This is a genomic window from Bradyrhizobium sp. WSM2254 (genome assembly GCF_000472645.1).
Lineage (GTDB): Bacteria > Pseudomonadota > Alphaproteobacteria > Rhizobiales > Xanthobacteraceae > Bradyrhizobium > Bradyrhizobium niftali.
Genome location: NZ_AXAB01000041.1, coordinates 1 through 57,277 on the forward strand (window position 1 = coordinate 1; position 57,277 = coordinate 57,277).

Below are 57,277 nucleotides of genomic sequence, written 5' to 3' on the forward strand. Positions count from 1 at the left end.
CCACTTCCTCGCCACTCCGCAGATACCGATTGTAATACTTGCGGAACGTCTGCGAGCAGGTCCCGTGGTGCCGGTAGAAGTCGCCAACCCGCTTGAACAGCGGCGATCGCCCAGCCTTCACCGCCTCATACTCCGGAATCAGAAAACGCCACTTCTGCAGATAGTTGCGCTCAATCGTCCGGTCGTAGCTATTGTCGCGCATCGGATCCGTCCTCCAGCGGAGCGATCCAATCAGCGAATTAGTGAACATGCACAGCAATGACGGGGAGAGAGGCGAGCCTTAAACCGTCAGCCCGCGCTGCTGCGCCAGCTCCTTCAGCGACACCTGCGGCCGCGCGCCGATGTGCTGGATCACTTCGGCAGCCGCGAGCGCGCCGAGCTCGCCGCACTGCTTGTGCGCGAGGTTGCGCGAAAGACCGTACAGGAAGCCCGCCGCGAACAGATCGCCGGCGCCGGTGGTATCCACCAGCTTCGCGATCGGCGAGGCCGGAGCTGCAACGGCCTCGGTCGGTGTCACCACCATGCAGCCCTTCTCGCTGCGGGTGACCACGCCGAGATTGACGTCGTTGCGCAGCTGCTTCAGCGCCGCGTCGAAGTCCGAGGTCGTGTAGAGAGAATGCAGCTCGGATTCGTTGGCAAAGACGAGGTCGACGGTGCCGTTGCGCATCAAGGACAGGAACTCGTCGCGGTAGCGATCGACGCAGAAGGAATCCGACAGCGTCAGCGCCACCTTGCGCCTGGCGTCATGGGCGATCTTGGCTGCCTTGACGAAGGCCTCCTTGGCGTTCTTGGGGTCCCAGAGGTAGCCCTCGAGATAGACGATCCCGGCGCTCGCGATCTCGGCCGGATCGATGTCGGCCGGCGACAGATCCTGCGCCGCCCCGAGATAGGTGTTCATGGTGCGCTCGCCATCGCCCGTGACCAGGATGTAGGAGCAGCCGGTGGCGGGGCCGTCCTTCGCGGCGGGCGTGTTGAAGGCGACGCCGGCAGCGCGGATGTCGTGGACGTAGAGCTTGCCGATCTGGTCGTCCTTGACCTTGCCGACGTAAGCGGCACGCGCACCGAGGCTGCCGATGCCGACGATGGTGTTGGCGGCCGAGCCGCCCGAGACTTCCGTCGCCGGGCCCATGTCCTGGTAGATGGCGGCGGCCCGCGCCTCGTCGATCAGGGACATGCTGCCCTTGGTCATACCGTGCTTGGCGAGAAAAGCCTCGTCGGTCCTGACCAGCACGTCGAACAGCGCGTTGCCAATCCCGAGAACGTCATATTTCACGTCAGCCATTCACCTTGATCCTGTTGCCGGATTGCGATTGCCCGGAAAATCCGCTTCCTGTCGGCCTGAAATCTGCCTCGCGGCCTATCACGACCCGGCCTTTGCGGGCAAGCCACGGTATTATGCACACGCAATGATCCGCTCCTTCCTGACCGTATCGACGGGAACACTGGCCTCGCGGCTGCTCGGCTTTGCGCGCGATTCCATGATTGCCGCCCTGCTCGGCACCGGCGCGGTGGCGGATGCCTTTCTGGCGGCCTTCCAGCTCGTCAACGTGGTGCGGCGGCTGCTCAGCGAAGGGGCACTGAACGCGGCACTGGTCCCGGCCTGGCTGCGGGTCCGTGACCGCGATGGCGAGGCGGCTGCATCTGCCTTCGCCGGACGCGTGCTCGGCACGGTCAGCGCGGCCCTGATCGCGATCTCGGTCGTCATCGCGCTGTTGATGCCGCTGATCATCACGGTGATCGCGCCGGGATTCCTCGGTAGCAGCACCCTCGATCTCGCCGTCCAGAACGCGCGGCTGATGCTGCCCTATCTCGCCTTCGCCGGCCCCGTCACGGTGCTGATGGGGCTGCTCAACGCGCAAGGACGTTTTGCCCTCACGGCGTTCTCACCGCTGCTGTTCAACATCGCCCTGATCGCCGCGATTGCGGCGCTGCTCGTCTGGCATGCCGATGCCACCTCCGCCGCGTGGATGCTGGCGGCGACCGTCGGCATCGCTGGTCTTCTGCAACTCGCCATGCTGCTGTCGCAGCGAAGCGGCCGCCTCGCCACGCCGTTGCGCGTCAATTTCGACAAGGAGATGCGCGGCTTCTTCGCCAAGGCCATCCCCGGCATGATCGCAAGCTCGGGCCCGCAATGGCTGATGGTGGCCGGCGCGATCATCGCTTCGGCGACGCCCTCTGCCGTCTCCTGGCTCTATTTCGCCAACCGCCTGATCGAGCTGCCGCTCGGCATCGTCGGCGTCGCCATGGGCACGGTGCTGGTGCCGGAGCTCACACGCGCCGTCACCGGCGGCGACCGCGAGGCGGTGGCGCATGCGGAATCGCGCGCGCTGGAACTTGCGACCGGGCTCGCTTTGCCGGCAACCCTCGGCCTGATCGTGCTGGCCGAGCCGATCGTGCGGCTGCTGTTCGAGCATGGCGCTTTCGGCGCCGATGACAGCGCGGCCACCGCGCGCGCGCTGATGTGGCTGGCGCTAGGCCTGCCGGCTCATGTGCTGATCAAGGCGCTGTCGCCGGCCTTCTATGCCCGCAGCGACACGATGACGCCGCTGCTCGCAACGGCCAAGGGATTTGTGGTCGCGATCGCGCTTGCGGTTCTCCTCGGCCATTTCTTCGGTGCAAGCGGGATCGCCGCGAGCATCGCGGCCGGCGCCTGGAGCAGCGCGCTCTCGCTGCTGCGCAAGGGCACGGGCGAATTCGGCTTCTCGGTCGATGTCGCCGCCCGCAAGCGGCTGCCGCGGATCGTGCTCGCCGCTTCCGCCATGGGCGCCCTGCTCTGGCTGACCGCAAGCCTGGTGCCTGCCGAAGCGCATGGCCTCATCAGATTCATCGTGCTGGGCGTGCAGATCGCGGCCGGAATCGCCGTTTACGGCCTGCTCCTGCAAACCCTCGGCGCGGCCTCCTGGCGCGAGGCGGCTGCCGCCTTGAGGCGGCCCGCCTAGCCCGACCTCGGCGCGCAGGATTATCGAATTGCCCTTGACGGGGCAGCGCCGCTGTTGGAAACGACGGCCGGTACCTTCTAGGAAAAGCTTGCCATGCCATTCGTTGAACGGGTCTTTTCGGGCGTCCAGCCGACCGGCAATCTGCATCTCGGCAATTACCTCGGCGCGATCGTCAACTTCGTGAAAATGCAGGAAACCCACAACTGCATCTATTGCGTCGTCGACATGCACGCGATCACGCAAGGCGTGGACGTCTGGGGCGGCCCGGCCGAGCTCGCGCGCAACACCCGCGAAGTGACCGCAGCGTTCATCGCGAGCGGCATTGATCCGAACAAGCACATCGTGTTCAACCAGAGCCAGGTCTCCGGCCATGCCGAGCTCGCCTGGATCTTCAACTGCGTCGCGCGCATGGGCTGGCTCGGCCGCATGACCCAGTTCAAGGAGAAGGCCGGCAAGGATCGCGAGAACGCCTCCGTCGGGCTGTTCGACTATCCCGTGCTGATGGCGGCCGACATCCTGCTGTACCGCGCCACCCACGTGCCGGTCGGCGAGGACCAGAAGCAGCATCTCGAGCTCTCGCGCGACATCGCGCAGAAGTTCAACAACGACTTCGGTGACTCGATCCGCGCCCAAGGCGCCAATGACGGCCTGTTCTTCCCGCTGCCCGAACCCTTCATCACGGGCCCGGCGACGCGCGTGATGTCTTTGCGCGACGGCACCAAGAAGATGTCGAAGTCGGATGCCTCGGACAATTCGCGCATCAACCTCACCGACGACGCCGACACCATCGCGCAGAAGATCCGCAAGGCGAAGACCGATCCGGAGCCGCTGCCGACCGAGGAGAAGGGCCTGGAAGCCCGCCCCGAGGCCGACAATCTCGTCGGCATCTTCGCGGCGCTCTCCGACCGCTCCAAGGCCGACGTGCTCCGCGATTTCGGCGGCGGACAGTTCTCCAGCTTCAAGAACGCGCTGGCGGAGCTGTGCGTCACCAAGCTCGCGCCGATCGCCGGCGAGATGAAGCGCCTCGTCGCCGACCCCGGCCATATCGACGCGATCCTGAACCAGGGTTCCGACCGGGCTCGCGCCATCGCCGACGAGACCATGAAGCTCTCGAAGGACATCGTCGGCTTCATCCGCCGGCGCTGATCATCGTATCCGCAAAACGCGGCCGGCGCGCTGGCGTCGGCCGCTTCCCCTCTCCCAAACGTTGCGGGAGTGTGGCAGCATGCCGTCCGTGCACATTCCGGGACATGCATGACCAGCAAGCGACTTTGCTTCGAGCCGGGTCACAAGCCCAAATGCCTTGTTATCGTCGACGACACCGCCGAATGGGACCGCGCGGTCTACTACGCCAGCCGCTGGGCGATCCGCGCCGGCGGCGGCGTGGTGATGCTGCGCATCATCGAGCCCGAGCAGCAGAGCCAGGAATGGCTTGGTGTCGCCGACATCATGCGCGCCGAGGCGCATGAGGCGGCGGAAGCCGCGCTCGACCGCGCCGCCGGCCGCGCCAACGGCATTGCCGCGATCACGCCGGAACGGGTGATCCGCGAAGGTGCGCCGATGGAACAGCTGCTCGCGGTGATCGACGAGGACCCCGACATCGCCATGCTGGTGCTCGCTGCCAATCCCGGTGCGGAGGGCCCCGGGCCACTGGTCTCGCTGCTCACATATGAGCTGGGCACGTTCCCCGTTCCCGTCACGATCGTTTCCGGCGCGCTGAGCGACCAAAGCGTGGATTCGCTGTCATAGGCGTCCCTGTCTGGACACGGCCAACCAGATATCCGTCATGCCCGGGCTTGTCCCGGGCATCCACGTTCTTGGCGTCGCGAAGCAAGGCGTGGATGGCCGGGTCAAGCCCGGCCATGACGGCGTTGGACTATTAAAGTGTTCTAACCCGCTGATATCGCGACGAAACGTCCTCCCCGCCCCTTGATCGTGCGTTCGCCGTCGCCATCTGCTAGTGGATAGGCTACGCGCCGGCCTTGAACCGGCGACGTCTGGAGAAAACCATGTTCATTCAAACCGAAGCCACCCCCAATCCCGCCACGCTGAAGTTCATTCCCGGCCGCGTCGTGGTCGACGGCAGCCCGATGGAATTTGCCAGCCGCGAAGCCGCGGCGCGTTCGCCGCTCGCCGAAAAGCTGTTCGAGGTGCCCGGCGTCACCGGCGTGTTCTACGGATCGGACTTCATCACCGTGACCAAGGCGAACGGTGAATGGCAGCAGCTCAAGCCCGCGATCCTCGGTGCCATCATGGAGCACTACATGTCCGGCGCGCCGCTGCTCGCCGGCGGCGCCGCGCCAAGCGATGCCGATCTCGACGACGAGGACGAGTTCTTCGACGAGGCCGATGCCGAGACGGTCGACATGATCAAGGACCTGATCGAGACCCGGGTGCGTCCGGCGGTCGCCAATGACGGCGGCGACATCACCTTCCGCGGCTTCAAGGACGGTATCGTCTACCTCAACATGAAGGGTGCCTGCTCCGGCTGCCCGTCATCGACCGCGACGCTGCAGCACGGCATCCAGAACCTGCTCAAGCACTTCGTGCCCGACGTGGTCGAAGTCCGGCCGATGTGAGCGGTAGGTGAGTAGCGCCGTAGGGTGGGCAAAGGCGCACTTGCGCCGTGCCCACCAACCAAGGCGCAACAGCCATGGTGGGCACGCTTCGCTTTGCCCACCCTACGAAGTGCGACAATATCAGGGGGCTACGAATAGTGCGTGATGAATGGCGGATAGGCGCTTGGTTCGCTAGACTGCTCTCCATTCGCCACTCGCCATTCGCGTTCTCATGCTGATCCTTGCCATCGATACCGCGCTGGAAGCGTGCGCGGCCGCCGTGCTCGATACCGATGCCGGCGAGCTCCTTGCGCAGGAGCAGCTTCTCATGAAGCGCGGCCACGCCGAGGCGCTGATGCCGATGATCGCGCGCGTCATGCAATCGGCCAATCTCGCCTTCACTGCGCTCGACCGCATCGCCGTCACCGTCGGGCCGGGAAGTTTCACGGGCCTCCGCGTCGGCATTTCGGCGGCACGCGGCCTTGCACTCGCGGCCAAGCGGCCGGCCGTCGGGCTGACGACGTTATCGGCCTATGCCGCCACCGTCGTCGGCCAGAGCAAATCGGCGCCGGTGATCTCCGCGATCGATGCGCGGCACGATCACGTCTACTTCCAGATCGTCGCCGGCGACGGTAGCCAGTTGGTGCGGCCGGGCGTCGCTCCCATCGACGAGGCGATCGCGGCCTCGCAATTCGGTGCACCGCATCTGGTCGGCAATGCCGCAAGCATCCTCGCCGATCGCTGGCCGAAGGATGTACCGCAGCCGGTCGCGGTCGACGCGCAACCCGCGCCCGATATCGGCTGGGTCGCATGGCTTGGCGCTGCCGCCGATCCCGAGACAAATCCGGCGCGGCCATTCTATCTGCGCGCACCCGACGCGAAACCGGCAGCTCAGCCCCCGCTCGCAGCTCACGCCGCAACCTCATGATGAGCTGGCTGTCGGAATGGTGGCGCGGCGGCACGGCCGCCGTCGAGCCGGCTTCCGCGCGCGATGCCGCGCGGCTCGCGCAGCTTCATGGCGCCTCCTTCGCGCACGGCTGGGGCGAAGGCGAGTTCGAGAGCATGATGAGCGAGCGCAACACGCTGGTGCATCGGCTGCGCCTCGGTCGCAAGACCATCGGCTTTGCGGTGTCGCGGATCGGCGCGGACGAAGCGGAGATCCTCTCGATCGCGGTCGACCAGGCCCATCGCGGCCGCGGCCTCTCCCGCACGCTGCTGATGACCCATCTCGGCCACCTCGCCGGGCGCGGCGTGCGCACGATATTTCTCGAGGTCGAGGAAAACAACCAGCCGGCACGGCGGCTCTACGCGGGGTGCGGATTCATGGTGGTCGGGCGCCGCGAACGCTACTATAAGCAGCCGAACGGGGAACAATTGAACGCCCTTCTGATGCGGCGTGACTTGTCGTAACATTGATGGCAGAAAGCGCCCCGTCAGGCAGACAGATCATGACCGCACTGAAACCTTCTTCTGCATCCAAGTCGTCCGGCATCGAGGCGCGCTGTGCCGCCACCGGCATGCGCATGACCGAGCAGCGCCGCGTCATCGCCCGCGTTCTCGCGGAGGCGGTCGATCATCCCGATGTCGAGGAATTGTACCGGCGCTGTGTCGCCGTCGACGACAAGATCTCGATCTCGACCGTGTATCGCACCGTCAAGCTGTTCGAGGATGCCGGCATCATCGAACGCCATGACTTTCGCGAGGGACGCGCGCGCTACGAGACGATGCGCGACAGCCATCACGATCACCTCATCAATCTGCGCGACGGCAAGGTGATCGAGTTTACCTCCGAAGAGATCGAGAAGCTCCAGGCGGAAATCGCCCGCAAGCTCGGCTACAAGCTGGTCGATCACCGGCTCGAGCTCTATTGCGTTCCGCTCGACGACGACAAGCCGACGTCTTAAGTGGCATGATCTTGTCGGAAAACCGCTCCACACTTTTCCGGATCATGCCTTAGTGCCCGTCGACCTCATCATTTTCGATTGCGACGGCGTGCTCGTGGACAGCGAGGTGATCTCCTGTCGCGCGCATGCGGATGTGCTGACGCGCCACGGCTATCCGATCACTTCGGAGCAGGTGTCCGAGCGCTTCCTTGGTCGCTCGACAAAACAAGCCAACCTCGAGATCGAAACCGAACTCGGCCGCAAGCTGCCCGAGGCCTATCACGGCGATCTGCAGGACGAGCTGTTTCGCGCATTCGAAGCCGACCTCGATGCAATCCGCGGCATCCACGACGTGCTGGACGTCGTGACGCAACGTGTCTGCGTTGCCTCGAGCGGTTCGCATTCGCGCATGCGGGTGAGTCTCGGAAGCACGGGGCTCTATGAACGCCTCGCGCCGAACATCTTCTCGGCCTCGCAGGTGAAGAATGGCAAGCCGGCTCCGGACCTGTTCCTGTTCGCAGCGCACGAAATGGGTGTTCCACCCGAACGCTGTGTCGTGATCGAGGACAGCCTGGCCGGCATCACCGGCGCCCGGGCGGCCGGCATGACCGTGTTCGGCTTCTGCGGCGGAAGCCATTGCGGGGCCGGCCATGCCGAAACCCTGCGGCAGGCCGGTGCCAACCTGACCTTTGCCGACATGCATCAGCTACCGGAGCTGGTCCGGCGGGTCGAGGCGGACGCTTTGGCGGGCTGATTTCGTCCCCCTTGCCCGTCATTCCGGGGCACGCGCGGCGCGCGTGAACCCGGAATCCCGTGCTTTTGGAGCGAGATTCCGGGTTCGTCCGCCTTGCGGGCGCCCCGGAATGTCCGCCTCGGGCTCCATTCGCTGGATTTTCCCCCCTCCAGCCTATATCTGAAGGCCGTCCTCCACCTCCATTTCGGGTTCCATGACGCCGCCGCGCAAGCTGCACATCAAATCATATGGCTGCCAGATGAACGTCTACGATGCCCAGCGCATGGTGGACACGCTGGCTCCGGAAGGATTCGTGGAGACGGCCAGCGCAGAGGACGCCGACCTCGTCATCCTCAACACCTGCCATATCCGCGAGAAGGCCTCCGAGAAGGTCTATTCCGAGCTCGGCCGGCTGCGCGTCGCCAAGGACGAGGCCGCCCGCGGGGGCCGCGCGATGCAGATCGCGGTCGCAGGCTGCGTGGCGCAGGCCGAGGGTGAGGAGATCGTGCGCCGGGCGCCGGTGGTTGACGTCGTGGTCGGCCCGCAGAGCTACCATCATCTGCCGGAGCTCTTGAGGCGCGCCGGCAACGAAGGCCGCGCGATCGAGACCGAATTTCCCGCCGCCGACAAATTCGGCTTCCTCGCCCAGCCGAAGCCCGACGCGATCCGCGCGCGCGGCATTTCCGCCTTCGTCACGGTGCAGGAAGGCTGCGACAAGTTCTGCACCTTCTGCGTCGTGCCCTATACGCGAGGTTCGGAAGTCTCCCGCCCGGTCGCGAAGATCGTCGACGACGTGAAGCGGCTCACTGAGAACGGCGTGCGCGAGCTCACGCTGATCGGGCAGAACGTCAATGCCTATCACGGCGAGGGGCCGGACGGAAAAACCTGGCCCCTCGGCCGGCTGCTCGAACATCTGGCAGCGATTCCCGGCATCGCACGGCTGCGCTATTCGACCAGCCATCCCCGCGACGTCGATGACAGTCTGATTGCGGCCCATCGCGATCTCGGGGCCTTGATGCCGTTCGTGCACCTGCCGGTGCAGTCGGGCTCGGACCGGATTCTGGCGGCCATGAACCGCAAACATACCGCCGATGATTATCGGCGTGTCATCGACCGTTTCCGGGCCGCGCGCCAAGACATTGCTTTTTCATCAGATTTTATCGTGGGCTTCCCGGGGGAAAGCGAGCAAGATTTTCTCGCCACCCTCGCGCTTGTCACGCAAATCGGCTACGCTGCTGCTTATTCGTTCAAATACTCCGCCCGGCCGGGAACGCCGGCCGCGGACATGCAGGAGACGGTGTCCCCCGCCGAGATGGACCAGCGATTGGAGCGGCTCCAGGAACTGATCGACAGCCAGCAATCGGCCTTCAACAAGGCCGCGATTGGCTCAACGGTCGATGTGCTGTTCGAGCGTCCGGCGCGCAAGGAGGGCCAGATCGTCGGCCGCACCGCCTTCCTCCAGCCCGCGCATGTGATGGCCTCGCCCGACATCATCGGACAAATCCTGCCGGTGCGGATCGACAGCCTCGAGCGCTACAGCTTCCTCGGCGAGCTCGCCACACCGCGCGTTGCGCGCGAGCCCGCTTTATCATCCATCGCCACTGGAGCCTGAACCCTTGCCAAAAAGCGCATCGGATTCGTCTTCTATCGCTCCCAGCCGCAAATTTGACCGCGACATGCAAGTTCCGCCCGAGACCCAGGTCGTCATCGACTTCGACGACAACCGCGCCGCATCCGCACTGGTCGGCCCCTATGGCCAGAACCTGGCGCAGATCGAGCGTCGGCTTGGCGTCGTCGTGGATTCCAAAGGCAACCACATCACCATCGGTGGCACCCGCGACGGCTGCGATGCGGCGCGCCGCGTGCTGGAAACGCTCTACGCGCACGCCGTAAAGGGCCAGGATGTCGACCAGGGTGAGGTCGAAGGTGCGATCCGCGCAGTGATCGCGCAGGGCTCGCTGTTCGAGTTCGACGCCAAGTCGGCCAAGTCGACCTTCGACAGCATCAACTTGCGCAAACGCCCGGTGCGCGCGCGCACCGCCGCGCAGGACTCCTACATCCGCGCGCTGAAGCGCCACGAGCTGGTGTTCGGCATCGGCCCGGCCGGCACCGGCAAGACCTGGCTCGCGGTCGCGCATGCCGCGCAACTGTTCGAGCGCAAGGAGGTCGACAAGATCATCCTGTCGCGCCCGGCGGTGGAAGCCGGCGAGCGGCTCGGCTTCCTGCCCGGCGATCTCCGCGAGAAGGTCGATCCCTATCTGCGCCCGATCTACGACGCACTCTACGATCTCATGGACGCGCGCATCGTCGAGCGGGCGCTCCAGACCGGCGAGATCGAGATCGCGCCGCTCGCCTTCATGCGCGGCCGCACGCTCACCAACGCCGCCATCATCCTGGACGAGGCGCAGAACACCACGTCGATGCAGATGAAGATGTTCCTGACCCGTCTCGGCGAGAACAGCCGCATGATCGTGACCGGCGACCCCTCGCAGATCGACCTGCCGAACGGCCAGACCTCGGGCCTCGCCGAGGCAACCCGCCTGCTGGACGGTGTCGAAGGCATTGCACAAGTTCATTTCAAGGCCGAGGACGTGATCCGCCACGAGCTCGTGGCGCGGATCGTCGCCGCCTATGAAGGGTTGCCGCAGCGGCCGGCGACCGGCAAATCCTGACGGGACAACAACCGGACCATATGGGCGCGGACGCAAGCGCCTTTTCGTTCCGAACAAAGACAATGTCACACCCCAACCTTCCCATGACCGAGGTCCTCGTCGTCGCCGATTGCTGGCAGCGCGAACCCGATTCCGAAGCCGTGATCCAGCGCGCGGTCGCGGCCGCCGCCGAGAGTGTCGACGAAGACGTCGCGGAAGCGGAAGTGGCGGTGATGCTGACCGACGATGCCGGCATCCGCACGCTCAACAGCAACTGGCGCGGCATCGACAAGCCGACCAACGTGCTGTCGTTTCCCGCGCTCCAGCCCGAGGGCGAATGGAAGCCGGGCGATGCGCCGCGCATGCTCGGCGACATCGCGATCGCCTACGAGACCATGCGGCGCGAGGCGGACGAGGAAAAGAAGCCGTTCGACCACCATCTGAGCCATCTCGCCGTGCACGGTTTCCTGCACCTGATCGGCTACGATCACGAGAACGACGACGACGCGGAGGAGATGGAAGCGCTGGAGACGCAGATCCTCGCCCATCTCGGCATTCCCGATCCCTATGCCGACCGCCCGGGGACGCACTGAGATGCCGGATTCCGACCCGACCCACGACAATCCCCGCAACACGCCCAATTTGCCGGTCGTGGTGACATCGGGCGAGGTCCTGCGTCCGACCGCCGAGGGCTGGCTGCTGCGCGCGATCCGCACGCTGTTCGGCTGGAAGGCCGGATCGGTGCGCGACGATCTCCAGGTCGTGCTCGACGCCTCGACGCCCGACGACACCGGCTTCTCCGCCGTCGAGCGCACCATGCTGCGCAACATCCTCGGTCTGCACGAGCGCCGCATCGCCGACGTCATGGTGCATCGTGCCGACATCATCGCGGTGAAGCGCGACATCCCGCTTGGCGAGCTGATGGACCGCTTCGAAAGCGCCGGCCACTCGCGCCTCGTCGTCTACAACGAGACGCTCGACGATCCGGTCGGCATCGTCCACATCCGCGACCTGCTCGCGTTCATGACCGCGCGGGCGCGCGTGTCGGACGCCACCAAGACCAAGCGCAAGAAGCCGCTGCCGGCCGGCCTCGACCTTCGCACCGTCGATCTCGCGCTGCCGCTCGAGGATGCGCGCATCATCCGCAAGCTGCTCTACGTGCCGCCGTCGATGCGGGCGATCGACCTGCTCGCGCAGATGCAGGCCACGCGCATCCACCTGGCGCTGGTGGTCGACGAATATGGCGGCAGCGACGGGCTGGTCTCGCTCGAGGACATCGTCGAGCAGATCGTCGGCGAGATCGACGACGAGCACGACAGCGACGAGCCGCCCTCGATCGTGCGCCTGCCGGACAACGCCTTCATCGCCGACGCCCGTGCCAGCCTCGACGACGTCCGCACCGTGATCGGCGCGGACTTCGTCACCGGCGAGGCCGGCGAGGAAGTCGAGACGCTGGGCGGCTATCTCGTCAGCTTCGTCGGACGCCTGCCGGTGCGCGGCGAGGTGATCTCGGGCCCCGGCCATTACGAGGTCGAGGTGCTCGATGCCGATCCGCGCCGCGTCAAGCGGCTGCGCATCTCGACGCGGAAGGAACGCCCCGCGCCGCGCACCCAGCGAGAGAGCCGACGCCGCGAGGCCACACCGGAGAGCGGTCAACCGCCAGCCAGTGACACGCCGACCCCGCCGCCAAGCGACGGGACCGGCCCACAGTGAGCGCATTCCAGCGTCTCCGTCAGATTGCGCTAGCCATCATCCTCACCTGGGGATGGAAGCGCGCCGTCCTCGCCATGGCCGCCGGCGCGCTGTCGGTGCTGGCGCTGGCGCCGTTCAACGCCTTCCCGGTGCTGTTCATTACTTTCCCGGTGCTGGTCTGGCTGATCGACGGCGCCGGCGCTGGACGATACGGCGGCATCCCCGCCGCGGCGCTGACCGGCTACTGGTTCGGGCTCGGCTATTTCGTGCCCGGCCTGTACTGGATCGGCTACGCCTTCTTCGTCGACGCCGACGTGTTCGCCTGGCTGACGCCGTTCGCCGTGCTGGGCCTGCCGGCCTATCTGTCCATCTTCACGGCGATCGGTTTTGCGCTGGCACGCCTGCTCTGGACCAAGAACGCCACGCGCGTGCTTGCGCTCGCGGCAAGCCTCACCATCGCCGAATGGCTGCGCGGTCACGCGCTGACCGGCTTTCCCTGGAACGCGTTCGGCTATGCGCTGTCGGAGCCGTTGCCGCTGGCGCAGACGGCGTCGCTGATCGGCCTGTGGGGCATGACGTTCCTGGCGGTCGCGATCTTTGCAAGCCCCGCGACGCTGATCGACCGCACGCCCGATCGCCGCGTGGCCTGGCGCGCGCCGGCCGCGGCAGTCGCACTTCTGATTGTCATGAGCATCTTCGGCGCGATCCGCCTGTCGCTGCATCCGACCACGATGGTCGCGGGCGCCAAGCTGCGCCTGATGCAGCCGAACCTCCAGCAGGACGCGAAATTCAACTACGCCGCCAAGGCGGAGGTGATGAAGAAATACCTGGCGCTGTCGGACCGCGCCTCCGGGCCGCAATCGACTGGCGTGCGCGATGCCACCATCCTGATCTGGCCGGAATCCGCCTTTCCGTTCTTCCTGACCCGCGAAGCCGACGCGATGGCGGAGATCGCCGAGCTGCTGCCGAAGGGCACGGTGCTGATCACGGGTTCGGTCCGCGCGCCCGATCTGCCGCGGGGAACGCCGATCACGCGTGCCTATAATTCGATCTACGTGATCGATCACGACGGCAGCGTGCTCGCGGTCTACGACAAGCTGCATCTGGTGCCGTTCGGCGAGTTTCTTCCCTATCAGGGCCTGATGGAGAAGCTCGGCTTCGAGCAGCTCACGCGTGTGCGCGGCGGCTTCATCGCCGGCACCGTGCGGCATGCGCTGCCGGTCGCCGGCGCGCCGTCCGCGCTGCCGTTGATCTGCTACGAAGCAATTTTTCCCGGCGAGGTTGCCGGTCGCAACGAACGTCCGGGCTGGATCGTGAACCTCACCAATGACGGCTGGTTCGGCATCTCGACCGGCCCCTATCAGCATCTGGAGCAGGCGCGGATGCGCGCGATCGAACTCGGATTGCCGCTGGTCCGCTCCGCCAATACCGGCATCTCCGCGGTGATCGATCCGGCGGGACGAACCATCGCCAGCCTCGGCCTCGGCGTCGAAGGCATTTTGGACGCAAACCTGCCCGCAGCGATCCCGCCGACGATCTATGCGCGGGTCGGCGACGTGCCGGCGGGCGTGCTCGTCGCGGTGGCCGTGCTTCTCGCGGTCCGCCGACGCGTGACCAAACGGCACCCCTGATCCCGCCGTCAACGCCGAAGCGGCCGGAATCCTTTGACAACCGTGGTCTCACGGTTGACAGACTGCACGCGGGTTCCTCATTCTGCACCGGCTGCAAAAGACAGTGGGCATTGCTAAATTTCTCCGCAATGTTTCCCAATAACAGGGTTTGATTTTTATGATGCTGGCACCTGAGGCATTCAATCGATTGCGCTGAGGGTGGTGTTTGGAGGCTGAGGAAATGTCGAAAGCGCCCAACCCTGTTGACAAATATGTCGGCAGCCGCGTGCGTATGCGCCGCATCATGTTGGGCATGAGCCAGGAAAAGCTCGGTGAAGCTTTGGGCCTGACTTTCCAGCAGATCCAGAAGTACGAGAAGGGCACGAACCGGGTCGGCGCGAGCCGAATCCAGCAGATTGCCGAGATTCTCCAGGTGCCGGTGTCGTTCCTGTTCGAGGGCGGACCGAGCGGCGTGGCCGGGCCGAACGGCTTCGCAGAAGGCGCCTCGCCCTCCTACGTCTCGGACTTCCTTGCGACCTCCGAAGGACTCGCCTTGACCAAGGCGTTCACGCGAATCACTGATTCGAAGATGCGCCGCTCCATCGTCGATCTCGTCGAGCAGATTGCGGCACGCGAAGGCCCCGACAAGCGCTGAGGCGCCAGCTCAATCGATTTGAGGCTGCGCCAAATCTGGCCTATGTCGTCATTTGTGGCCGCGCTTTGATGTGCGTCCTCTCAAATGATTCGATTCAAAGGCATAGATGCGCCCATGGCGAGCTCCAATTGGTTCGATACCAAAACTATTCTCGACGGCATCCGACGCTGGGTGGAGATCGAGACGCCGACAGAGGCGCCTGATCAGGTCAACAGGCTGGTGTCGCTGGTCGCGGATCATTATCGCGATCTGCCCGTCACGCTCGAGCGCGTCGCCGGCGTCGACGGCTGCGGCGATCATCTGCTGGCACGCTCGGCCTGGGGCCAGGACCAGCCCGGCATCCTGGTGCTGAGCCACCTCGATACCGTTCACCCCCTCGGATTCATCGAGCGTCTGCCGTTCAAGGTCGAAGGCGACAGCGCGTTCGGTCCCGGCATCTACGACATGAAGGGCGGCGCCTACATCGCCCATCACGCGTTTCGCGCGCTTTGCGCCACGGCCGAGCGTTCGCCACTCGGCATCACCCACTTGTTCACCTCCGACGAGGAGATCGGCAGCCCCACCTCGCGCGCGCTGATCGAGACGGAAGGGCGCAAGGCCAAATACGTGCTGGTGACGGAGCCGGCGCGCGACGGCGGCAAGATCGTCACCGGACGCAAGGGCGTCGGACGCTTCCAGGTGTTCATCAAGGGCGTGCCGGCGCATGCCGGCTCGCGGCCGGAAGACGGTCGCAGCGCCGTCCGCGAGCTCGCCAATATCATCCTGACGCTGGAAGGGATGAACGACCCGGCGCGCGGCGTCTCCGTGAATGTCGGTGTGGTGCGCGGCGGCACGCGCCCGAACGTGACGCCGGAAGAGGCCTATGCCGAAGTCGATCTGCGCGTGCTGAGCCTCAAGGACGCGGAGGAGTTCGTCGGCAAGATCCTCGGGCTGACATCGAAGACCGAAGGCGTCACCGTCAAGATCACCGGCGAGCTCAATCGTCCGCCTTACGAGAAGAGCAATGCAGGCGCCTCGCTCTACGAGCATGCGAAGACGCTCGCCGGCGAAATCGGCTTCGAGCTGATCGACACCCACACCGGCGGCGGCTCGGACGGCAATTTCACCGCTCCCCACACCGGCACGCTGGACGGGCTCGGCGTCGACGGCAAGGGCGCGCACACCCACTACGAGCAGCTCTATGTCTCGTCGCTCGAACCGCGCGCACGGCTGCTCTATCGCCTGTATCAGACGCTGCGATGAGCGAACGCAAGTCAGATCCCGATCGCGATGACAGCGAGCGCGCCTTCTTCGGGCGCCGCAAGGGCCACAAGCTCAGGCAGCACCAGGCCGAGCTGATCGATCATCTGTTGCCGCATCTTGCGCTCGACATCACGGGCGAGGCGCCGGGGAATGCGCGCGAGATCTTCGATCCCGCGGCGAACGATGTGCGGCTCGAGATCGGCTTCGGCGGCGGCGAGCATCTTGCGGCCGAGGCGCAGAACTTCGCCACGACCGGCTTCATCGGCTGCGAGCCCTATGTCAACGGCATGGCGAAGATCCTGGCGCAGATCGAGGCCTGCAACATCGCCAACATCCGCCTGTTCGCCGGCGATGCCGCCGAGCTCCTGGCCTGGCTGCCGCCAGCCTCGCTGTCGCGGATCGACCTGATCCATCCGGATCCCTGGCCGAAGCGGCGGCACTGGAAGCGGCGCTTCGTCCAGGACAGGACCATCGCTGCAATGGCGCGCGTGCTGACGGTCGGCGGCGAATTCCGCTTCGTCTGCGACATCGACGACTACTGCGCCTGGACGCTGTCGCATCTTGCGCGTTCGACGGATTTCAAATGGCTTGCGGAGCGCGCCGACGATTTCCGGCAGCCCTGGGACGGCTACACGATGACACGCTACGGCCGGAAGGCCGCGCGCGAGGGCCGCAAGGCGGCTTACTTGCGGTTCAGGAGACAATGATTGTCGTTCCGGGGCGCGCAGAGCGCGAACCCGGAATGACCAGCAAAAGAATCTCAGATCGTCTGCCGGTTGCGCCAGAAATTCACGACGCGTTCCGCCGTCGTCGGCATCAGGCGCGTGAAGTTCATGCGGGCGGCCTCGATGTCGGCACTGGCCGGCGCGCGATGCGGACCGTACCAGAGCAGGATGAGCGCGCGCACCGTGGGCCAGCCGAGATTCAGCACGCGCCCCAGGATCAGAAGCGGATCGTAGCGGTCGCCCGCGATCAGGCGGTCGAGGATCGAGAGGCGGACGCCGGACATCGCCGAGAGCGAGGCGATCGCCTCCTCGTATTTGCCTGCCTTGGCAAAGCCGAGCAGCGCGCTCTCGCCGAGATGGCCCTCGCGATGCAAGGCGAGCACCGTACGCTGTGCCGACGAGAAATCGCGCCGCGGCCCGGGCGGCAGCGCGGCCTCCTCGATCGCCGCCATGGCGCGCTTGATCTCGACCTGGCGCACGGGATTGACCACGCTGGAGAGACGGCGGCGGATGACGTCGAGCGTGCCGTCGAGCAGCTCTTTCAGGTGCTCGCCCGAAAGATCGTTGCGCTGGCCGATCTTGAGCGTCAGCACGCCGTCCTGCGCGGCACGCTTGATCAGCTCGGAATAGCTGCCAGGCGAGAACACCGCGCCGGCATTGCCCGCGGCGCGACGCACCACGTCGCGATCGCCGCGCTCGACCAGCACGTCGGTGACGACCGACGACAGAGCGGGGCGCTCCGTCATCGCCAGCAGATGCCCCTGGCCCTTCAGCCGCGCGATCTCGACCAGGGCGGCTTCGTCGAGCACGGGCGAGCGGCGCAGCACCGGGCCGGCCACCATGATCTCGTTTTCGCGGGCGAGCTGGTTCACCAGGTGCCGCGGCGCGTTGTCCAGGCGCGAGAAGCGCTCGGCGAGATCGACGCGCGAGGCGAGCTCGGCATGCGGCACGAGATCGATCAGGAGATCGTCGAAGAGATCGATGAGCTCGGGACGGAGCTTGGCCGGATCCTGGAAGAACAGTTCGGCGATGGCACGCGCGATTTCGCCACGACGGCGGGGATCGCCGCGTTTGACGATTTCGTCCAGTCCCGGAATGAGCGACGTGGCAACGGTCATGAAAACGCAAACTCGTACAGGGCACGCCGCGGGTGCGCCCTTGGTCCAAGCCGCCCCACAATCAGGGAATTTAGGCCCCGTTGATGAAGGAAGCGTTGCGCGGGGGGCCACCGGAAAGGCGCAAAAAGCCTCGCCTGCCCTGCGATGGGCCTTGTCCGCGAGGGTGGAAAGGGCTATATCAGCGCCAATTCATCTTCTCATACGATCCGCGTAGTGAGAGTGGGCCCGAAAGGACCCGCTCTTTTTTATTACCTGAGCGCGGCTTGGCGGAAGATGCGGCCCGGCGAGCTGTCGGGAGAGTTCCGAAGCGGGCTTTGAAATCGTAACCAAGCCTTAACCATCGAGCGCCTTGACCCTGGATATGACCGAACCGACCACTGGTTCCACGGATGCCGAGTTGCTGGCCGAGCCGAGGCTCGTGGTCGAGCCGGGCGTCGCGGCACGGGTGTCCGCGGTGGCAGGGCCCGTGCTCCAGGGCATGGGCTACCGTCTGGTGCGGATCCGCATCTCCGGTGAGGCCGGCTGCACTGTGCAGATCATGGCCGAGCGCCCTGACGGCTCGATGCAGATCGAGGATTGCGAGGCGATCTCGCGGGCGCTGTCGCCCGTGCTCGACGTCGCCGACCCCATCGATCGCGCCTATCGGCTGGAAATCTCCTCGCCGGGGATCGACCGCCCCCTGGTGCGGCGCTCCGATTTCGAGCGCTATGCCGGGCACCTGGTGAAGGTCGAGATGGCGGTCGCCCATGAGGGGCGGAAGCGGTTCCGCGGCATGATCGGCCCTGTCGAAGGCGACCGCGTGCATCTGCATCGCGACGACGTCAAGGCGGCCGAGGAACGCGAGGTTCTCCTGACGATGGAGGATATCAGCGAAGCCCGTCTGGTGCTGACCGATGAGCTGATCGCGGAATCGATGCGCCGTGGCAAGGCCGCGGCGCGCGAGATGCGCCGCAATCTCGGCCTGGAGCCGCCGGCTGCGCCTCACGCGAAAATCAGCGAAAAAACGACCAAGAACACCAAGCCTAAGAAGAAGCCGGCACCGACCAACACGAAGAAGCATCGCCTGGCCGCCGAACGCGCGCGGCGCGGCGAGATCGAGCCTGACGAAGGAGACTAGCCATGGCAGTCAGCGCCAATCGACTTGAATTGCTCCAGATCGCCGATGCCGTCGCGCGGGAGAAATCGATCGACCGCGGCATCGTCATCGCGGCGATGGAGGACGCCATCGCCAAGGCGGCGCGGGCCCGCTACGGCAGCGAGACTGACGTTCACGCCGAGATCGACCCGAAGAAGGGCGAGCTGCGGCTGTCGCGCCACATGCTGGTGGTCGAGAAGGTCGAAAACCACTCCAACCAGATTTCGCTGGTGGATGCCCAGCGCGCCAATCCCGGCGCCCAGGTCGGCGACACCATCGCCGATACCCTGCCGCCGCTGGAATATGGCCGCATCGCCGCGCAGTCGGCCAAGCAGGTGATCGTGCAGAAGGTGCGCGAGGCCGAGCGCGACCGGCAATATCAGGAATTCAAGGACCGCATCGGCGACATCGTCAACGGCGTCGTCAAGCGCGTCGAATATGGCAGCGTGATCGTCGATCTCGGCCGTGGCGAAGCCATCATCCGCCGCGACGAGATGCTGCCGCGCGAAGTCTTCCGCAACGGCGACCGCGTCCGCGCCTATATCTTCGACGTCCGCCGCGAGACCCGCGGCCCGCAGATCTTCCTCTCCCGCACCCATCCGCAGTTCATGGCGAAGCTGTTCGCGCAGGAAGTGCCCGAGATCTATGACGGCATCGTCGAGATCAAGGCGGTTGCCCGCGATCCCGGCTCGCGCGCGAAAATCGGCGTGATTTCCCGCGATTCCTCCGTCGATCCGGTCGGCGCCTGCGTCGGCATGCGCGGCTCGCGCGTGCAGGCGGTGGTGAACGAATTGCAGGGCGAGAAGATCGACATCATTCCCTGGTCGCCCGACATCGCGACCTTCGTGGTCAACGCGCTGGCGCCGGCCGAAGTCTCCAAGGTCGTCATCGACGAAGACCGCGAGCGCATCGAGGTCGTCGTGCCCGATACCAACAACCAGCTCTCGCTGGCGATCGGCCGCCGCGGCCAGAACGTGCGTCTGGCCTCGCAGCTCACCGGCTGGGATATCGACATCCTGACCGAGCAGGAGGAATCGGAGCGCCGCCAGGCCGACTTCGAGAACTCCACCCGCGTCTTCATGGAATCGCTCAACGTCGACGAGGTGGTCGGCCAGCTGCTCGCGTCCGAAGGCTTCACCTCGGTCGAGGAACTCGCGATGGTCGACATCAAGGAGCTCGCCGGCATCGAGGGTTTTGACGAGGAGACCGCGCAGGAGCTCCAGAACCGCGCCCGCGAATATCTCGAGCAGCAGGAAGCCGAGCTCGAGGCCAAGCGCGTGGAACTCGGCGTCGAGGACGCTCTCAAGGACGTGCCCGGCGTCACCTCGAAGATGCTGGTGAAGTTCGGCGAGAACGACATCAAGACCGTCGACGACCTCGCCGGCTGCGCCACCGACGATCTGGTCGGCTGGACCGAGCGCAAGGAAGGTGGCGAATCCACCAAATATCCGGGTGCGCTCGACGGTATCGACATCTCCCGTGACGATGCCGAAGCGATGATCATGCAGGCTCGCGTCAAGGCCGGCTGGATCACCGAGGCCGATCTCGCCAAGCCCGCTGAAGAGGCTGAGGCGACCGAAGATCAACCGGCTTAAGGGCGAAGGAGGATGTCGCCCGGATGCTTGCCAGCTCTGACAGCGAACTCGATCATGGGCCGCGGACCGAAAGGTCCGCGACCATGCGGATGTGCGCGGTCAGCCGCGAGGTCCGGCCGATCGACGAGCTGATCCGCTTCGTCGTATCGCCCCAGGGCGACATAGTTCCCGATCTCAAGCGCAAGCTGCCCGGACGCGGCATGTGGATCACCGCCTCGCGCGAGGTGGTTGCGGAAGCCGTGCGGCGTCACCAGTTTAACAAGGCCTTCAAGCGCGAGCTGCGCACCCCTCAGACGCTTCCCGCCGACATCGAGGCGCTCCTGGTCCGGGGCGTGACGGAAGCCCTTGGGATCGCCGCCAAGGCGGGCCAGATCGTGGCCGGCTTCGGCAAGGTCGAGAGCGCCCTGCGCGAAGGCACGGTCGAGGTCCTGATCCACGCCAGCGACGGGGCCGCGGACGGAATCCGCAAATTGGACATGCTGGCGCGTCAAAATGCCGGAAATCGCGGCTCCAAGCCGCAGATTCCCGTCGTGGCGGTACTGAAATCGATAGAATTGGATTTGGCACTGACCCGGTCAAATGTGATACATGCTGCCCTGCTCGCGGGCCCGGCGAGCAGGTCATTCCTGTCACGTAGCCAGATGCTGGTCCGATACCGGATGGCGGACGATGACAAGACTGCCGAAAAGCCCGGCCAGGATTTCTGAGAGACAACGACGACCCGATAGGACTGTGCGGCAACGCACAACGCTAACAGATCAGGATTAGGACTGCTGAATGGTTGATACCAAGACCCCTGACGACAAGAAGCTGAGCGTTCCGAGCAAGACGCTAACGCTCAAGCCGCGCGTCGAAACGGGCACTGTGCGCCAGAGCTTCAGCCATGGCCGCAGCAAGCAGGTCGTGGTCGAGAAGCGCGGCAAGCGCCGTATCGACGGCAGCCCCGAGCCGCAGGCTCCCACGGTTGTTGCAAAGCCGGCACCGGCCGCGCCCGCTCCGTCGCGCCCCGCTCCGCCCGCCCAGCCGCGCAACGCCGGTTCCGGCGTGGTGCTGCGTACCTTGACCGAGGACGAGCGTTCGGCCCGTGCCAGCGCGCTGGCCGACGCCAAGCTGCGCGAAGTCGAGGAACGCCGCCAGGCCGAGGAAGAGGCCCAGCGCCGCGCTGTCCGCGAGGCCGCCGAACGCGCCGAGCGCGAAGCCGCCGAAGCCCGCCGCAAGGCCGAGGACGAGCGCCATCGCCACGAGGACGAAGCCAAGCGGAAGGCCGAGACCGAGGCCAAGAAGCGCTTTGGCGAAGGCGAGCAGCCGGCATCGGCCGCGCGTCCCGCGACCGCGGCACCGGCCGCGCCTGCGCCGCGGCCCGGCGCCCCCGTGGCCCGGCCCGGAACCACGACGACCCGCCCGGGAACAACGACGGCGCGTCCTGCAACGACAACCGCGCAGCGTCCCGGTGTACCGGCAGGTCGCGGCCCCGCAGTTGCGGCCGAACCGGATGAGGACGAGGCACCGCGCCAGATCCGTCGCGGTCCCGGCGGCGCCGCGCGTCCCGCGCCCCCGCCCAAGACCACGCACAAGCCCGGCCCGCAGAAGGAGCGCGGCCGCCTCACCGTCGTCACCGCGCTCAACGCCGACGAGGTGCGCGAGCGCTCGATCGCCTCGTTCCGCCGCCGCACCCAGCGTCTGAAGGGCCACGCCTCGAACGAGCCGAAGGAAAAGCTCATCCGCGAGGTGGTCATTCCGGAAGCGATCACGATCCAGGAGCTCGCCAACCGCATGGCCGAGCGCGCGGTCGACGTCATCCGCATGCTGATGAAGCAGGGCGCGATGCACAAGATCACCGACGTAATCGACGCCGACACCGCGCAGCTGATCGCCGAAGAGCTCGGTCACACCGTCAAGCGCGTCGCCGCGTCGGACGTCGAAGAGGGTCTGTTCGACCAGGTCGACGATTCCACCGACACCGAGACGCGTTCGCCCGTGGTGACCGTGATGGGTCACGTCGACCACGGCAAGACCTCGCTGCTCGACGCGCTCCGTCACGCCAACGTGGTCTCCGGCGAAGCCGGCGGCATCACCCAGCATATCGGCGCCTATCAGGTGGTGTCGCCCGAAAGCGGCAAGAAGATCACCTTCATCGACACGCCCGGCCACGCCGCGTTCACCGCGATGCGCGCCCGCGGCGCCAAGGTCACCGACATCGTCGTGCTGGTGGTCGCTGCCGATGACGGCGTGATGCCGCAGACCGTCGAAGCCATCAACCACGCCAAGGCGGCGCGGGTGCCGATCATCGTTGCCATCAACAAGATCGACAAGCCCGATGCCAGGCCCGAGCGCGTGCGCACCGAGCTGCTCCAGCACGAAGTGCAGGTGGAATCCTTCGGCGGCGACGTCGTCGACGTCGAGGTGTCCGCCAAGAACAAGACCAATCTCGACAAGCTGCTCGAGATGATCGCGCTGCAGGCCGACATCCTCGACCTGAAGACCAATTCGGAGCGCCCGGCCGAAGGCACCGTGATCGAGGCCAAGCTCGACCGCGGCCGTGGTCCGGTCGCGACCGTGCTGGTCCAGCGCGGCACGCTCCGTGTCGGCGACATCATCGTTGCCGGCGCCGAGATGGGCCGCGTTCGCGCGCTGATCTCGGACCAGGGCGAGACGGTGCAGGAAGCGGGTCCGTCGGTGCCGGTCGAGGTGCTCGGCTTCAACGGTCCGCCGGAAGCCGGCGATCGCCTCGCCGTCGTCGAGAACGAAGCCCGCGCCCGCCAGGTCACGAGCTACCGCGCGCACCAGAAGCGCGAGAACGCGGCAGCCTCGATCTCCGGCATGCGCGGCTCGCTCGAGCAGATGATGTCGCAGCTGAAGACGGCGGGCCGCAAGGAATTCCCGCTGATCATCAAGGCCGACGTGCAGGGCTCGCTGGAAGCGATCCTCGGCTCGCTGGAGAAGCTCGGCACCGACGAAGTCGCCGCCCGCATCCTGCATGCCGGCGTCGGCGGTATTTCGGAGTCGGACGTGACGCTCGCGGAAGGCTTCAACGCCGCGATCATCGGCTTCTCGGTTCGTGCCAACAAGGAAGCCGCTGCGGCCGCCAAGCGCAACGGCATCGAGATCCGCTACTACAACATCATCTACGACCTCGTGGACGACGTGAAGAAGGCGATGAGCGGCCTGCTCGCGCCGACCTTGCGCGAAACCATGCTCGGCAACGCCGCGATCCTGGAGATCTTCAACATCTCCAAGGTCGGCAAGGTCGCCGGCTGCCGCGTCACCGACGGCACCGTGGAACGCGGCGCCAATGTGCGCCTGATCCGCGACAACGTCGTCGTGCACGAAGGCAAGCTGTCGACGCTGAAGCGCTTCAAGGACGAAGTGAAGGAAGTCCAGTCCGGTCAGGAATGCGGCATGGCCTTCGAGAACTATCACGACATGCGTGCCGGTGACGTGATCGAGTGTTATCGCGTGGAGACGATCCAGCGCTCCCTGTAAGTCCAAATCTTACCGAAGCGCCCGGATCTTTTTGAACTGAAATAGCGGGAGTGAGATGGCCGGATTTTTCCGGCCATCCACGCCTCTTCGTTTCAACAGGACAAATGACAATGCTCGTGTCCCAAACACGGGCATGACGAGGTGATTTCCAGACCATGCCCCGCCACCATCAAAAGAAGAGTTCCGCGCCAGGCGGAGGCTCGCAACGCCAGTTGCGCGTCGGCGAACAGGTCCGCCATGCGATGGCCGAGATTCTGGCGCAAGGCAACGTGCATGATGCGGACCTCGAAGGTCACATCATCACCGTGCCGGAGGTGCGGATGTCGCCCGACCTGAAGCTCGCGACAATCTACGTGATGCCGCTCGGTGGCCACGACACCGAGCTCGTCATTGCTGCGCTCGAACGCAACAAGAAGTTCCTGCGCGGCGAAGTCGCGCGGCGCGTTAACCTGAAATTTGCACCTGATGTTCGCTTCCGCGTCGACGAGCGATTCGACGAAGCGGAACGGATCGAGAAGCTTTTGCGAACACCTGCGGTGCAGAAGGACCTGGAACAGGATCCGGATTCGGATCGGGAAGAAGAGCAATGACGATGGACCCGGCTCACGGCACGATCGGCGGTGAAGACGCCGATCAGCGCGACGTGCAGAAAAATAATTTTGCGGACATGGGCGGCAATTCTCAGCCGCACCAGGAGCCGCGCCGCGTCAACAACGATCCCCGCGCCAGGCAGCAGAAGGGCAACCAGGTTCGCCGCGACCGCCGCGACGTCCATGGGTGGGTCGTGCTCGACAAGCCGATCGGCATGACCTCGACGCAGGCCGTCGCCGTGCTCAAGCGCCTGTTCAACGCCAAGCGCGCCGGCCACGCCGGCACGCTCGATCCGCTCGCGTCCGGCGGCCTGCCGATCGCGCTCGGCGAAGCCACCAAGACGGTTCCCTTCGTCATGGACGGCCGCAAGCGCTACCGGTTCACCGTGTGCTGGGGCGAGGAGCGCGACACCGACGACATCGAGGGCCGGGTCACCGCGACCTCCGACCAGCGCCCGACCCGGGAGGCCATCCTGGCGCTCTTGCCCCGCTTCACCGGGGTGATCGAGCAGATCCCGCCGCGTTATTCCGCGATCAAGGTCCAGGGCGAGCGCGCCTATGACCTCGCCCGCGACGGCGAGATCGTGGAGCTGGCTCCCCGCCCGGTCGAAATTCACCAATTAACCCTTGTGGATCAACCGGATAGCGACCGGGCCGTGTTCGAGGCCGAGTGCGGCAAGGGCACCTATGTCCGGGCCCTCGCCCGCGATATGGGCCGGATTCTCGGCACTTTCGGTCATATTTGCGCGCTGCGCCGGACCCTGGTCGGCCCGTTTGGCGAAAATGACATGATTCCGCTGGATCAGCTGGAGGCTTTGTGCGATAGAGCCGCGTCCGGCGAGGGAAGCCTCGCCGACGCGCTGATGCCCGTTGAGACCGCGCTGGACGACATCCCGGCACTGGCCGTCACTCGGGCTGATGCGGCAAGGCTCCATCGGGGCCAGGCCGTTTTGTTGCGCGGACGGGATGCGCCCACAAGTAGCGGCACAGTCTATGTCACGGTAGCAGGCCGTCTTTTGGCGCTTGCTGAAGTCGGCAACGGCGAAATCATCCCCAAGCGTGTGTTCAACCTGACCGGCTTGACTGCCTCAACCGGTCGCAACGAGAGAAATTGACGATGTCGATTGCCGCAGAACGCAAAGCGGAAGTCATCAAGACGAATGCCAACAAGGTTGGCGACACCGGCTCGCCGGAGGTTCAGGTCGCGATCCTGTCGGAACGCATCAACAACCTGACCAACCATTTCAAGACCCACGTGAAGGACAACCATTCGCGTCGTGGCCTCTTGAAGCTGGTCTCGACTCGCCGTTCGCTCCTCGACTACCTCAAGAAGAGGGACGAGGCGCGCTACAAGGCGCTGCTCGAGAAGCACAACATTCGTCGTTAAGAGTTCTTGCGCGCGCCACCGGCGCGCGTTTTTGCGCGTGATTTCGAGCGAAAGCGCTTATTTTAAGGTTTTTGATCGAGCCTCACGCGTACGTCCGGTGCGGGCCAAGGCTGCTTCGCATCCGGGGGCACGATGAGCGAAAACCGCGGTTCGGTGTTCGCGCGCGTGCCGACTGACAGTCCAGCAGCAATCCGGCGGCTGGGCACAACGGGCAAGGCGCCCGTATGACCCGAAAGGATGGACGCCATCCGAATTCCAAAAACCATGGCAGGATCGCAGGACGCTGATCATTCGCTCCGATCAGCGTCCTGCAATCTTGACATGGTTTTTGTTTTTCGAGCCGTCCCTTCTTTCGAGAAACCATGAAAGAAGACCTCTATGTTCAATAAGCATTCAGTCGAGATCGACTGGGGTGGACGCCCTCTCAAGCTCGAAACCGGCAAGATCGCACGCCAGGCCGACGGCGCCGTCGTCGCCACCTATGGCGAGACCGTGGTGCTCGCCACCGTCGTCGCGGCGAAGGCGCCGCGCGAAGGCGTCGACTTCCTGCCGCTGACCGTCGACTACCAGGAGAAGACCTACGCCGCGGGCCGCATTCCCGGCGGCTATTTCAAGCGCGAGGGCCGTCCGACCGAGAAGGAGACGCTGGTCTCGCGTCTGATCGACCGTCCGATCCGTCCGCTGTTCGTCGATGGCTGGCGCAACGAGACCCAGGTGATCGCCACCGTGCTGTCGCACGACATGGAGAACGATCCCGACATCGTCGCGCTGGTGGCATCGTCGGCTGCGCTGACCCTGTCCGGCGCTCCCTTCAAGGGTCCGATCGGCGCGGCGCGCGTTGGCTTCGTCAATGACGAATACGTGCTCAACCCGACGCTCGACGAGATGGTCGACACCCAGCTCGACCTCGTCGTCGCCGGCACCGCCGACGCCGTGCTGATGGTGGAATCGGAAGCCAAGGAGCTGAACGAAGACATCATGCTCGGCGCGGTGATGTTCGGTCACCGCCACTTCCAGCCGGTGATCAACGCGATCATCGAGCTCGCCGAGAAGGCCGCCAAGGAGCCGCGCGAAGTCACCGTCATCGACAATGCCGCGCTCGAGAAGGAAATGCTCGGCCTCGTCGAGCAGGAACTGCGCGCTGCCTACGCCATTCCGGTCAAGCAGGATCGCTACGCCGCGGTCGGCAAGGTCAAGGAAAAGGTGATCGCCCATTATTTCCCCGAAGGGCAGGAGCCGAAATACGACAAGCTGCGCATCGGCGCGGTGTTCAAGGAGCTCGAGGCCAAGATCGTTCGCTGGAACATCCTCGACACCGGCAAGCGCATCGACGGCCGTGACTCCAAGACCGTGCGCAACATCATCGCCGAAGTCGGCGTGCTGCCCCGCGCCCACGGCTCGGCGCTGTTCACCCGCGGCGAGACCCAGGGCCTGGTCGTGACCACGCTCGGCACCGGCGAGGACGAGCAGTACATCGACGCGCTGTCGGGAACGTACAAAGAGACGTTCCTGCTGCACTACAACTTCCCTCCCTACTCGGTCGGTGAGACCGGTCGCCTCGGCGGCACCAAGCGCCGCGAGATCGGCCACGGCAAGCTGGCCTGGCGCGCGATCCATCCGGTGCTGCCGCCGCATCACGAGTTCCCGTACACGATCCGCGTGGTCTCCGAGATCACCGAATCCAACGGCTCCTCGTCGATGGCTTCGGTCTGCGGCGCCTCGCTCGCACTGATGGACGCCGGCGTGCCGTTGAAGCGGCCGACCGCGGGCATCGCGATGGGCCTGATCCTCGAAGACAAGCGCTTTGCGGTTCTCTCCGACATCCTCGGTGACGAGGATCATCTCGGCGACATGGACTTCAAGGTCGCCGGCACGGAATCGGGCATCACCTCGCTCCAGATGGACATCAAGATCGAGGGCATCACCGAGGAGATCATGAAGGTCGCGCTCGGCCAGGCCAAGGATGGTCGTATCCACATCCTCAGCGAGATGGCCAAGGCGCTCACCAACGCCCGCGCCGAGCTCGGCGAATACGCGCCGCGCATCGAGACCTTCAAGATCGCCACCGACAAGATCCGCGAAGTGATCGGCACCGGCGGCAAGGTGATCCGCGAGATCGTCGAGAAGACCGGCGCCAAGGTCAACATCGAGGACGACGGCACCGTGAAGGTCGCCTCCTCCGACGGCGAGGCGATGAAGGCCGCGATCAAGTGGATCAAGTCGATCGCGTCCGATCCCGAAGTCGGCCAGATCTATGACGGCACCGTCGTCAAGGTGATGGAGTTCGGCGCCTTCGTGAACTTCTTCGGCTCCAAGGACGGCCTCGTTCACATCAGCCAGCTCGCTTCGGCGCGCGTGCAGAAGACCTCCGACGTCGTCAAGGAAGGCGACAAGGTCAAGGTCAAGCTGCTCGGCTTCGACGATCGCGGCAAGACCCGCCTCTCGATGAAGGTCGTCGACCAGACCACCGGCGAAGACCTCGAAGGCAAGGGCGGCGAGGGCGAGAAGGCCCCGCGCGAAGCGGCCGGCGAGTAAATCGCTCCGCACATCAGAAACACGAAGGGCGGCCTCGCGGCCGCCCTTTTTGTTTGGGTTCGCTCCGGGCGAAAGCGCGCCCTCTCCCGCAAGCGGGAGAGGGGAAGCACCTCACGCCGCGATGTCGAACCGGTCGAGGTTCATCACCTTGGTCCAGGCCTTGGCGAAGTCCTTGACGAACTGCTCCTTGGAGTCCGACGTGGCATAGACCTCGGCGTAGGCGCGAAGCTGCGAGTGCGCGCCGAAGATGAGATCGGCGCGCGTGCCGGTCCCCTTCACCGCGTTGGTCTTGCGGTCGCGAGCCTCGTAGGTGCCGTCGGCCGCCGGCGTCCACTGCGCGCTCATGTCGAGCAGGTTGACGAAGAAGTCGTTGCTCAGCGTGCCCACCTTCGCGGTGAGAACGCCGTGCTTCGAACCGTTCGCATTGGCGCCGAGCACGCGCAGACCGCCGACCAGCACGGTCAACTCAGGTCCGGTGAGCTTCAGAAGCTGCGCGCGATCGACGAGCGCTTCTTCCTGCTGCAGGAACTGATGCTTCTTCCTGGTGTAGTTGCGGAAGCCATCGGCCCGCGGCTCCAGCGGCGCGAAAGACGCCACGTCGGTCTGCTCCTGCGAGGCATCCATGCGGCCCGGCGTGAACGCGACCTTGACGTCGACGCCGGCATCCTTCGCGGCTTTCTCGACCGCGGCGGTGCCGCCGAGGACGATCAGGTCGGCGAGCGAGACCTTCCTCGCACCGGCCGAGGCGTTGAACTCCTTCTGGATCGCTTCGAGCTTGCCGAGGACCTTCGAGAGCTGAGCCGGCTGGTTCACCTCCCAGTCCTTCTGGGGGCTGAGGCGGATGCGCGCGCCGTTGGCGCCGCCGCGCTTGTCCGAGCCGCGGAACGTCGAGGCCGACGCCCACGCCGTCGAGACCAGCTCCGGCACCGAGAGGCCCGAGGCCAGGATCTTGGTCTTCAGCGCAGCGATGTCCTGATCGCTGACCAGCTCGTGATTCACGGCCGGGATCGGATCCTGCCAGATCAGCGTCTCCTTCGGCACCAGCGGGCCGAGATAGCGCTGGATCGGACCCATGTCGCGGTGGGTGAGCTTGAACCAGGCGCGGGCGAATGCGTCCGCGAACTGGTCGGGGTTCTCGAGGAAACGCCGCGAGATCTTCTCATAGGCCGGATCGAGGCGCAGCGAGAGGTCGGTGGTCAGCATCGTCGGCCGATGCTTCTTGGACTTGTCGAAGGCGTCGGGAATGATCGCCTCGGCACCCTTGGCCGTCCACTGGTTCGCACCGCCCGGGCTCTTCGTCAGCTCCCATTCGTACTTGAACAGGTTCTCGAAGAAGTTGTTGCTCCACTTCGTCGGCGTCGTCGTCCATGTCACCTCGAGACCGCTGGTGATGGAATCGCCCGCCAGGCCCGAAGCGTGCTTGCTCTTCCAGCCGAGGCCCTGATCCTCGAGCGCGCCGGCTTCCGGCTCCGGTCCGACCAGCGACGGATCGCCCGCACCATGGGTCTTGCCGAAGGTATGACCGCCGGCGATCAGCGCGACGGTTTCCTCGTCGTTCATCGCCATGCGGAAGAAGGTCTCGCGGATGTCCTTGGCCGCGGCGATCGGATCCGGCTTGCCGTTCGGGCCTTCCGGATTGACGTAGATGAGGCCCATCTGCACCGCGCCGAGCGGCTCGGCGAGCTGGCGTTCGCCGCTGTAGCGCTCATCGCCCAGCCAGGTGCCTTCCGGACCCCAATAGAGCTCTTCCGGCTCCCAGACGTCGGCGCGACCGCCGGCGAAGCCGAAGGTCTTGAAGCCCATCGACTCCAGCGCGACGTTGCCGGCGAGCACCATCAAATCGGCCCAGGAGATCTTGCGGCCGTATTTCTGCTTGATCGGCCAGAGCAGCCGGCGTGCCTTGTCGAGATTGGCGTTGTCAGGCCAGCTGTTGAGCGGCGCGAAGCGCTGCTGACCGGCCCCGGCGCCACCGCGCCCGTCGGAGATGCGGTAGGTGCCCGCGCTGTGCCAGGCCATGCGGATCATCAGGCCGCCATAATGACCGAAGTCGGCGGGCCACCACTCCTGCGAGTCCGTCATCAAGGCGGTCAGGTCCTTGACGACCGCGTTCAGGTCGAGCGTCTTGAATTCCTTGGCGTAGTCGAATTCCTTGCCCATCGGGTCGGACAGGCCGGAATTCTTGTGCAGCATCTCGATGCTGAGCTGGGTCGGCCACCAGTCGCGGTTTGCCGGCGCGCGTTTTCCACCCGAAAACGGGCACTTCGAAGTGTCGTCCATGAATACCTCCTCTGGTGGCGTCGAACTCGCGCCTTTGACCAGGTAGAACCACTCTAAGCCCCGCATTCCATCAGGGGAAGTTGACTTTAGTGATCGCTGCGATAGGATTTTCTGATGGTCAACGTGACGATGCGCCAGCTCCGGTATTTCGACGCGCTGGCGCGTCACGGGCATTTCGGGCGCGCGGCGGAGGCGAGCTCGATCTCGCAGCCGGCCCTGTCGATGCAGATCAAGGAACTGGAGGAGGCGCTCGGCGGCCTGCTGCTGGAGCGTACCGCCCGGCAGGTCGCGCTGACGCGGTTCGGCGAAGAGCTCGCACCGCGCGTCCGCGACATCCTCCGCTCGGTCGATGAGCTCGGCGATTTCGCGCGGGCGTCGCAGGACCGCTTCGCCGGCCGCCTGCGCATCGGCATGATCCCGACGATCGCGCCCTACCTGCTGCCCAAGATCACCAAGAATCTCACACGGATGCATCCGGAACTCGACATCCGCGTGCGCGAGACGATGACGCCGCGGCTGATCCAGGAACTGGTCGAAGGCCGGCTCGACACCGCCATCGTCGCGCTGCCGGTGTCCGAGTCCTCGCTCACCGAGGTCGCCCTGTTCGAGGAAAAATTCCTGCTGGTGCGGCCGGGCGCGGATGAGGGAACGCCCGCCCCCTCGCGCGAGATGATGCGGGAGATGCGGCTGCTGCTGCTCGAGGAGGGACACTGCTTCCGCGACCAGGCGCTGTCGTTCTGCAACATGCAGTCGGCGCCGCCGCGCGAGATGCTGGATGCGAATTCGCTGTCGACGCTGGTCCAGATGGTCAGCGCCGGCATCGGCGTCACCTTGATCCCGGAGATGGCGGTGCCGGTGGAGACGCGATCGGCCTCGGTCTCGCTGACGCGTTTTCGCGACCCGCAGCCCTCGCGCACCATCGGCATGGTCTGGCGCAAGACCAGCCCGCTGGCACGGCAGCTGCTCCAGATTTCCGAGGTGGTGTGCCTGTCGGCCGGCAAGGTGCGGACACGGCCATCCGTGCGCAATCAGCGGGCCTGAAGCCTCGATGTTGCATCCCGTCATCCGCCCCGCCCGCGCCGACGAATATGACGAGATCGGCCGCGTCTGGATGGAAAGCTGGGTCTCGACCGGCCTCGCCGAGGCGAGTGAATTCCTGCTTGCAAACCTGCGCGCACGCATCAGGCGCGAGATCGAGAACGGCTGGAGCCTGTTCGTCGCCGACGACAACGGCACGATCGCCGCCATGCTGGCGCTGCATCTGCCAAAACGCTATCTCGACATGCTTTTCGTCGGGCCCGCCTACCAGGGCCAATCGCTCGGACGGCAATTGCTCGCCTTCACACGCACGCAAATGCCCGACGAGATGTACCTGCGCTGTGTGCGCGAGAACGAAAAGGCCTGGCGCTGGTACGAGCGCGAGGGTTTTGTGTTCGAGAAGGAAGAGGTTGAACCGTCGAACGGGTTCGTGATGAAGTATTACCGGTGGAAGCGGCAGCAATCTGCCGGATAGGCAGTGACCACCGGCCGCAGCTTGCGGTTGTCACAATCCCGACCTAGTGTGGCGTGTCCGACATTCTCCTGCTGACATTCTCCTGCTTCTGATCTTCTGGAATCCATGGTTCGAATTGCTGTCTCGGTCGTCGCCCTGCTGACCTTGCTCGCTCCGGCAGCTGCGCAAACCCCTCCCGCAACCACCGCACTTCCCGCTCAAACTGCGACACCGGCAAAGCCGGCGGCCAAGAAGGCCGCGAAGCCGAAAGCAGCGCCGGCCAAACCCGCGGAACAGACGACTGCCGGTCCTTGCGGCATCGGTGTGATCGCGGCGACGCAGGACCCGTTCGTCGTCGAGAAGATCGGCCTAACGGTGTTCGGCAACGAATATGCGGAAGTGCCGGTTTCCTGGGGCCTTGACGATCTTGTTTTCGCACGTGTGCGTGCGGCGGCGGGCGCCACGCCGCTCCGGCGAATCGCCTACGCCAAAGGCGCGTTCGACACCTATTATCACCCGAAGCCCAGCCTGTTTCGCAATGACCGCGAAGAGCTGTCGAACCTGGTCCGTCAGATCGCGGGCAATGCTGGCTGCGAACGATATGTCGTCGTCACGCGCGGCGAGGGGATGCTGCCGGGGACCAATCAGCCGCTCCGGGGACTGGGCATTCTCAATCGTGGTGTAGGTATCATCAGCTATTCGTATCTTTACGTCTATGTCGGCGTGACCGTGCTCGACGGCCAGACCTTTGAAATCAAGAAGGGGCCTGGCGTGACGTTGGAAGGCGTCATGAAGCATATGGCTGACAACTTGGTGCAAGACGAACATCTGCGCAAAGTAGACAACTCCCTGTTTCCGGCCACGGCGGTCGACTCCGCCAGCAACACGACCCTGCGCGACAGCATTCGCGATTTCCTGACGGAGCGGCTGGACAAGACCTTGCCGCCCTATTTCGCGCAGTGAGGCGCGGTGACGTGTGACGATGAACCTGCTTGCCGCCGCATTGGTCTCATATGCGCTGTTGTCGCCGACAGGTGGGCAAGTGCAGCCTGCGCCAAATCCGGAGGTGGCCAAGCCTGCCGCCAGGAAACCCGCAACTGTTGCACCGGCCAAACCCGTAGAAAGCGGCCCGTGCCAGATCGGCGTGATCTCATTTGCCGGCGATCTTTTCTGGGTCGAAAAATACGGGGCACTCAAGTTTCTCAATACGTATGCGCAAACATCCGTCGCCGCTTGGGGACTCGATGAACTTGTCGTCTCGCGGGTCCGCGCTGCCGCCCCGGGCAGCTCTGTCAGGGGAATTCCGTACACGCGGCAGGAACTCGACGAAGGTCGTCGGCAGCGATCGGTCTTTCGCGATTCCGACGGGAACGTCCTACGATTTGTTCAATACCTCGCCGGCCGCACCCGCTGCGAGCGCTATGTTACTGTGCTCAGGCATGGTGGCACTCAGCGGGAATTTGGCATCGGCATCTCGCACCATCTCGATGCGCGCGTGTTTCTCTTCGCGATGATGTTCGTTCGCGTCTACGACGGCCGAACGTTCGAAATCATCAGTGAAGCGCCAGCGCGCGAAGACGACTACTCTGCGCTGCAGCGTGCTCTCCATGACGAACTTGGTGGCCCCTATCGCAAACTGGATGCTGCGATGTTTCCGGCGAAGCCGGCGGACGCGGCCAAAAATCCGGTCCTGCGCGACGGCGTGCGGGATATGCTAACGAAGAGCTTGGACAAAACCCTGCCGGCTCTGCTTCGACGACAGGTTCGGTCTCCCGAGCGCTGACAGATCGCACCCTCACGTCGAAGATCGTCGATAGGTCCGTGATCAGGATTAACGTTGACCAACATGTCGTTCTCGCAGCAGGTCTCTTGCCCAGGCGTAGTACGTTGCGAATGCACGGCAAACGCGCCATGAATTGCGCGCTGTTCGCCTCCTGCCGATGGAAGGTTTCCCCCCATGATCAAGCTCTATTGGTCGCCCCGCTCGCGCTCGTTCACGACGCTCTGGCTGATGGAAGAGAGCGGCCTGCCCTATGAGCGCGTGCTGACCGACATTTCGACCGGTGCGCAGAAGGCGCCGGACTATTTGAAGGTCAATCCGATGGGCAAGGTGCCGGCGCTCAGCGACGGAGACGCTTCGCTCGGCGAGGCCGCGGCGATCTGCGCCTACATCGCCGACCGCTATCCCGAGACGAAGCTTGCGCCCGCCGTGACCGATCCGCGCCGCGCGCGCTATCTGCAATGGCTGTTCTTCTCGCCGGGCTGCATTGAGCCCGCCATCATCCAGATCTTCACCAAGCTCGAGATCCCGACCTCGACGGCGGCGTGGGGCAGCGCGACGCAGGTGTTCGACGTGCTGGAAGCTGCGCTCGCCAAGGGGCCGTGGATTCTCGGCGAGGATTTTTCGGCTGCCGACATCACGATCGGCTCTGGCCTGAATTTCGCGGTGCGCCGGTTCAAGATGGTGCCGTCGCGCCCCGCCTTCGATGCCTATCTGGCGCGCTGCATGGCGCGGCCGGCGTTCCAGCGCGCGGAGAAGATCGCGGCCGGGTGAAGCAGCTCGCTTACAGTCTGATCTTGAGAACGGCGAGCCCGGACTGCTGAAGCAATCCGGAGGATGTCGCCGAGAGGCCGTAGCGGAGGCCAAGATCGAAACGACTGTTGTCGGCCGCGACGAGGCCCAGCGCGGTCGAGTAGATCCACGGCGACAGGGCAAGGCCGCTCGTGACGAACGTATCGCCGCCGCCGGCAAACGCTGACTTGATCTGAAGTCCCTGATTCAGCGCGTTGTAGCCGACGCCGACATCGCCGGTAAGATAGACGTGCTGCGCGATCCTGTAGGCACCCTTCAGCCCTGCCGTCAGCGTCAATTCGCGATAGGTTTGCGAATCCACGTTGAGGCTGAAGCCGCCTGCGCCACCTTCCTGATAGGCGGGCGAACGGACCTGTCCATAGTCCAACCGCAGTGACGGGGCGATCGCAAATCCAGGCTCGATCGGGATCAGCTTGCGAACACCCGCACCAGCGTGCCCGCTATAGGACCGATAGCCGGCCGCAGCCGTACTGTTGATGAACGTGAGCGAGCGGCTTTCGCCATTGTCGTTCAGTGCGCCGTCAAGCCGGCCATCGACCTGAACGCCATGGCCGAGCGCATAGGCGCCGTAGAGTCCGGCCTGATAGGAATCGATGGCGAGCCGGTTCGGGACGGGATCCTCGCTGCCGGTGATCGTCTGATGCGAATAGGCGAACACACCGCCAAGCATTGCGCGTGGCGAGACCGTCGTGTCCGCACCGACGGCAATGCCGCCGCCGGACGCGTTATAGCCGGGGACGCCATCCAGGCTGCTCTGCCGGACAACGCCGCCGAGCGGCTTCATCCAAAAATTCCGCTCAGGCGTTGCACCCGCGTTCAACCCGAGCAAATCGTCCAGCCGCCCCGTCATCGCCTGATGGAACATGCGCTGGGTGGAATAGGTCGCCTGCGATGCCGCGCCGGTGAGTACAGGCAATGTCTGGTTGACGGCGTTGACGAGACCGGAGCCGCCGAGATTGTCGAGCGCGGTGAACCCGGTCGCCATGCTGCCGGTCCAGCCGAGTGACGTCGCGGACAGGCGATAGAGCATGTCGGCCGCACCTAATCCCGCACGGCTGTTCTGCGCCTGAAGCGTCTCGGCGTAGGGGCGCACCAAGGAGAGATAGGCGACGCCGCCGGTCGGATTGCCCGAGAGATCGTAGCTGCTGACGAGCATCCGTGCACCCGAAGCGTCGCCGCTGGCTGCGCCATAGAGACTGGCGAGCGTGCCGCGCGAAAGCGTGTTGAAGAGCACGTTGCCCTCCGGCGTCACCGACCCCAGCAGTGTGAAGTTCGCGGCACTGCTTCCCGCGGGCGCGACGCCGGCGCCCCAGAAATATCCGTTCTGGTAATTCGTGATAACGAAGCGGCCGGGCGCGGACGTGCCGAACAGCGTGGAGCTGACGATCCGCCACGGCGTACCCGATGTCCAGGCCCACTGCGGGACGGAGTTCGCGGGAACTGCCTGCGAGGCCGGCGGCGTGAAGGTCGCGGGATCGTAAGGAAGCATATAGGCCCAATGCGTCACCAGCAGGCTGTCGCCGGTGATCATCTGCATTTCCATCGTGGTCACGCCGTTGATGGTTCGCATATGGCCGAGACCGACGGTCACTGCGCCGCCCGCGGTCGGTGTGAACAGCATCGTGATCTGGCCCGCGGTCGTGACGAACCCCTGGATGGTCGAGGTATCCGTCAGAAGCGCCGGACCAAGCTTGAGTTGCGCCACGCTCGTTCCGGTGAAAGCACCGTTGGTCGCGGCCGCAAGCGACCATAGCGTCTGGTCGCCGATCGGGATTGGATTGGAGAAGCCGGTCTTCGGCGCGGCGTAGGCCAGCAGCTGCGCGGTCGGTACGTACCAGTTCGTGTTGGAGAGCGTCGAATCCCAGATCGCCGACTGCGCCAGGGCACGGGAGTTGCCGCAGACCAACGCGACGCCCATGGCGGCCGCCAGCGCGCCTGCGCGACAGATCGCATGCACTCTCGGCAAGATCGTTCCTCCCGAACCGCGGGACGCGCCATTCGCGCGGCGCCACCGGGCAGAGGAAACACCATCTTATGGGAGAGTCTGCCCCATGATCGTGGGGGATACGAGGAAACGTCGCGGCCTCAAGCGGCCTGCGGACGTTTTATTCCGGCTTCAGATCGTCCGGCCTCGGCATCAAGACGATGTTGTAGCCGGAATCGACGTAATGGATCTCGCCGGTCACGCCGCCGGAGAGATCCGACAGAAGATAGAGCGCCGAGCCGCCGAGCTCGTCGAGCGTGACGCCGCGGCGGAGCGGCGAATGTTTTTGCATGAAGGCAAACATCGCGCGCGCCTCACCGATGCCGGAGCCGGCGAGCGTGCGGATGGGACCGGCGGAGATCGCGTTGACGCGGATGCCGCGCGGTCCGAAATCGGAGGCGAGGTAGCGCACGGAGGCTTCCAGCGCCGCCTTGGCCACGCCCATCACGTTGTAGTTCGGCATCGCGCGCTCCGAGGCGCCGAAGGTCAGCGTGATCATGCTGCCGCCCTCCGTCATCAGCTCGGCGGCGCGTTTTGCGACCTCCGTGAACGAGAAGCAGGAGATCACCATGGTGCGCGAAAAATTCTCGCGGCTGGTGTCGGCGTAGCGGCCCTTCAGCTCGTTCTTGTCGGCGAAGCCGATCGCATGGATCACGAAATCGAGCCGGCCCCACTTTTCGCGGAGCGCGGCGAAGGTGGCATCGACGCTGGCGATGTCCTCGACGTCGCACGGCAGCACCAGATCCACACCAAGCTGCTCCGCCAGCGGCTTGACGCGCTTGCCCAAGGCATCGCCCTGGAAGGTGAAGGCAAGCTCGGCGCCGTGGGCATGCAGCGTCTTCGCCATGCCCCACGCGATCGAATGATCATTGGCGATGCCCATGATCAGACCGCGCTTGCCCTTCATCAAACCTTCCATTGCCCACCATTCTCCGCTCTTCGTCATGCCCGGGCTCGTCCCGGGCATCCACGTTCTTCCGAGCCTCAGGCCAAGACGTGGATGGCCGGGACAAGCCCGGCCATGACGAAACAATCACCAGTCGCCGATAGTAACGTCACACATCCAGCCGGCTGAACACCAGCGTGGCGTTGGTGCCGCCGAAGCCGAAGGAGTTCGACAGCACGGTGCCGATCTTGACGTTGTCGATGCGCTTGCGCACGATCGGCATGTCGGCAAACACGGGATCGAGCTCCTGGATGTGCGCGCTCTCGCAGATGAAGCCGTTGTTCATCATCAGTAGCGAGTAGATCGCCTCCTGCACGCCGGTGGCGCCCAGCGAATGGCCGGTCAGCGCCTTGGTCGCCGAGATCGGCGGGCACTTCTCGCCACTTCCGAACACCCGACGGAGCGCGTCAATCTCCGGCGGATCGCCGGCCGGCGTCGAGGTCGCATGCGGATTGATGTAGTCGACCTTGGTCTTCACCGTCGACATCGCCATGCGCATGCAGCGCTCGGCACCCTCGCCGGAAGGCGCGACCATGTCGTAGCCATCGGACGTCGCGCCATAACCGACGATCTCGCCATAGATGCGCGCGCCGCGCGCCTTGGCATGCTCGAGCTCTTCCAGCACCAGCACGCCGGCGCCGCCGGCGATGACGAAGCCGTCGCGGTTGACGTCGTAGGGACGCGACGCCGTGGCGGGCGTGTCGTTGTACTTCGAGGACATCGCGCCCATGGCGTCGAACAGCACCGACAGCGACCAGTCGAGCTCCTCGCAGCCGCCGGCGAAGATGACGTCCTGCTTGCCGATCTGGATCGTCTCATAGGCATTGCCGACGCAGTGGTTCGACGTCGCGCAGGCCGAGGAGATCGAATAGTTGACGCCCTTGATCTTGAACCAGGTCGCGAGCGTCGCCGAGGCCGTGGAGGACATCGCCTTCGGCACGGCAAACGGTCCGACGCGCTTCGGCCCCTTGGTGCGGGTGATGTCGGCGGATTCGACGATGGTCCGGGCGGACGGGCCGCCGGAGCCCATGATGATGCCGGTGCGGATGTTGGAGACTTCGTCAGGCCCCAGACCAGAATCCTGGATCGCCTGCTCCATCGCGACGTGATTCCACGCTGCGCCCTGGCCGAGGAAACGCATGGCGCGGCGATCGACCACTGTCGAAGGATCGAGCGTAGGCTCACCTTGCACCTGCGAACGGAAGCCGAGCTCGGCATATTTCTCAGCCCGCGAAATGCCCGACTTCGCCTCGTGAAGGCTCGCAAGCACTTCCTGGGTGTTGTTTCCGATGGACGAGACGATGCCCATCCCGGTGACCACAACCCGCCTCATGACAGCCTCGCCTAAATCGTTGTCTTTCTTTGTGATGCGTTCAGCCCAGGCTCGTGCCCTGCTTGAACAGGCCGACCTTCAGGTCCTTCGCGCGATAGATAATCTGGTCGTCGACCGAAAGCCACCCGTCGGCAATACCGAGCACGAGCTTTGCCCGCATCACGCGCTTGATATCGACGTTGTACACAACCTTGCGGGCCTCGGGCAGCACCTGGCCGCTGAACTTCAGCTCGTTCAGGCCAAGCGCGCGACCGCGACCTTCGCCGCCGCTCCAGCCCAGATAGAAGCCGACCATTTGCCACAGCGCATCGAGGCCGAGGCAGCCGGGCATCACCGGATCGTTCTTGAAATGGCAGCCGAAGAACCAGAGGTCGGGCTTCACGTCGAGCTCGGCACGCACCAGCCCCTTGCCGAACTCGCCGCCATTGTCGTTGATTTCCGTGATGCGGTCGAACATGAGCATCGGCGGCAGCGGCAGCTGGGCATTGCCCGGGCCGAACATCTCGCCGCGGGCACACGCCAGCAGATCTTCGTATTCGTAACCGTTGCGCCTGTTCAGCATGCATGAGCCTCTGTTCAAAGTCCGATTGAGCGACGTTTTTTGGCGAAAATGGGCCCCGTCCCGGTCGGAGAGCAACGCCAATTGCCATCGTCAGGCGCAACTCCCACAAGCCGCGGATGGACTGCGGACCGGGCCTCGATGCCCGGATGCACCAAAATCGGCTAAGCGGAACCGCGCGCTCTCTAACACAGGCCATTTCGGTGGCAAAGCGCTGTCATGAAGGTAAAATAACGGGCTGCTCGCTCGGTTCCAGTCCGATTAGAACCTCTCTAGTTGCGAGAAACTTGCATCTGCATCTATCTGTTCTTATATTGCAGGTACATACTGTTCACGCGTGCCCGAAATCTGGAAATGAGCGAGAATACCGCGCCCCATCACGACGATGACGTCCATGCCGCAGCCCTCCTGTCCGGCCGCCAGCCGGCTTTGACCGGCTGCCCGTGGCACGACGTTAACGAAATGCTCCAGTCCGCCGGGCTCCGTCCGACGCGCCAGCGCATGGCGCTGGGCTGGCTCCTGTTCGGCAAGGGTGCGCGCCACCTTACGGCGGAAATGCTGTACGAGGAAGCCACGCTGGCCAAGGTTCCGGTGTCGCTGGCGACCGTCTACAACACGCTGAATCAGCTCACCGACGCCGGCCTGCTCCGCCAGGTCAGTGTCGACGGCACCAAGACCTATTTCGACACCAACGTCACCACCCACCACCACTATTACCTCGAGAACAGCCATGAGCTGGTCGACATCGAGGATCCGCATCTGGCCCTGTCCAAGATGCCGGAGGTGCCCGAGGGTTACGAGATCTCGCGCATCGACATGGTCGTGCGCCTGCGCAAGAAGCGCTGAGGTATTTCTCCCGCGTCGTCCCGGCGTAGGCCGGGACCCATACCGCGCGATCCCTCAATGAGGCACGCTGGTTGACGCCTTCAAAAACGGCCCAGGCCCGTGGTTATGGGTCCCGGCCTTCGCCGGGACGACACCAACGTCAGTTCACCTGCTCGTCCGAGTACACGCCCCAGAGGCGTTCCTGCTGGATCCAGCCGTCAAAGCCGTTACCGGTGACGCGGCACCAGTTTGCGCTGCACTTCTTCACCTGGGTGACCACACCGGCCTGGAGTTTGGCCGCAACCGCGCTGTCGGGATCGGCGCGGTCGTAGATCGGCGCGAGCTCGTCCTTGTGCTTCATGGTGACGACCGCGGTGCGGCGGCCCGACAGCAGGGAATGATAGACCCAGCCCTCGGCGCCTTCGGAATCGCGCACCCGGCGCCAGTTCTCGAACTCGGCGGTGATTTCGACCGGCAGGCCGGCACGGGTATAGACCCAGGCCACGTCATTGTCCTTGGTCGGACCGGCACGGACGTTCACGTGATCCGACTTGAGGCTGACATAGCGCGGCACCGGGAGGCCGCTGGCGCTCTGGGGGGTATTGTCCTTCGCCGAATGCGAGGGGCCGACCGAGGCGCTCAACCAGGTGCAAACGAGCGCCATCACCGAACAAAAACGCCCCAACGCCATCAACCCGTCTCCTGTCGAGGAGCCGGCCGAGCCGGACCCTCACCCCAAAATTCAAAAAAACCCTGCCGCGGTCGTCCCTGACCCGCCCCACGCGGGTGTTCCCCAAGCCTGGCCCGTGGTTCTTGTCTTGGCCCGGCCTTCTGCTAGAGAGGACGGACGCTTGAACAACCAGTTTGGCCCGATTTTCCGGGTGGAAATATCGGGAGAGCTTGAAGGAAACGCCGGGGACGACACGGCAAGGGCAGTGTCGAACAACCGGGTTAATGAGGCCTGAACGGCCAGCCTTTGGCGACAGAGGCGGGCTTGCGACGCTTCATGAGAGCAGGACATGTCGGTGAAGAAAAAGCCCCTCGTCGTGGTGACGCGCAAGCTGCCGGATTCGATCGAGACGCGGATGCGCGAGCTGTTCGACGCGCGGATCAATCTCGACGACACGCCGATGTCGCCCGAGCAGATCGCGGAAGCCGCGCGCACCGCCGACGTGCTGGTTCCGACCGTCACCGACCACATCACCGCCGACATCGTCAACCAGCCCGACTGCAAGCTGCGCCTGATCGCCAATTTCGGCAACGGCGTCGACAATATCGATGTCGAGGCCGCGCATGCCCGCGGCATCACCGTCACCAACACGCCGAAGGTTTTGACCGAAGACACCGCCGACATGACCATGGCGCTGATCCTGGCCGTGCCGCGCCGGCTGATCGAAGGCGCATCGATCATGACGGAAGGAAAACCCTGGGCCGGCTGGTCGCCGACCTGGATGCTCGGCCACCGCATCGGCGGCAAGCGTCTCGGCATCATCGGCATGGGCCGCATCGGCCAAGCGGTGGCGCGCCGCGCCCGCGCCTTCGGCCTGCAGATCCACTACCACAACCGCCGTCCCGTCGCGCCGAAGATCGCCGAGGAGCTTGGCGCGACCTATTGGGAAAGCCTCGACCAGATGCTGGCGCGGATGGACATCCTCTCGGTGAACTGTCCGCATACGCCGGCGACCTATCACCTGCTCTCCGCGCGGCGGCTGAAGCTGATCCGCAAGGACGCCTACATCGTCAACACCGCGCGCGGCGAGGTCACCGACGAGGACACGCTGATCAAGCTGATCGAAGCCGGCGAGATCGGCGGCGCCGGCCTCGACGTCTACGAGCACGAGCCCGCGGTGAATCCCAAACTGGTGCGGCTTGCCAAGGCCGGCAAGGTGACGCTGCTGCCGCACATGGGCTCGGCCACGATCGAAGGCCGCGTCGAGATGGGCGAGAAGGTGATCATCAACATCCGCACCTTCCTCGACGCGCACAAGCCGCCGGATCGCGTGCTGCCGAGCATGCTCTGAGGCGCTGTGCGCCGGGGCTCGCAGACGCGCGCGACTGTCTCCGCCCGGCAATGTGGGCAGCCGCTCCGTCACGCGCCTACTCGCGATGGATGCTTAGATCCTCGAACACAGGGCCATCGCCGTTGAGCGGATTGGCCGGATCGCGCGCGTAGCGCAGCGTCTCGAAGCGCATCGCGCGCGCATCGATCATCAGCAGGCGGCCGACGAGGCCGTCGCCGAAACCGACGATCTCGCGGATCGCCTCCAGCGCCATCATCGAGCCCAGCACGCCCGCGAGCGCGCCCATGACACCGGCCTCGGCGCAGGCCGGCACCGTGCCGGGCGGCGGCGCTTCCGGAAACAGGCAGCGATAGGTCGGATTGAATTCACCAGCCTCGTTCTTTTCATGCGCACGGATGGTGGTGAGCGAGCCGTCGAAGGTGCCGAGCGCCGCGGTGATCAGCGGCCTCTTGGCGAAGAAGCAGGCATCCGAGACCAGATAGCGCGTCGAGAAATTGTCGGAGCCGTCGAGCACGAGGTCGTAGTCGCCGATCAGGCTGAGCGCGTTGTCGGCGTTGAGCCAGGTGGCGTGACCGACGAAGCGCACATGTGGATTGAGAGCGGAAATGCGCTCGGCCGCGCTCTCGACCTTGTGGCGGCCGATGTCCGGCGTCGTATGGATCACCTGGCGCTGGAGGTTGGACAGCGACACCACGTCGTCATCGACCACGCCGAGCGTACCGATTCCGGCGGCGGCCAGATACATCAAGGCGGGCGCGCCGAGCCCGCCGGCGCCGATCACCAGCACGGAGCCCCGCTTCAGCGCAGCTTGGCCCGGGCCGCCGACGTCGCGCAGCACGATATGGCGGGCATAGCGTTCGAGTTCGTCCGGGCTCAGCATTCTCAGCTCTTCCTAGATTGCTGCCGCTCCCCGTGAGGAGCGCGGAAGTCGCACACACTGTCATTCCGGGGCGATGCGAAGCATCGAACCCGGAATCTCGAGATTCCGGGTTCGATGCTTCGCATCGCCCCGGAATGACTCCGTAACACTCACGTCCTCTCAGATGAGGATCCGGCCTGCCCGCAGGCCTGAACCACCCCGAGATTGTTCGCGACCAACGAGATGTGCTTCAATGGCATTGCGTTCAATGGGCTGGCTGGATTTGTCATGAGATCGATGCTTGCGGCAACACTGATGTTTGCGGCTGCCACAGGCGCGAACGCCCAGATGACGACGCCGCAGATCCCCGGCACCAAGCCGAAGACGGTCCAGACCGTTCCGATCCGCCCGCCCGCACTTCAAACAGCGTCGGAAACCGCAGATGCCATGGCGCAGGCCGAACGCCTGTCGCTCCAGTCCGACCTCGCCTGGGTCGGCCAATATAACGGCGCCATCACCGGCGACGTCAGCGAGCGCATGGTCAATGCCATCAAGGAGTACCAGAAGAACAAGGGCGGCAAGCCGACCGGCGTGCTCAATCCGCAGGAGCGCGCCGCGCTTGCCGAGACTGCGCGGCGGAAACAGGACAGCGTCGGCTGGAAGATCGTGATGGAGCCGACCAGCGGCGCCCGGCTCGGTATTCCCGGCAAACTGGTGCCGCAGCAGGCGACCGACGCCACCGGCTCGAAATGGACCTCGCCGACCGGAACGGTGCAGGTGCTGCTCAGCCGGCGCAAGGAGGCGAACCCCACTACGGCGAAGCTCGCGGACGCCGAGAAGAAGGAGCCGGCCGGCCGCAAGATCGACTACACCGTGGTGAAACCCGACTTCTTCGTGCTGTCCGGTCTCCAGGGCCTGAAGAAATTCTACGTGCGCGGCACCTTCAAGGGCGACGAGGTCCGCATCATGACGATCCTCTACGACCAGGCGACCGAGAACACGGTCGAGCCGGTCGTGATCGCGATGTCGAGCGCGTTCAATGCGTTTCCGTCGGGACCGCAAGCCGGACCGGCACCGCGCAAGACCGTCGAATACGGCACCGGCATCGTCGTCAGCGACGACGGCGCGATCCTCACCGACCGCCTCGTCACCGACAGCTGTCTTGCGATCACCATCGCCGGCTACGGCAGCGCCGATCGTCTTGCCGAGGACAAGGAGCACGATCTCGCGCTCTTGCACATCTACGGCGCCCGCGGCCTGAAGCCGCTCAGCCTCGCTGGCGGCGGAGCGAAGACGAATGTCGACGTCATCGGCATCGCCGATCCGCAAAGCCAGGGCGGCGCGGCCGGGGTCTCGAGCGTCAAGGGCGCGCTGGCGCCGGTCACGAGCAGCGATTCCGCACTGTCGCCGCCACCGGCGGTCGGATTTTCCGGCAGCCCCGCGATCGACGCCGACGGCAAATTCGCCGGCATCGCGCTGCTGAAGCCGGCGATGGTGGCGGGACCCGCGACGTCGGTGCCGGCATCGCAGGCCGTGATGGTCTCAGCGGAGACGGTGCGCGATTTCATGAAGGCCAACGACGTCACGGCGAACGGCACGTCAACGGATGCGAAGGCGGCCGTCGTCCGTGTCATCTGCGTGCGGAAGTAGCCGGGCGACCATCACAATCTCTCGTGTCCATCGGCGCACATCGCACGTACGACTACGGGTCCAGTAATGGTACGGATTAGCTGGCATTCCCGATTCCGCCATCATTGTTACCGTTGATTCGGACTTCCGCGATCCCTTTGGATCGGGCCGGCACGTCCTGAGCGAGAAGAGCTCAGCATCCAGAAGCGATGCACGTTCGCGTGGCGTATTCCTGACCCAGGCACTCCAAAGGATTTATCTTCCATGCACACGATCGTACTGGCCACCCAAAAGGGTGGCAGCGGCAAGAGCACGCTTGCCATCGGCCTCGCGCTGGCGGCCAAGCAGGCCGGCTTCACCGTCCGCCTGATCGAGACCGACCCGCAGGGCACCCTGTCCAACTGGCTGCGCCGTCGCACTACCGAGGATCTCGTGGTCGAGCCGATCTATCACGCCGCCGACATCGGGCCTCGCCTGAACATGCTGGCTGACAGCGGCCTGCAGCTTGCGATCGTCGACACCGCGGCCGGACTCAGCGCCGCGACCACCGCTGCGATCCGCCATTCCGACCTCTGCCTGATCCCGGCCCGCCCGAGCGTCGCCGACATCGAGGCGACCGCCTCGACGCTGAGCGTCGCGCGCGCCTGGAAGCGGCCCTACAGCTTCGTGCTGAACCAGACGCCGATCCGCGGCCAGCGCATCGACAATGCCGCCAACACGCTCGCTGAGGAAGCTGCGCTCGATCTCACCGAGGTGCTCGCGCGTCCGCTGATCGCGATGCGCAACGACCACCAGGATTCACTCGCCAGCGGCCACGCCGTCAGCGAATTCGCGCCGAACGGCAAGTCGGCGGATGAGATCCGCGGCCTCTGGCAGTGGATCGAGACCCGGCTCGAGCTCAGCGCCACGACCAATGTCCTGATCGACCAGGTCATCTCGGCCACGGACGGCATGCTGCATGCCGCCACCGAGCTTGCGGCGGACGAGACCACGATACTGGCGTCCTGAGCGGGGCGATCGCTCAGGCAGCCGGCCCTTCACCATCCGGAAGGCTCCAGCGGCGAAACAATCCGGCCACCAGCCCGGCCGGATTGCTTCGCTTCGCGTTTTTGGGAGACCCCATCCACCCGTCATTGCGAGCGCAGCGAAGCAATCCAGAGTCTTTCCGCGGAGGGATTCTGGATTGCTTCGCTGCGCTCGCAATGACGGCTCCTTCCATCCGGGCTACGGTGCTGCGTCACTTCTGACATTTCCGACACCAGAAGGTCGAACGGCCGTTCTGGTTGAAGCGCTTGATCGTGCCGCCGCAAGCAGGCGTCTTGCAGGTCTCGCCTTCGCGGTCATAGACCTTGAACGAATGCTGGAAGTAGCCGAGCTCGCCTGTGGTCTGGCGATGGTCGCGCAGTGACGAGCCGCCGGCCTTGATGGCGTCGTTCAGCACGGTGTGGATCGCACCGACCAATCTCTTCGCATGGTCTGTCGGCTCGCCCTTCCTGGTCGACAGCGTCGCGGCGATCCGGCGCGGCGACAGATGCGAGCGATGCAAGGCCTCGCAGACATAGATGTTGCCGAGCCCGGCCACCACGCGCTGGTCGAGCAGCGCGGCCTTCAGGCTCGTGGTCTTGCCTTCGCAGGATCGCGCCAGCATCGCGGCATCGAATTCGTTGCCGAGCGGCTCGGGGCCGAGGCCGCGCAACAGCGGCTCATCTTCGAGCGCGTTGCGCGCGATCACTTTCATGTAACCGAAGCGGCGCGGATCGTTGAAGACGATGTCGGCGCCCGAGGACATCCGAAACAGCACGTGGTCATGGGTGGTGTCTTTGCCACGCGGATAGTGAAACTCGCCAGGTGCGGCCTCATTGTCCGGTTTGATGACGCGAAACGAGCCCGACATGCCCAGATGCATCAGGAGCACGTCGCCGGAGGCCAGATCGGCCATGAGATATTTTGCGCGGCGGCCAAGGCCGGTGACGACCTGCCCCTGGAGCCGGGCCACGAAATCCGGCTGGAACGGAAAGCGCAAGTCCGGCCGGCGGGCCTCCGCGACGACGATTTTCGCACCCTCCATGACGGGCTGAAGGCCGCGGCGGACGGTCTCGACTTCGGGCAATTCAGGCATGGTTCAGGCATTCACCTTATGAGGGCGGTGTGATAGCGCCATTGCGGCGGGCACGCTATGGTCCGCCTCGTGGAGTAGAGTAATGGATCGGCCGGGCGAAACCACGCATTTTGGCTTCAGGGACGTTCCCCTGGGGGACAAGCAGACGCTGGTGAACGATGTGTTTCACAGCGTTGCGTCGCGCTATGACCTGATGAACGACCTGATGTCCGGTGGCCTGCACCGGGTCTGGAAGGACATCATGATCAACGCGCTGGATCCGCCGAGGGGCGACCGGCCGTTCGCGTTGCTCGACGTCGCCGGCGGCACCGGTGACATTTCGTTCCGCGCCGCCAAGGCGGGCGGCCCCGGCTTTCACGCCACGGTCTGCGACATCAATTCCGACATGCTTGCCGTGGGCCGCGAGCGCGCCGCCAAGCGCCATCTCGAGACCCAGGTCGATTTCGTCGAAGGCAATGCCGAAGCGCTCGCTTTTGCCGACCGCAGCTTCGACGCATATACGATCGCTTTCGGCATTCGAAACGTGCCGCAGATCGACCTGGCGCTGCGCGAGGCCTATCGCGTGCTGAGGCCCGGCAGCCGCTTCCTGTGCCTGGAGTTCTCGACCGTCGAGATGCCTGGCCTCGACAAGCTCTATGACCTGTTCTCGTTCAAGGTGATCCCGCCGCTCGGCCGCATGATCACGGGCGATGCCGAATCCTACCAATATCTCGTCGAATCGATCCGCAAGTTTCCCAAGCCCCACGCCTTCGCCGACATGATCCGCGACGCCGGCTTCGCCCGCGTGAACTGGCAGATATTGTCCGGCGGCATCGTCGCACTGCATTCGGGCTGGCGTTTGTGATTTCTGCCATCACCCACACTGCGCGCCTGATGCGCGCTGCGTTCGTGTTCGCGCGCGAGGGCGTGTTCGGCTCCGTCGATCCGAGCCTGGTGCCGCCGCCCGGGCAGCTCGCGCTGAAGCTTGCGCGCATCATCGAACGGCGCGGTCCAAAGCACGGACCGCGACTATCGCGCGCGCTGACCCGGATGGGCCCGGCCTATCTCAAGCTCGGGCAGTTTCTGGCCACGCGCCCCGACGTCGTCGGCTTCATCATGGCGCGCGATCTGGAAAGTCTCCAGGATCGCCTGCCGCCGTTTTCGCAGGAAGAAGCGGAAGCAGCGATCGCGACCTCGCTGGAGCGCCCGCTGAAAGATGTGTTCACGAGCTTCGGCCCGGCGGTCGCCGCCGCTTCGATCGCACAGGTGCATCGCGGGGAAGTCCTGCGCGACGGCATTTCCAAGTCGGTCGCGGTCAAGGTGCTGCGGCCCAACGTCGCCTCGCGCTTCCGCCGCGATCTCTCCGATTTCTTCTTCGTCGCGTACAAGGCCGAGGCCTATTCGTCCGAGGCGCGGCGCCTGCGCCTCATCGAGGTCATCAACACCATGTCGCGCTCGGTCGCGATGGAGATGGATCTGCGGCTGGAAGCCGCGGCGCTGTCGGAGATGGCGGAGAACACCCGCGACGATCCTGATTTCCGCGTGCCGACCGTCGATTGGGACCGCACCACGCATAACGTGCTGACGATGGAGTGGATCGACGGCATCGCGCTGAACGATCACAAGCGCCTGAAAGAAGCCCAGGTCGATCTGCCCGATCTCGGCCGCAAGGTGATCCAGAGTTTTCTGCGCCACGCGCTGCGCGACGGCTTCTTCCATGCCGACATGCATCCCGGCAATTTGTTCCTGGACGATACCGGCCGCCTCGTCGCGGTCGATTTCGGCATCATGGGCCGGCTCGGGATGAAGGAGCGGCGCTTCCTCGCCGAAATCCTGCTCGGCTTCATCACGCGCGATTATCGCCGCGTCGCCGAGGTGCATTTCGAAGCGGGCTACGTGCCTGCGCACCACTCGGTCGAGAATTTCGCGCAAGCGATCCGCGCCATCGGCGAGCCGATCCACAACCGCACCGCCGAGGAGATCTCGATGGCGCGGCTGCTGACGCTGCTGCTCGAGGTCACCGGCCTGTTCGACATGACGACACGGCCCGAGCTGATCCTGCTGCAGAAGACCATGGTGGTGGTCGAAGGCGTCGCGCGCGTCTTCGACCCCAGGCTCGACATCTGGAAGGTCGCCGACCCCGTGGTGCGGGAATGGATCGAGCGCAATCTCGGACCGATCGGCCGGGTGCAGGGCGCGATTTCCGGCGGCGGCGATCTCGCCCGCGTGCTGATGCGCCTGCCCGACATCGCGCAGCGCTCGGTCGCCGTGCTCGAGCAGCTCGAGACCATGACGCGGGAGGGTATCCGGCTGTCGCCGGAGAGCATCGCGGCGATGGGCCGCAGCGAGGGCCGCAAGAACCGCTGGCGCACCGTGGCGCTCTGGATCATCGCCGCGACCTTCATCGGGATCCTGATCGCCGTCCGGAATCTATGATTGCACTGCAATCATGTGAATGATAGCATCGCTATCATTCCGTGCTGGAGGGGCGTCATGGCAAGCCTGACCATCCGCAAGCTCGACGAGGGTGTCAAAACCTATCTGCGGCTGCGTTCGGCCAAGAACCACAGGTCCGTCGAGGAAGAGGTCCGGGTCATCCTGCGGGAGCTGATCGAGGGCCGTGAGGAGCCGCTGACGCCGTTTGCGGTGCCGCCGGCGGCATCCACCGCTCCGGTGCCTCAGCGCACCGGTGCCCTTCCCGAAGCCAGCGTCACCCTGATCATCGGCGGCGGGATCGCGGCCTTTAAATCGCTCGACCTGATCCGGAGGCTGAAGGAGCGGCGCATCGAGGTCCGCTGCGTGCTGACCAAGGCCGCGCAGCAATTCGTCACGCCGCTCTCGGTCAGCGCCCTCTCGCATGAGCGCGTCTATACCGACCTGTTCGATCCCCAGAGCGAGTTCGACGCCGGCCATATCCGCCTGGCGCGTGACTGCGATTTGATCGTGGTCGCCCCCGCCACCGCCGACCTGATGGCCAAGATGGCGAACGGCCATGCCGACGACCTCGCCAGCGCCATCCTGCTCGCGACCAACCGCAAGGTGCTGCTGGCGCCGGCGATGAATCCGCTGATGTGGAACAACGCGGCGACGCGTCGCAACGTTGGCTTGCTCCAGCGCGACGGCGTGGTGCTGATCGGGCCGAATTCCGGCGAGATGGCCGAAGCTGGCGAAGCCGGCATCGGCCGCATGTCCGAGGCAATCGAGATCGCCGCCGCCACCGAGCGCCTGCTGCGGCCGCCGGTGCCGCGTCCGCTTGCGGGCAAGCGCGTGCTGATCACTGCGGGCCCTACCCACGAGCCGATCGATCCGGTGCGCTACATCGCCAACCGCTCCTCCGGCAAGCAGGGCTTTGCCATCGCCGCTGCCGCACAGGCCGCCGGCGCCGAGGTGATCCTGGTGAGCGGCCCGGTCGATCTTGGGGACCCCCAGGGCGTGACGGTGAAGCATGTGGAATCGGCGCGGCAGATGCTGGAGCAGGTGCAGGCGGCCCTTCCCGCCGACATCGCGATCTTCGCCGCCGCGGTCGCCGACTGGCGTGTCGCCAATGAAGGCGAGCAGAAGCTGAAGAAGACCTCGGCCGGCATGCCGCCGCTTCAGCTGGTCGAGAACCCCGACATCCTCGCCACGATCTCGAAGCTGACCGACAAGCGCCCGCCGCTTGTGATCGGCTTCGCCGCCGAGACCGAGCACCTCATCGACAACGCCAAATCCAAGCTTGCCCGCAAGGGCTGCGACTGGATCGTCGCCAACGACGTCTCACCGGCGACCGGCGTGATGGGCGGCGACCGCAACACCGTGCATTTGATTAGTCGCAGGGATGGAGAGATTGCAGTTGATTCCTGGCCGGCGATGACCAAGGAACAGGTCGCCATCGAACTGGTCGCGCATGTCGCAAGGAGCGTGACCGACAAATCCCTGGAGTCCGCATCTTGAGCACCAAGGTCACCGTCGAACTGCAGCAGCTCGCCCACGCCGACGGCCTGCCGCTGCCGGCCTATCAGACGGCGGAGGCCGCCGGTCTCGATCTGATGGCCGCGGTTCCGGACAGCGAGCCGCTGACGCTTGCATCCGGCCAATATGCGCTGGTGCCGACGGGACTTGCGATCGCGTTGCCGCCCGGGCACGAGGCGCAGGTGCGGCCGCGCTCGGGGCTTGCCGCCAAGCACGGCGTCACGGTGCTGAATTCGCCCGGAACCGTCGACGCGGACTACCGCGGCGAGATCAAGGTGATCCTGATCAACCACGGCGCGGCCCCCTTCGTGATCAAGCGCGGCGAGCGCATCGCGCAGATGGTGATCGCGCCGGTGGTGCAGGCCGCGCTGGTTCCCGTGGCGACCTTGTCTGCGACCGATCGCGGCGCCGGCGGCTTCGGCTCGACCGGCCGCTAACGCACGGTAACTCCAACCGAATCACCGCAGAATTACGTGAACCGGGAACCGCGCACCCGGCATTTTTGTAAGACCGCCTTTGCGTTCACGATCTGGACTCTTACCGCTGGAGTCGCGGTGAGGGTATTGTCGTTTGATTCGCGCGCGACGGGGGTCGCCGCGCGCAAATTCGTGCGATCTTGGGGCAACTATGTCAGGCGTGATCGTGTCGATGCGTCGGACGCTGCTGTCGTGCACATCGCTCGTGCGCAACGGCCTGATCGGGAGCGCTCTCGCGGCGCTGCTGCCGGCTGCGCCGGCTGAGGCCGCCGACTTTGTCGACACACTCTCGGAATTGCTGGACTTCAACCGGCAGGAACTCGCGGTGCTCGCCACCGCGCTGGCGCTGCTCGGCTTCTCGGTGGTGGCCGCGATCCTGTTGATGCGCACGCGCGTGCGCACGGCGAACAGCGAGGCGCGGCTGCGCGCGCGGATCGGGGAACTGCAACTCCAGGCCGACCGTTTCGGCGCGCTGCTGTTCGCCGAGCCGCAGATCCTGATCTCCTGGCCGGCCGGTGACCATCGCGCGCAGATTTCCGGCGACATCTCGATGGTGCTGCCGCGCGACTCCTCCCCGCAGCGCGTGCTCGCCTTCGGAACCTGGCTGCCGCCGGAACCCGCCCTCCAGATGGACCACGCCGTGGATGCGCTGCGCGACCGCGGCGACGGGTTCCAGCTGACGCTGACCACCGCGCATGGCCATACGTTGGAGGCCATCGGCCGCGCCATCGGCGGCCAGGCCATTGTCAGGATTCGCGAACTCTCGGGCCTCCGCCGCGATCTGGCCGAGACCAATCTGCGTTACAAGGCGCTCTCCGACGAGACCGAGATGCTGCGCGGCTTCGCTGCGGCGGCGCCCTGGCCGATCTGGGCCAAGAGTGAGAACGGCGCGCTCACTTTCGCCAACCCGGCCTATGTCCGTGCGACCGAGGCTGCGAACTTCAGAGACGCCCAGGAGCGCAAGCTCGAGCTGCTCGACAGCGCCGACCGCAGCGCGATGGAACGGGGACTGAAGGACGCGACCAATTTCACCTCCCGGCTGCCGATCGTGATCGGCGGCGAGCGGCGCATCTACGACGTGCGCGGCGTCAATGTCGGCAGCGGCAGCGTCGGCGTCGCGATCGACGCCAGCGAGGCGGATGCGCTGAGCTCGGCGCTGGTGCGGATGGCGGAGGCGCATCGCCGCACGCTCGACCAGCTCTCCTCCGGCGTCGCCGTGTTCGACGGCCAGCGGCGCCTCGCCTTCTACAACGATTCTTACCGCCGGCTGTGGGACCTCGACCGCTCGTTCCTCGACGCCGATCCCGATGATTCCAGCGTGCTGGACCAGCTCCGTGCCGCGCGAAAACTGCCGGAGCAGCCCGACTTCCGCGCCTGGAAGGCCAAGCTGCACGAGGCGTATCGCGCGGTCGAGGCCGCCAAGGACACCTGGTACCTGCCTGATGGCCGCGCCCTCTCCGTCGTCACCACGCCGAACCCGGAAGGCGGCGTCACTTATCTGTTCGACGACGTCACCGAGAGCCTCGAGCTCGCCCGCCGCTTCGACGGCATGATCCGCGTCCAGCGCGAGACGCTGGACAGCCTCGCCGAGGGCGTCGCGGTGTTCGGCAGCAACGGCAAGGCGCAGCTGTTCAACCCGGCCTTCGTCCGGATGTGGAAGCTGTCGAGCGACGCGATGCGCGACGAGCCGCACATCCAGACCGTCGAAGGCTGGTGCCATCAGCTGTTCGACGACCCCGTGGTCTGGCGGCAGATCCGCGAGGCCGTCACCTCGATCGAGAGCCGCGCCGACGTGCCGCTGAAGCTGGAGCGCAAGGACGGCAGCGTGCTCGACGGCATGATCCGGCCGCTGCATGACGGCGCGACCATGCTGACGTTCCAGGACATCACCGACACCGAAAACGTCGAGCGCGCGCTGCGCGAGCGCAACGAGGCGCTGGAGACCGCCGACCAGATGAAGGTGGATTTCGTCCACCACGTCTCCTACGAGCTGCGCTCGCCGCTCACCACCATCATCGGTTTTGCGCATTTCCTCAGCGATCCCTCGACCGGACCGCTGACGCCGAAACAGGCCGAATATCTCGACTACGTCACCAAATCGACCAACGCGCTGCTGGCGCTGACCAACAACATCCTCGATCTCGCCACCATCGACGCCGGTGCGATGAAGCTGGAACTCGGGCCGGTCGACGTCAGCAAGGCCATCGAGCTCGCCGCCGAAGGCATCCAGGACCGGCTCGCCACCGACCGTATCCGCCTGAAGGTCGAGATCGCGCCCGATATCGGCAGCTTCATCGGCGACGAAAAGCGCGTGGTGCAGGTGCTCTATAACCTCCTCGCCAACGCCGTCGGGTTTTCTCCACAGGATTCCACCGTCGGCCTCAGCGCGCGCCGCACCGAGCACAGTGTGGTCTTCACTGTGACAGATTCCGGGCCTGGAATACCTGCCGACATGAAGGACAAGGTGTTCAACTGGTTCGAAAGCCGCTCGCAGGGGTCGCGTCACCGCGGCGCCGGGCTCGGCCTGTCGCTGGTGCGCTCCTTCGTCGAGCTGCATGGCGGCAAGGTGCGGGTGGATTCGATCGTGGGCAGGGGCACGGTCGTGATCTGCGACTTCCCGACCGACCGGGCGGCGCATCGCGACGCCGCCGAATGAGCGCGCCAACCACATTCTCCGTCGCGCTTCACAACGAGACGGCCACCGCGCAACTGATGGCCGATCTCGCGCTGCTGGTCGGCCCGGGCGATGTCATCACGCTCACGGGCGACCTCGGCGCCGGCAAGACCGCGGCCGCGCGCGCCATGATCCGCTACCTCGCCGCTGACGACGCGCTGGAAGTGCCGAGCCCGACCTTCACCCTGGTGCAGGGTTATGAGCTGCCGCCGTTCCCGGTCATGCATGCCGACCTCTACCGGGTCGAGGACGAGAGCGAGCTCGAGGAGATCGGGCTGTCGCCGCTGCCGGACGCCACGCTTGTCCTGATCGAATGGCCGGAGCGTGCGCCGTCGGCGATGCCCGCGGATCGCATCGACATCGCGCTCACGCATCGTCCGGCTCTCGGCTCGAATGCGCGCGCGGCCGACATCACCGGTTACGGCAAGGGCGCAGCCCAGGTCGCGCGTCTGAAGGCGCTGCGCGAATTCCTCGACGCATCCGGCTATCTCGACGCGACGCGGCGGCGCATGAACGGCGACGCCTCGACACGCTCCTACGCGCGGCTGGTGCGCGACGACGAGATCGTCATCCTCATGAACTTTCCGCAGCGCCCCGACGGCGCGGCGCTCTATAACGGAAGATCCTACAGCGCCGCGGTGCATCTCGCCGAGAACGTCAGGCCCTTCGTCGCCATCGACGAAGGCCTGCGCGCACAAGGAATCTCTGCGCCCGCGATCCATCACTGCGATCTCGACCAGGGCTTCCTCATCACCGAGGATTTTGGCAGCGAAGGCGTGATCGAAGGCGACCCGCCGCGCCCGATCGCCGAGCGTTACGAGGCAGCGACCGATGTGCTCGCCGTGCTGCACGGCAAGACGCTGCCGGAGACGCTGCCGCTGGACGGGCAGACCTACGCCATTCCGGTCTTCGACGCCGAGGCGATGCTGATCGAAATCGGATTGATGCCGGAGTGGTATCTGCCCGATCGCAACGCGCCACTGAGCGAGGCGAAGCGCGCGGAATTCCTTGCGATGTGGCGCGAGCTGCTGAAGAAGCCGCTGGCCGCGCCGAAGACGTGGATCATCCGCGACTTTCACTCGCCCAATTTGATCTGGCTCGGGATGCGCACCGGCATCGAACGCGTCGGCGTGATCGATTTCCAGGACACCGTGCTGGGGCCACGATCCTACGACGTGGTGTCGCTGCTCCAGGACGCCCGCATCGACGTGCCCGAGAATCTCGAGCTGACGCTGTTGTCGCGCTACATCAAGGCGCGCCGCGCCGCCGATGCGAGCTTCGATCCGGCCGGTTTCGCCGAGCTCTACGCCATCATGTCGGCGCAGCGGAACACCCGCCTGCTCGGCACCTTCGCCCGGCTCAACCGCCGCGACGGCAAGCCGCATTACCTGCGCCACCAGCCGCGGATCTGGACCTATCTCCAGCGTTCGCTGGCGCATCCCGCGCTCGCCCATTTGCGCGACTGGTATCTTGCCTGCGTCCCGCCGCCCCAAGGGCTGCCTGAAGGCTGATTCGGGCCCGATTTACCGGCTGTTAGCCAAGACGTCGGTATTCTGGCGGCGAGGCAGCCGGATACTTGCCGGGCTGGAGCGGGACAGATGGCGGTAAAGACGGACCAGCGCGGCAACAGCCGGGTTGTTTTCGAACGCGGAATTCCGGCCCAGATGATGGGGATCGACGGCACGTGGCGGCGCGACTGCACCATGGAAGACGTCTCCGAGAGCGGCGCCAAGCTGACCATCGACGGTTCGGTCGAGGGCCTGCATCTGAAGGAATTCTTTCTCCTGCTGTCGTCCACCGGACTCGCGTACCGGCGATGCGAGCTGGCCTGGGTCAATGGCGACCAGATCGGCGTCAATTTCCTCAAGCTCGGCGACAAGAAGAAAAAGGCCCGTTCCGCATCCGTCGGGGCGTAACGGCCACACCCGTCGCACAACCGTCACGGCGGGTGGTTAAGGCGGTTGAGATGCGGTGCGGCTGAATGAGGGCCGTGCTAGGATTGCTGCGAACGCGAATTCCAAGGGCAATTTCGAGCGTAATTCCGAGCGTAATTTCAGGGGTTCTGAGTCCCCGAGGCTGAGAAAGACGAGTCTGAGAAGGCAAACGATGTCCGTCAAACCGACCAAAGCCATGGTGCTCGCCGCAGGGTTCGGCCTGCGCATGCGTCCGTTGACGGACAAGATGCCGAAGCCGATGGTGCCGGTGGCGGGCCAGCCCCTGCTCGACCACGTGCTCGACAAGCTCGGCCAGGCCGGCGTGACCGAGGCGGTGGTCAATGTGCACTACCTGCCGGACCAGATCATCGATCACGTCGCATCGCGCCAGCAACCGCGCGTCACCATTTCGGACGAACGCGATCAGGTGCTCGGCACCGGCGGCGGCGTGGTCAAGGCGCTGCCGCTGCTCGGCAACGCACCGTTCTTCCATGTCAATTCCGACACGCTGTGGATCGACGGCGTGCGCTCCAACCTGACGCGGCTCGCCGAAAACTTCGATCCCGCACGGATGGACATCCTGCTCTTGATGGCGCCGACGGCGACCAGCATCGGCTATAGCGGCCGTGGCGATTACGGCATGCTGCCCGACGGGGCCTTGCGCAAGCGCAAGGAGAAAGAGGTCGTTCCGTTCGTCTATGCCGGCGCGGCGATCCTGTCGCCCTCGATCTTCGCCGATGCGCCGCAGGGCGAGTTCTCGCTGACCAAGATGTTCGACCGCGCCAACGAGCAGGAGCGCCTGTTCGGCCTGCGCCTCGACGGCGTCTGGATGCATGTCGGCACGCCTGACGCGGTACATGCCGCGGAAGAGGCGTTTCTGGAGAGCGTGGCGTAGGGCTTCCCGTCATTCCGGGGCGCGCGTAAGCGCGAACCCGGAATCTCGAGATTCCGGGTTCGATGCTTCGCATCGCCCCGGAATGACAGTGGGAGAGCGGGGACGAATTCACCTCCGCCCATGACCATTTGAGTCCGCCTCCCTATATTGCCTGATCCTTCGAATCAGGCAGCCGATGCGCGTTTTCAGTGTTCCCATCT

Annotated in this window: 53 protein-coding genes (1 of these 53 cut by a window edge); 42 read left to right on the top strand and 11 right to left on the bottom strand. The window is 65.3% G+C overall.

What is annotated here, in order from left to right; genetic code table 11:
* The coding region (locus A3M7_RS45030; protein ID WP_156936824.1) for a hypothetical protein at positions 1–202 on the bottom strand (202 nt) is incomplete at its 3' end.
* A 78-nt stretch (positions 203–280) separates the two neighbouring features.
* A complete protein-coding gene (locus tag A3M7_RS0127460) occupies positions 281–1,282 on the bottom strand; it encodes an adenosine kinase (protein ID WP_027546799.1) in 1,002 nt (333 codons plus the stop codon).
* Positions 1,283–1,406: 124 nt separating this feature from the next.
* Between A3M7_RS0127460 and murJ the strand changes: the two genes are divergently transcribed.
* From murJ to trmB, 16 genes are all read left to right on the top strand, one after another.
* Complete coding sequence (gene murJ / locus A3M7_RS0127465) at positions 1,407–2,939, top strand: murein biosynthesis integral membrane protein MurJ (protein ID WP_027546800.1); 1,533 nt, start codon at positions 1,407–1,409, stop codon at positions 2,937–2,939.
* Positions 2,940–3,032: 93 nt separating this feature from the next.
* Entirely contained in the window at positions 3,033–4,085 is a 1,053-nt protein-coding gene (gene trpS / locus A3M7_RS0127470; RefSeq protein ID WP_027546801.1) for a tryptophan--tRNA ligase, read from the top strand.
* 108 nt (positions 4,086–4,193) lie between these two features.
* Positions 4,194–4,688: a universal stress protein gene (locus A3M7_RS0127475; protein WP_027546802.1), complete on the top strand. Its 495-nt coding sequence runs from the start codon at positions 4,194–4,196 to the stop codon at positions 4,686–4,688.
* Between the two features lie 260 nt (positions 4,689–4,948).
* Positions 4,949–5,518, top strand: a complete 570-nt coding sequence (locus A3M7_RS0127480) for a NifU family protein (RefSeq protein ID WP_027546803.1) — start codon at positions 4,949–4,951, stop codon at positions 5,516–5,518.
* A 211-nt stretch (positions 5,519–5,729) separates the two neighbouring features.
* A complete protein-coding gene (tsaB, locus tag A3M7_RS0127485; RefSeq protein WP_027546804.1) occupies positions 5,730–6,425 on the top strand; it encodes a tRNA (adenosine(37)-N6)-threonylcarbamoyltransferase complex dimerization subunit type 1 TsaB in 696 nt (231 codons plus the stop codon).
* Positions 6,422–6,907, top strand: coding sequence for a ribosomal protein S18-alanine N-acetyltransferase (rimI, locus tag A3M7_RS0127490; protein WP_027546805.1), 486 nt, complete (start codon positions 6,422–6,424; stop codon positions 6,905–6,907). The genes tsaB and rimI overlap by 4 nt, the downstream gene beginning before the upstream one ends.
* 38 nt (positions 6,908–6,945) lie before the next feature.
* Positions 6,946–7,401, top strand: coding sequence for a Fur family transcriptional regulator (locus A3M7_RS0127495; protein WP_027546806.1), 456 nt, complete (start codon positions 6,946–6,948; stop codon positions 7,399–7,401).
* A gap of 52 nt (positions 7,402–7,453) precedes the next feature.
* Positions 7,454–8,134: an HAD family hydrolase gene (locus tag A3M7_RS0127500; protein ID WP_027546807.1), complete on the top strand. Its 681-nt coding sequence runs from the start codon at positions 7,454–7,456 to the stop codon at positions 8,132–8,134.
* Positions 8,135–8,327: 193 nt separating this feature from the next.
* A complete protein-coding gene (gene miaB, locus A3M7_RS0127505) occupies positions 8,328–9,725 on the top strand; it encodes a tRNA (N6-isopentenyl adenosine(37)-C2)-methylthiotransferase MiaB (RefSeq protein ID WP_027546808.1) in 1,398 nt (465 codons plus the stop codon).
* A 64-nt stretch (positions 9,726–9,789) separates the two neighbouring features.
* The gene (locus A3M7_RS0127510; RefSeq protein WP_027546809.1) at positions 9,790–10,785 is read left to right on the top strand and encodes a PhoH family protein; all 996 of its coding nucleotides are present in this window, start codon (positions 9,790–9,792) and stop codon (positions 10,783–10,785) included.
* 83 nt (positions 10,786–10,868) lie between these two features.
* Entirely contained in the window at positions 10,869–11,357 is a 489-nt protein-coding gene (gene ybeY, locus A3M7_RS0127515; protein ID WP_235885657.1) for an rRNA maturation RNase YbeY, read from the top strand.
* A 1-nt stretch (position 11,358) separates the two neighbouring features.
* A complete protein-coding gene (locus A3M7_RS0127520; protein ID WP_027546811.1) occupies positions 11,359–12,477 on the top strand; it encodes a hemolysin family protein in 1,119 nt (372 codons plus the stop codon).
* The gene (lnt, locus tag A3M7_RS0127525) at positions 12,474–14,087 is read left to right on the top strand and encodes an apolipoprotein N-acyltransferase (protein WP_027546812.1); all 1,614 of its coding nucleotides are present in this window, start codon (positions 12,474–12,476) and stop codon (positions 14,085–14,087) included. Before A3M7_RS0127520 ends, lnt begins: the two co-directional genes overlap by 4 nt.
* Positions 14,088–14,307: 220 nt before the next feature.
* Positions 14,308–14,721, top strand: a complete 414-nt coding sequence (locus A3M7_RS0127530) for a helix-turn-helix domain-containing protein (RefSeq protein WP_027546813.1) — start codon at positions 14,308–14,310, stop codon at positions 14,719–14,721.
* An 84-nt stretch (positions 14,722–14,805) separates the two neighbouring features.
* Complete coding sequence (locus A3M7_RS0127535) at positions 14,806–15,963, top strand: M20 family metallopeptidase (protein ID WP_027546814.1); 1,158 nt, start codon at positions 14,806–14,808, stop codon at positions 15,961–15,963.
* A complete protein-coding gene (trmB, locus tag A3M7_RS0127540; RefSeq protein ID WP_027546815.1) occupies positions 15,960–16,670 on the top strand; it encodes a tRNA (guanosine(46)-N7)-methyltransferase TrmB in 711 nt (236 codons plus the stop codon). Before A3M7_RS0127535 ends, trmB begins: the two co-directional genes overlap by 4 nt.
* 53 nt (positions 16,671–16,723) lie before the next feature.
* Here trmB and A3M7_RS0127545 read toward each other — a convergent pair whose 3' ends face one another.
* On the bottom strand, positions 16,724–17,806 hold the full coding sequence (locus A3M7_RS0127545) for a DUF2336 domain-containing protein (protein ID WP_027546816.1): 1,083 nt from the start codon (positions 17,804–17,806) through the stop codon (positions 16,724–16,726).
* A gap of 361 nt (positions 17,807–18,167) precedes the next feature.
* On the opposite strand from A3M7_RS0127545, the gene rimP reads away from it, so the two are divergent.
* The 8 genes from rimP (at position 18,168) to pnp (ending at position 28,531) form a co-directional block, all read left to right on the top strand.
* Entirely contained in the window at positions 18,168–18,923 is a 756-nt protein-coding gene (rimP, locus tag A3M7_RS0127550) for a ribosome maturation factor RimP (RefSeq protein WP_027546817.1), read from the top strand.
* 2 nt (positions 18,924–18,925) lie between these two features.
* Positions 18,926–20,536, top strand: a complete 1,611-nt coding sequence (nusA, locus tag A3M7_RS0127555; protein WP_027546818.1) for a transcription termination factor NusA — start codon at positions 18,926–18,928, stop codon at positions 20,534–20,536.
* 23 nt (positions 20,537–20,559) lie between these two features.
* Positions 20,560–21,243, top strand: coding sequence for an RNA-binding protein (locus A3M7_RS0127560; RefSeq protein WP_027546819.1), 684 nt, complete (start codon positions 20,560–20,562; stop codon positions 21,241–21,243).
* Between the two features lie 70 nt (positions 21,244–21,313).
* On the top strand, positions 21,314–24,019 hold the full coding sequence (gene infB, locus A3M7_RS0127565) for a translation initiation factor IF-2 (RefSeq protein ID WP_027546820.1): 2,706 nt from the start codon (positions 21,314–21,316) through the stop codon (positions 24,017–24,019).
* Between the two features lie 155 nt (positions 24,020–24,174).
* Positions 24,175–24,609 (top strand): 30S ribosome-binding factor RbfA, encoded by a 435-nt coding sequence (gene rbfA, locus A3M7_RS0127570; protein WP_027546821.1) that lies wholly within the window; start codon positions 24,175–24,177, stop codon positions 24,607–24,609.
* Complete coding sequence (truB, locus tag A3M7_RS0127575) at positions 24,606–25,724, top strand: tRNA pseudouridine(55) synthase TruB (RefSeq protein ID WP_027546822.1); 1,119 nt, start codon at positions 24,606–24,608, stop codon at positions 25,722–25,724. The genes rbfA and truB overlap by 4 nt, the downstream gene beginning before the upstream one ends.
* 2 nt (positions 25,725–25,726) lie before the next feature.
* A complete protein-coding gene (rpsO, locus tag A3M7_RS0127580) occupies positions 25,727–25,996 on the top strand; it encodes a 30S ribosomal protein S15 (RefSeq protein ID WP_027531556.1) in 270 nt (89 codons plus the stop codon).
* Between the two features lie 378 nt (positions 25,997–26,374).
* Complete coding sequence (pnp, locus tag A3M7_RS0127585; RefSeq protein WP_027546823.1) at positions 26,375–28,531, top strand: polyribonucleotide nucleotidyltransferase; 2,157 nt, start codon at positions 26,375–26,377, stop codon at positions 28,529–28,531.
* A gap of 111 nt (positions 28,532–28,642) precedes the next feature.
* On the opposite strand, the gene katG is transcribed toward pnp, so the two are convergent.
* Entirely contained in the window at positions 28,643–30,808 is a 2,166-nt protein-coding gene (katG, locus tag A3M7_RS0127590; RefSeq protein ID WP_027546824.1) for a catalase/peroxidase HPI, read from the bottom strand.
* Positions 30,809–30,922: 114 nt separating this feature from the next.
* On the opposite strand from katG, the gene A3M7_RS0127595 reads away from it, so the two are divergent.
* The 5 genes from A3M7_RS0127595 to A3M7_RS0127615 all read left to right on the top strand — a co-directional run bounded on the left by A3M7_RS0127595 (position 30,923) and on the right by A3M7_RS0127615 (position 34,854).
* On the top strand, positions 30,923–31,849 hold the full coding sequence (locus A3M7_RS0127595) for a hydrogen peroxide-inducible genes activator (RefSeq protein WP_027546825.1): 927 nt from the start codon (positions 30,923–30,925) through the stop codon (positions 31,847–31,849).
* A 7-nt stretch (positions 31,850–31,856) separates the two neighbouring features.
* Positions 31,857–32,321, top strand: coding sequence for a GNAT family N-acetyltransferase (locus A3M7_RS0127600; RefSeq protein WP_027546826.1), 465 nt, complete (start codon positions 31,857–31,859; stop codon positions 32,319–32,321).
* 105 nt (positions 32,322–32,426) lie between these two features.
* Positions 32,427–33,263 (top strand): hypothetical protein, encoded by an 837-nt coding sequence (locus A3M7_RS0127605; protein ID WP_027546827.1) that lies wholly within the window; start codon positions 32,427–32,429, stop codon positions 33,261–33,263.
* A 19-nt stretch (positions 33,264–33,282) separates the two neighbouring features.
* Positions 33,283–34,083, top strand: coding sequence for a hypothetical protein (locus A3M7_RS45035; protein WP_156936993.1), 801 nt, complete (start codon positions 33,283–33,285; stop codon positions 34,081–34,083).
* Positions 34,084–34,257: 174 nt separating this feature from the next.
* Positions 34,258–34,854, top strand: coding sequence for a glutathione S-transferase family protein (locus tag A3M7_RS0127615; protein ID WP_027546828.1), 597 nt, complete (start codon positions 34,258–34,260; stop codon positions 34,852–34,854).
* 10 nt (positions 34,855–34,864) lie between these two features.
* Here the strand turns inward: A3M7_RS0127615 and A3M7_RS0127620 are convergent, their stop codons facing one another.
* From A3M7_RS0127620 to fabA, 4 genes are all read right to left on the bottom strand, one after another.
* Positions 34,865–36,850: an autotransporter outer membrane beta-barrel domain-containing protein gene (locus tag A3M7_RS0127620; protein ID WP_027546829.1), complete on the bottom strand. Its 1,986-nt coding sequence runs from the start codon at positions 36,848–36,850 to the stop codon at positions 34,865–34,867.
* Between the two features lie 148 nt (positions 36,851–36,998).
* A complete protein-coding gene (fabI, locus tag A3M7_RS0127625) occupies positions 36,999–37,796 on the bottom strand; it encodes an enoyl-ACP reductase FabI (protein WP_027546830.1) in 798 nt (265 codons plus the stop codon).
* 136 nt (positions 37,797–37,932) lie between these two features.
* The gene (gene fabB, locus A3M7_RS0127630; RefSeq protein WP_027546831.1) at positions 37,933–39,156 is read right to left on the bottom strand and encodes a beta-ketoacyl-ACP synthase I; all 1,224 of its coding nucleotides are present in this window, start codon (positions 39,154–39,156) and stop codon (positions 37,933–37,935) included.
* 40 nt (positions 39,157–39,196) lie between these two features.
* Entirely contained in the window at positions 39,197–39,718 is a 522-nt protein-coding gene (fabA, locus tag A3M7_RS0127635; protein ID WP_027546832.1) for a 3-hydroxyacyl-[acyl-carrier-protein] dehydratase FabA, read from the bottom strand.
* Positions 39,719–40,069: 351 nt separating this feature from the next.
* Here fabA and irrA point away from each other — a divergent pair, with 351 nt between their 5' ends.
* A complete protein-coding gene (gene irrA, locus A3M7_RS0127640; RefSeq protein WP_027546833.1) occupies positions 40,070–40,561 on the top strand; it encodes an iron response transcriptional regulator IrrA in 492 nt (163 codons plus the stop codon).
* Between the two features lie 139 nt (positions 40,562–40,700).
* Here the strand turns inward: irrA and A3M7_RS0127645 are convergent, their stop codons facing one another.
* The gene (locus A3M7_RS0127645; protein WP_027546834.1) at positions 40,701–41,231 is read right to left on the bottom strand and encodes an SH3 domain-containing protein; all 531 of its coding nucleotides are present in this window, start codon (positions 41,229–41,231) and stop codon (positions 40,701–40,703) included.
* A 328-nt stretch (positions 41,232–41,559) separates the two neighbouring features.
* Here A3M7_RS0127645 and A3M7_RS0127650 point away from each other — a divergent pair, with 328 nt between their 5' ends.
* Positions 41,560–42,561, top strand: a complete 1,002-nt coding sequence (locus A3M7_RS0127650; RefSeq protein ID WP_027546835.1) for a D-glycerate dehydrogenase — start codon at positions 41,560–41,562, stop codon at positions 42,559–42,561.
* Positions 42,562–42,637: 76 nt separating this feature from the next.
* Here A3M7_RS0127650 and A3M7_RS0127655 read toward each other — a convergent pair whose 3' ends face one another.
* On the bottom strand, positions 42,638–43,441 hold the full coding sequence (locus A3M7_RS0127655) for a molybdopterin-synthase adenylyltransferase MoeB (protein ID WP_027546836.1): 804 nt from the start codon (positions 43,439–43,441) through the stop codon (positions 42,638–42,640).
* A 267-nt stretch (positions 43,442–43,708) separates the two neighbouring features.
* Here A3M7_RS0127655 and A3M7_RS0127660 point away from each other — a divergent pair, with 267 nt between their 5' ends.
* Positions 43,709–45,070, top strand: a complete 1,362-nt coding sequence (locus tag A3M7_RS0127660) for a serine protease (RefSeq protein ID WP_027546837.1) — start codon at positions 43,709–43,711, stop codon at positions 45,068–45,070.
* Positions 45,071–45,313: 243 nt separating this feature from the next.
* Entirely contained in the window at positions 45,314–46,057 is a 744-nt protein-coding gene (locus tag A3M7_RS0127665; RefSeq protein WP_027546838.1) for a ParA family protein, read from the top strand.
* A 229-nt stretch (positions 46,058–46,286) separates the two neighbouring features.
* Here A3M7_RS0127665 and mutM read toward each other — a convergent pair whose 3' ends face one another.
* Positions 46,287–47,168, bottom strand: a complete 882-nt coding sequence (gene mutM, locus A3M7_RS0127670) for a bifunctional DNA-formamidopyrimidine glycosylase/DNA-(apurinic or apyrimidinic site) lyase (RefSeq protein ID WP_027546839.1) — start codon at positions 47,166–47,168, stop codon at positions 46,287–46,289.
* A gap of 82 nt (positions 47,169–47,250) precedes the next feature.
* Here mutM and ubiE point away from each other — a divergent pair, with 82 nt between their 5' ends.
* From ubiE to addB, 9 genes are all read left to right on the top strand, one after another.
* Positions 47,251–48,012 carry a bifunctional demethylmenaquinone methyltransferase/2-methoxy-6-polyprenyl-1,4-benzoquinol methylase UbiE gene (gene ubiE, locus A3M7_RS0127675; RefSeq protein ID WP_027546840.1) on the top strand — a complete coding sequence of 254 codons (762 nt, stop codon included), beginning with the start codon at positions 47,251–47,253 and terminating at the stop codon, positions 48,010–48,012.
* Positions 48,009–49,583, top strand: coding sequence for a 2-polyprenylphenol 6-hydroxylase (gene ubiB, locus A3M7_RS0127680; protein ID WP_027546841.1), 1,575 nt, complete (start codon positions 48,009–48,011; stop codon positions 49,581–49,583). The genes ubiE and ubiB overlap by 4 nt, the downstream gene beginning before the upstream one ends.
* A gap of 57 nt (positions 49,584–49,640) precedes the next feature.
* Positions 49,641–51,080 carry a bifunctional phosphopantothenoylcysteine decarboxylase/phosphopantothenate--cysteine ligase CoaBC gene (coaBC, locus tag A3M7_RS0127685; RefSeq protein ID WP_027546842.1) on the top strand — a complete coding sequence of 480 codons (1,440 nt, stop codon included), beginning with the start codon at positions 49,641–49,643 and terminating at the stop codon, positions 51,078–51,080.
* Entirely contained in the window at positions 51,077–51,535 is a 459-nt protein-coding gene (gene dut / locus A3M7_RS0127690) for a dUTP diphosphatase (protein WP_027546843.1), read from the top strand. The genes coaBC and dut overlap by 4 nt, the downstream gene beginning before the upstream one ends.
* Before the next feature lie 190 nt (positions 51,536–51,725).
* On the top strand, positions 51,726–54,230 hold the full coding sequence (locus A3M7_RS0127695) for a PAS domain-containing sensor histidine kinase (protein ID WP_027546844.1): 2,505 nt from the start codon (positions 51,726–51,728) through the stop codon (positions 54,228–54,230).
* Positions 54,227–55,759 carry a tRNA (adenosine(37)-N6)-threonylcarbamoyltransferase complex ATPase subunit type 1 TsaE gene (tsaE, locus tag A3M7_RS0127700; protein ID WP_027546845.1) on the top strand — a complete coding sequence of 511 codons (1,533 nt, stop codon included), beginning with the start codon at positions 54,227–54,229 and terminating at the stop codon, positions 55,757–55,759. The genes A3M7_RS0127695 and tsaE overlap by 4 nt, the downstream gene beginning before the upstream one ends.
* An 87-nt stretch (positions 55,760–55,846) precedes the next feature.
* Positions 55,847–56,164, top strand: a complete 318-nt coding sequence (locus tag A3M7_RS0127705; protein WP_027546846.1) for a PilZ domain-containing protein — start codon at positions 55,847–55,849, stop codon at positions 56,162–56,164.
* Positions 56,165–56,354: 190 nt separating this feature from the next.
* Positions 56,355–57,077: a nucleotidyltransferase family protein gene (locus A3M7_RS0127710; protein ID WP_027546847.1), complete on the top strand. Its 723-nt coding sequence runs from the start codon at positions 56,355–56,357 to the stop codon at positions 57,075–57,077.
* A 175-nt stretch (positions 57,078–57,252) separates the two neighbouring features.
* Positions 57,253–57,277: the beginning of a double-strand break repair protein AddB gene (gene addB / locus A3M7_RS0127715; RefSeq protein ID WP_027546848.1), read on the top strand. The gene runs 3,122 nt beyond the window's last position; 25 of the gene's 3,147 nt are visible here — the first part of the coding sequence; its start codon is at positions 57,253–57,255; its stop codon lies beyond the right edge, outside the window.

Bases quoted from the DNA above. Each gene is read 5' to 3' on its own strand.
- A3M7_RS0127460 (WP_027546799.1), bottom strand. From the start codon at position 1,282: ATGGCTGACGTGAAATATGACGTTCTCGGGATTGGCAACGCGCTGTTC.
- murJ (WP_027546800.1), top strand. From the start codon at position 1,407: ATGATCCGCTCCTTCCTGACCGTATCGACGGGAACACTGGCCTCGCGG.
- trpS (WP_027546801.1), top strand. From the start codon at position 3,033: ATGCCATTCGTTGAACGGGTCTTTTCGGGCGTCCAGCCGACCGGCAAT.
- A3M7_RS0127475 (WP_027546802.1), top strand. From the start codon at position 4,194: ATGACCAGCAAGCGACTTTGCTTCGAGCCGGGTCACAAGCCCAAATGC.
- A3M7_RS0127480 (WP_027546803.1), top strand. From the start codon at position 4,949: ATGTTCATTCAAACCGAAGCCACCCCCAATCCCGCCACGCTGAAGTTC.
- tsaB (WP_027546804.1), top strand. From the start codon at position 5,730: ATGCTGATCCTTGCCATCGATACCGCGCTGGAAGCGTGCGCGGCCGCC.
- rimI (WP_027546805.1), top strand. From the start codon at position 6,422: ATGATGAGCTGGCTGTCGGAATGGTGGCGCGGCGGCACGGCCGCCGTC.
- A3M7_RS0127495 (WP_027546806.1), top strand. From the start codon at position 6,946: ATGACCGCACTGAAACCTTCTTCTGCATCCAAGTCGTCCGGCATCGAG.
- miaB (WP_027546808.1), top strand. From the start codon at position 8,328: ATGACGCCGCCGCGCAAGCTGCACATCAAATCATATGGCTGCCAGATG.
- A3M7_RS0127510 (WP_027546809.1), top strand. From the start codon at position 9,790: ATGCAAGTTCCGCCCGAGACCCAGGTCGTCATCGACTTCGACGACAAC.
- ybeY (WP_235885657.1), top strand. From the start codon at position 10,869: ATGACCGAGGTCCTCGTCGTCGCCGATTGCTGGCAGCGCGAACCCGAT.
- A3M7_RS0127520 (WP_027546811.1), top strand. From the start codon at position 11,359: ATGCCGGATTCCGACCCGACCCACGACAATCCCCGCAACACGCCCAAT.
- A3M7_RS0127530 (WP_027546813.1), top strand. From the start codon at position 14,308: ATGTCGAAAGCGCCCAACCCTGTTGACAAATATGTCGGCAGCCGCGTG.
- A3M7_RS0127535 (WP_027546814.1), top strand. From the start codon at position 14,806: ATGATTCGATTCAAAGGCATAGATGCGCCCATGGCGAGCTCCAATTGG.
- trmB (WP_027546815.1), top strand. From the start codon at position 15,960: ATGAGCGAACGCAAGTCAGATCCCGATCGCGATGACAGCGAGCGCGCC.
- A3M7_RS0127545 (WP_027546816.1), bottom strand. From the start codon at position 17,806: ATGACCGTTGCCACGTCGCTCATTCCGGGACTGGACGAAATCGTCAAA.
- rimP (WP_027546817.1), top strand. From the start codon at position 18,168: ATGACCGAACCGACCACTGGTTCCACGGATGCCGAGTTGCTGGCCGAG.
- nusA (WP_027546818.1), top strand. From the start codon at position 18,926: ATGGCAGTCAGCGCCAATCGACTTGAATTGCTCCAGATCGCCGATGCC.
- A3M7_RS0127560 (WP_027546819.1), top strand. From the start codon at position 20,560: ATGCTTGCCAGCTCTGACAGCGAACTCGATCATGGGCCGCGGACCGAA.
- infB (WP_027546820.1), top strand. From the start codon at position 21,314: ATGGTTGATACCAAGACCCCTGACGACAAGAAGCTGAGCGTTCCGAGC.
- rbfA (WP_027546821.1), top strand. From the start codon at position 24,175: ATGCCCCGCCACCATCAAAAGAAGAGTTCCGCGCCAGGCGGAGGCTCG.
- truB (WP_027546822.1), top strand. From the start codon at position 24,606: ATGACGATGGACCCGGCTCACGGCACGATCGGCGGTGAAGACGCCGAT.
- rpsO (WP_027531556.1), top strand. From the start codon at position 25,727: ATGTCGATTGCCGCAGAACGCAAAGCGGAAGTCATCAAGACGAATGCC.
- pnp (WP_027546823.1), top strand. From the start codon at position 26,375: ATGTTCAATAAGCATTCAGTCGAGATCGACTGGGGTGGACGCCCTCTC.
- katG (WP_027546824.1), bottom strand. From the start codon at position 30,808: ATGGACGACACTTCGAAGTGCCCGTTTTCGGGTGGAAAACGCGCGCCG.
- A3M7_RS0127595 (WP_027546825.1), top strand. From the start codon at position 30,923: ATGGTCAACGTGACGATGCGCCAGCTCCGGTATTTCGACGCGCTGGCG.
- A3M7_RS0127600 (WP_027546826.1), top strand. From the start codon at position 31,857: ATGTTGCATCCCGTCATCCGCCCCGCCCGCGCCGACGAATATGACGAG.
- A3M7_RS0127605 (WP_027546827.1), top strand. From the start codon at position 32,427: ATGGTTCGAATTGCTGTCTCGGTCGTCGCCCTGCTGACCTTGCTCGCT.
- A3M7_RS45035 (WP_156936993.1), top strand. From the start codon at position 33,283: ATGAACCTGCTTGCCGCCGCATTGGTCTCATATGCGCTGTTGTCGCCG.
- A3M7_RS0127615 (WP_027546828.1), top strand. From the start codon at position 34,258: ATGATCAAGCTCTATTGGTCGCCCCGCTCGCGCTCGTTCACGACGCTC.
- fabI (WP_027546830.1), bottom strand. From the start codon at position 37,796: ATGGAAGGTTTGATGAAGGGCAAGCGCGGTCTGATCATGGGCATCGCC.
- fabB (WP_027546831.1), bottom strand. From the start codon at position 39,156: ATGAGGCGGGTTGTGGTCACCGGGATGGGCATCGTCTCGTCCATCGGA.
- fabA (WP_027546832.1), bottom strand. From the start codon at position 39,718: ATGCTGAACAGGCGCAACGGTTACGAATACGAAGATCTGCTGGCGTGT.
- irrA (WP_027546833.1), top strand. From the start codon at position 40,070: ATGAGCGAGAATACCGCGCCCCATCACGACGATGACGTCCATGCCGCA.
- A3M7_RS0127645 (WP_027546834.1), bottom strand. From the start codon at position 41,231: ATGGCGTTGGGGCGTTTTTGTTCGGTGATGGCGCTCGTTTGCACCTGG.
- A3M7_RS0127650 (WP_027546835.1), top strand. From the start codon at position 41,560: ATGTCGGTGAAGAAAAAGCCCCTCGTCGTGGTGACGCGCAAGCTGCCG.
- A3M7_RS0127655 (WP_027546836.1), bottom strand. From the start codon at position 43,441: ATGCTGAGCCCGGACGAACTCGAACGCTATGCCCGCCATATCGTGCTG.
- A3M7_RS0127660 (WP_027546837.1), top strand. From the start codon at position 43,709: ATGAGATCGATGCTTGCGGCAACACTGATGTTTGCGGCTGCCACAGGC.
- A3M7_RS0127665 (WP_027546838.1), top strand. From the start codon at position 45,314: ATGCACACGATCGTACTGGCCACCCAAAAGGGTGGCAGCGGCAAGAGC.
- mutM (WP_027546839.1), bottom strand. From the start codon at position 47,168: ATGCCTGAATTGCCCGAAGTCGAGACCGTCCGCCGCGGCCTTCAGCCC.
- ubiE (WP_027546840.1), top strand. From the start codon at position 47,251: ATGGATCGGCCGGGCGAAACCACGCATTTTGGCTTCAGGGACGTTCCC.
- coaBC (WP_027546842.1), top strand. From the start codon at position 49,641: ATGGCAAGCCTGACCATCCGCAAGCTCGACGAGGGTGTCAAAACCTAT.
- A3M7_RS0127695 (WP_027546844.1), top strand. From the start codon at position 51,726: ATGTCAGGCGTGATCGTGTCGATGCGTCGGACGCTGCTGTCGTGCACA.
- tsaE (WP_027546845.1), top strand. From the start codon at position 54,227: ATGAGCGCGCCAACCACATTCTCCGTCGCGCTTCACAACGAGACGGCC.
- A3M7_RS0127705 (WP_027546846.1), top strand. From the start codon at position 55,847: ATGGCGGTAAAGACGGACCAGCGCGGCAACAGCCGGGTTGTTTTCGAA.
- A3M7_RS0127710 (WP_027546847.1), top strand. From the start codon at position 56,355: ATGTCCGTCAAACCGACCAAAGCCATGGTGCTCGCCGCAGGGTTCGGC.